The organism is Burkholderia sp. BCC1977, from assembly GCF_905339595.1.
Lineage (GTDB): Bacteria > Pseudomonadota > Gammaproteobacteria > Burkholderiales > Burkholderiaceae > Burkholderia.
Window position 1 is genome coordinate 111567 of the sequence record NZ_CAJPGQ010000005.1, and the last position, 55372, is coordinate 166938.

Below are 55372 nucleotides of genomic sequence, written 5' to 3' on the forward strand. Positions count from 1 at the left end.
TCGGCGTCGATCCGCAGTTCGTGCAGAAGGCCGCGCGCTGAGCGCGCCAACTCGAGCCACTCAGGCCACTCTTCGCGGAGCCCTCGATCATGAGCACGCTGGAAGTTCGTCAGGTATCGGTCGCCTATCCGGGCGAACGCGGTCGGCCGACGACGCAGGCGCTCGCGCGCGTCGACCTGCGCATCGATTCCGGTGAATTCGTCGTCGCGCTCGGCGCGTCGGGGTGCGGGAAGACGACGCTGCTGAACTGCATGGCCGGCTTCGTCGCGCCGACGACCGGCGACGTGCGCGTCGACGGCGTGCCGGTCACGGGCCCCGGCGCCGATCGCGGCGTCGTGTTCCAGAAATATGCGTTGCTGCCGTGGCTCGACGTGCTCGAGAACGTCGCGCTCGGGCTGCGCTTCGCACGCGTGTCGAAGGCCGAACGCGAAGCGCGCGCGAGCGAGATGCTCGCGCTCGTCGGCCTCGAGCGCCATGCGCATGCGCGCGTGTACGAACTGTCGGGCGGGATGCAGCAGCGCGTCGGCATCGCGCGTGCGCTCGCGAGCGATCCGCGCGTGCTGCTGATGGACGAGCCGATGGGCGCGCTCGACGCGATGACGCGCGGCACGATGCAGGCGCTCGTGCTCGACGTGTGGGCGCGCACCGGCAAGACGGTGTTCTTCATCACGCACGACGTCGAGGAGGCGCTGTTCCTCGCGACGCGTCTCGTCGTGATGACGCCGGGCCCCGGCCGCATCGCGGAAACGTTCGAGCTGCCGTTCGCGCGGCGCTACGTCGAATCGCGCGATGCGCGCGCGGTGAAGTCGTCGCCGGAATTCATCGCGTGGCGCGAGCGGCTGATTGCATACCTGCATCGCGACGAGGCGGTCGCGGAGACCGCGTGATGCATGAATTCGCGCGGCAGGGCGCGTCCGTCGGGCGCGGCCGGATCAGTACCTTGCACAGGCAGGACGACATGAGTACGCAGGATTCGTGGGCGGCCGATCGAGCGGCCGCGGAGTTCGGGCAGGATCAACGCGCGGCGCAGCGGCGCCATGCGGCGCGTCCGGCTCGCGCAGCGCACCGCTACCGGTTGCCGGGGCAGGGGAAGACGGCCGCGCTCAGCGCGGCGACGGTCGCGGCGCTGGCCGTGCTGTGGTGGGTCGCGACGCATCGGCAGTGGCTGCCGCCGTTGTTCCTGCCCGCGCCGGAAGCGGTGTGGGCCGCGTTCGTCGACGCGTGGCACGGCCGCATCCAGGGCGGGCTGCCGTTGTCCGAGCATTTGTTGTGGAGCGCCGCGCGCGTGTTCGGCGCGTTCGTGCTCGCCACCGCGATCGGCGTGCCGGCCGGCATCCTGATGGGTGTGAGCCGGATCGCGCGCGGCGTGCTCGATCCGCTGCTGGAGTTCTACCGGCCGCTGCCGCCGCTCGCGTACCTGCCGCTCGTCGTGATCTGGTTCGGCATCGACGAGACGGCGAAGCTGGTCGTGATCTTCCTCGCGTGCTTCGCGCCGATCGCGATGGCCGCCCGTGCGGGCGTGCGCGCGGCGACGGTCGAGCAGATCAACGCCGCGTATTCGCTCGGCGGCAGCTTCGCGCAGATCGTGCGCCACGTGGTGCTGCCGGCCGCGCTGCCGGAAATTCTCACCGGCCTGCGGATCGCGATCGGGTTCGGCTGGACGACGCTCGTCGCGGCCGAGATGGTCGCCGCGACGGCCGGGCTCGGGCAGATGGTGCTCAATGCGTCGAGCTTCCTGCGCACGGACATCGTCGTGATGGGGATCCTGATCATCGGCGCGATCGCCTGGCTGTTCGATCTCGCGATGCGGTGGCTCGAGCGGCGGATCGTGCCGTGGAAGGGGCGCGGATAACGCGAAGCGGGCAGCGCGGGGGCGCCGCTCCTGCCGGTCGCGTCATTCCCCCATCGCCACCCCTTCCCGACGCGGATCCGCCCCGCCGAACCACACCGTCTGCCCCTGCACGTTCAGCCGCTGGATCCCCTGCAGTCCCGAGTTCATCTCGACGACCTGCACGTCGTGTCCGCGCCCCTTCAACCCGTCGACGAGCGCGTCCGACACGCGGCCGCGTTCGAGCTGCGTCGGCCCGTTCATCGACCCGACGTTCGGCAGCGCGATCGCCTGCTGCATCGTCATCCCCCAGTCCAGCACGCCGATCAGCGTCTTCGCGACGTGGTTGATGATCGCGGGACCGCCGGCCGAACCGACGATCATCGTCACCTGCTTCGTCTTCTTGTCGAACACGAGTTCCGGCGACATCGCCGAGCGCGGCCGCTTGCCGGGCTGCACGCGGTTCGCGACGGGGCGGCCGTTCTCGCTCGACACGAACGAGAAATCGGTGAGCTGGTTGTTCAGCATGAAACCGCGCACCATCAGCCGCGAACCGAACGCGTCTTCCACGCTGGTCGTCATCGACAGCGCCTGGCCGTAGCGGTCGACGATCGCGATGTCGGACGTCGACGGCAATTCGGGGCTGCGGTCGTCGGCCAGTGCGAGCGTCGCGCCTTGCGGCATGCCGGCTTGCGCGACGCCCATGCTGGTGTCGCCGATCAGGTGCGCGCGTTGCGCGAGATAGGTCCGGTCGGTGAGGCTCGCCCAGTTGCCGCCCGGCAGCGGCGCGAAATCGGGATCGGCGACGTAGCGCGCGCGATCCGCGAACGCGAGGCGCCCGGCCTCGCTGAACAGGTGCGCGGCGAACGGCGTCGGCTCGTAGCCGACTTCGTTGCGCACCGGCTTCTGCGCGCCGATCTGCTGCCAGTCGGGCATCGCCTCGAGGATGCCGAGCATCTGCGCGATCGCGAGTCCGCCCGACGACGGCGGCGGCATCCCGCACACCACCGAGCGCCGGTAGTCGGTACACAGCGGCGCACGCACCTTCGCCTTGTAGCGCGCGAGATCCTGCAGCGACAGCAGGCCCGGATGGGTCGGGTGCTTGCGCACCTTCGTGACGATGTCGCGCGCGATCGCGCCGGTGTAGAACGCATTCGCGCCGCGGTCGGCCACCTGGCGCAGCACGGTCGCGAGCGCGGGGTTCTTCAGCACCGTGCCGGCCGCCTTCGGCGTGCCGTCCTTGTTGTAGAAGTACGCGCGCGCGGCCGGGTCGTTCATCAGGTACTTGTCGTTCGCGATCAGCATCGCCAGGCGCGGGCTGATCGTGAAGCCGTGCTCGGCGAGCCGGATCGCGGGCTGGAACAGCCGGCGCCACGGCAGCGTGCCGTGCGCACGGTGCGCGGCGTCGAGCATCCGCAGCACGCCCGGCGTGCCGACCGAACGCCCGCCGACGACACCTTCGTAGAAGCTCATCGGCTGGCCGGTCGGGCCGTAGAACAGGCGGTCGGTCGCGGCGGCCGGCGCGGTCTCGCGGCCGTCGTATGCCTGGGTCGCCTTGCCGTCGAAATACAGCATGAACGCGCCGCCGCCGAGCCCCGACGATTGCGGCTCGACGAGCGCGAGCACCATCTGCGTCGCGATCGCCGCGTCGATCGCGGTGCCGCCGGCCTTCAGCATCTCGTAGCCGGCCTGCGTCGCGAGCGGGTTCGCGGCCGCGATCATGAAGTGCTGCGAGGTCCAGCCCGGCTTGTCGGTCCAGCCGGACGACAGTTCGGGCGCATGGACGCCGGGCAGCGGCACCACGGCGCTCGACGCGGCGGCGACCGGGACGACGGCGCCCGACGGCGCGGACGGGGACGTGCAGCCGGCGTTGAACGTGACGAGCGCGACGAGCGCGAGCGCGGCGACAGGCGTCCAGGGACGCGAATGCGGACGAATCCGGTCGAACATTGAACCCTCGGCAACTGTGAAATCGAAGGGGGCGGCGGCGCCGGCGCGGCACGCGCCGTGCGCACGCGGCGCGCTATTGTCGCCGTGCGGCCGGCGGATTGTCATCAGACAGGAAACCCTGACGCATCCCGCCGGGCCCGCCCCGGCCGGCCTTTCCGACCTGTTCGAGGATGAACTCTATGAACGTCGCGGTCGCGCGCGTGTGGTGCCGGTTCGGCATGTACAGCATGTACATGTGCGTGCCGAAGATGCTGAGCCGGTACGCGTCGAGCGACGTGACGACCGTGCCGCGCCGCATGTCGTCCTGCATCACGTAGTCGGGCACGATGCCGACGCCGATCCCGGCGAGGATCGCCTGGCGCAGGAACAGGAAGTTCTCCGAAATCAGCGTGGGCTCGAGCAGCACTTCGTGGCGTTCGTCGCCGAGATACGCGGCGATCCGCAACTGCCGCCCCAGCACCGTCGCGGTGACGACCGGCGCGGCGGCCAGCGCGCCGAGGCTCGCGGGCATCCCGTGCGCGGCCGCGAACACGGGCGACGCGCACGCGATGTAGCGCACCGCGCCCATGTCGCGCGCGACGAGGTTCTGCGGCGGCTCGGACATCACGCGGATCGCGATGTCGACTTCGTCGCGCATCAGGTCCTCCACGCGATTCTCGAACACCACGTCGAGCACGATGCCCGGATGCAGCCGCTTGAACGCGAGCAGCCAGTCGGACATCACCATCTGCCCGTAGCCGCTCGGTACCGACAGCCGCACGCGGCCCTGCAGGTCCTGGCCGAGCGTCGTCACCGATTCCTGCGCGGCGAGCAGCTCGTTGCGGATGCGCCGGCCGTGCTCGTACAGCTTCAGCCCGATCTCGGTCGGCTCGATGCGGCGCGTCGTGCGGCGCACGAGCTGCTGGCCGATCGAGCGTTCGAGCTGGTTCAGCCGGTAGCTGACGTTCGCGCGGCTCATCTTGAGCCGCTGCGCGGCCTTGCTCAGGTTGCCCGCGTCGAGAATCTCGACGAGCAGCGTCAGCGCGTTCAGGTCCATGGGCGGTGTCTCCTGATCCGTCCCGTTTAACAGTCCGGAAGCATTCAGTGTCAAGTCAGACTTGACAGCTTGTAAAGCCGCGCGGGAATTGTCAATGAATCTCGATCAATCGAGAATCGAGTCATGATCGGCAAAACCGCCGGATCGTTTCCCGCCGCGCGGGATGCGGATCGGAAACCGGCACCGCCGACCCGTCCCGCGGCTCCCGCCCGGCGCACCGCACTGGAGACATCATGGATTCAACCGCTTCCTCCGCACCCGCCTCGACCGGCACCGTCACGCGCGAACGGCGCGACAAGGTGCTCGTCGTCACGATCGACCATCCGCCCGTCAACGCGCTGTCCGCCGACGTGCGGCGCGGCCTCGCCGACGCGCTCGTTGCCGCGCAGGCCGACGACGCGATCCGCGCGGTGCTGATCGTCGGCGCCGGCCGCAACTTCATCGCGGGCGCCGATATCCGCGAATTCGGCAAGCCGCCCGTGCCGCCGTCGCTGCCCGACGTGTGCGAGCGGATCGAGTCGAGCGCGAAACCGGTCGTGGTCGCGCTGCACGGCGCGACGCTCGGCGGCGGCCTCGAGGTCGCGCTCGCCGCGCATTACCGGCTCGCGGTGCCCGGCGCGAAGCTCGGGCTGCCCGAGGTCACGCTCGGCCTGCTGCCCGGCGCGGGCGGCACGCAGCGCGCGCCGCGCCTGATCGGCGCGAAGGCCGCGCTCGACCTGATGCTGACGGGGCGTCACGCGAGCGCCGACGAAGCGCTCGCGCTCGGCCTCGTCGATCGAATCGCGCACAGCGACGACACGCTCGCCGAAGGTCTCGCCTATGCGCAGGAACTCGTGTCGCTCGGCGCGCCGGCACGGCGCACCCGCGATGCGCAGGGGCTCGCCGATCGCGCGGCCGCGCAGGCCGCGATCGACGCGGCGCGCGCCGACCTGCCGAAGAAGTCGCGCGGCCTGTTCTCGCCGGCGAAGATCGTCGACGCGGTCGAGGCCGCGCTCACGCAGTCGTTCGACGTGGGGATGAAGCTCGAACGCAGCCTGTTCCTGCAATGCATCGACAGCCCGCAGCGCGCGGGCCTCGTGCACGCGTTCTTCGCGGAACGCGAGGCGGCGAAGGCGCCCGAGGCGCGCCGCGCGAGCGCGCGTCCGGTCGAGCGGATCGGCGTGGTCGGCGGCGGCACGATGGGCGCGGGCATCGCGGTCGCGGCACTCGACGCCGGGCTGCCCGTGACGATGATCGAACGCGACGAAGCGTCGCTCGCACGCGGCCGCGCGCATGTCGAGAAGGTGTACGACGGGCTCGTCGCGAAGGGGCGGATGACGCCGGCCGCGCACGCGGCGCGGCTCGCGCGCTTCAAGGGCAGCACGTCGTACGACGCGCTCGCGCAGGCCGATGTCGTGATCGAGGCGGTGTTCGAGGACATGGCCGTGAAGAAGGCGGTGTTCGCCGAACTCGCGCGCGTGTGCAAGCCCGGCGCGGTGCTCGCGACCAACACGTCGTATCTCGACATCGACGAACTGGCGGCCAGCATCGACCGGCCGGCCGACGTGATCGGCCTGCATTTCTTCTCGCCGGCGAACGTGATGAAGCTGCTCGAGATCGTCGTGCCGGCCCGCGTGAGCGCGGACGTCGTCGCGACCGCGTTCGCGCTTGCGAAGCAGCTGAAGAAGACGCCGGTGCGCGCCGGCGTGTGCGACGGCTTCATCGGCAACCGGATCCTCGCGGTCTACCGCACCGCGGCCGACTACCTGATGGAAGACGGCGCGTCGCCGTACCAGATCGATCGCGCGGTGCGCGAATTCGGCTTCCCGATGGGGCCGTTCCAGGTGGTCGACCTCGCGGGCGGCGACATCGGCTGGGCGACCCGCAAGCGCCGCGCGGCGACGCGCGACCCGCGCGCGCGCTACGTGGAGATTTCCGACCGGCTGTGCGAGCGCGGCTGGTTCGGGCAGAAGACCGCGCGCGGCTACTACCTGTATCCGGACGGGGCGCGCGTCGGCACGCCGGACCCGGAAGTCGAGGCGATCGTCGCCGACGCGCGCGCGAAGAAGGGCATCGCGCCGCGCACGTTCACCGACGACGAGATCCTGCGCCGCTACCTCGCCGCGATGATCAACGAAGGCGCGAATGTCGTGCACGAGAAGATCGCGCTGCGCCCGCTCGACGTGGACGCGGTGTTCCTGTACGGCTACGGCTTCCCGCGCTATCGCGGCGGCCCGATGCACTACGCGGACACGCTCGGCCTCGCGAACGTGCTTGCCGACATCCGCGCGTTCGCGCAGGAGGATCCGCTGTTCTGGAAACCTTCGCCGCTGATCGTCGAGCTGGTCGAGCGCGGCGCGGATTTCGCGAGCCTGAACCGCATCGACTGAACGCCAACCGCATTCGCAACGGACTCACGATGGACCTCAATTTCACGCCCGAAGAGGAAGCGTTCCGCACCGAAGTGCAGCGTTTCCTCGCCGCCGAACTGCCGGCGCGCCTCGCGCGCAAGGTGAAGGGCGGCCTGCACCTGACCCGCGACGACATGCGCGAATGGCACGCGATCCTGAATGCGCGCGGCTGGCTCGCGAGCCACTGGCCGCGCGAATACGGCGGCCCCGGCTGGAGCGTCGCGCAGAAGTTCCTGTTCGACAACGAATGCGCGCTCGCGGGCGCGCCGCGCATCGTCCCGTTCGGCGTCAACATGCTCGGGCCCGTGCTGATCAAGTACGGCAGCGAAGCGCAGCAGCGCCACTGGCTGCCGCGCATCCTGGACGGCACCGACTGGTGGTGCCAGGGCTATTCGGAGCCGGGCGCCGGTTCCGATCTCGCAGCGGTGAAGACGAGCGCGGTACGCCATGGCGATCACTACGTCGTGAACGGCCAGAAGACGTGGACCACGCTCGGCCACTACGCGAACATGATCTTCTGTCTCGTGCGCACCGCGACCGACGTGCGCAAGCAGGAGGGCATCAGCTTCCTGCTGATCGACATGAACACGCCGGGCGTCGAAGTGCGCCCGATCATCACGCTCGACGGCGAGCACGAGGTGAACGAAGTGTTCTTCACCGACGTGCGCGTGCCCGTGGCGAACCTGGTCGGCGAAGAGAACCGCGGCTGGACCTACGCGAAATACCTGCTCACGTACGAGCGCACCAACATCGCCGGAATCGGCTTCTCGACGGCCGCGCTCGACCGGCTGCGCGCGGTCGCCGCGAAAGTGACGAAGAACGGCCGGCCGCTCGCGGACGATCCGTTCTTCGCGGCACGCGTCGCGCGCGTCGAGATCGAGCTCGAGAACATGCGCACGACCAACCTGCGCGTGCTGGCCGCGGTCGCGGGCGGCGGCGTGCCGGGTGCGGAAAGCTCGATGCTGAAGATCCGCGGCACGCAGATCCGCCAGGAGATCACCGCGCTGATGCGTCGCGCGATGGGGCCGTACGCGCAGCCGTTCGTCGAAGACGCGCTCGACGCGGACCACGACGGCGAGCCGATCGGCCCGGACGACGCCGCGAGCGCCGCGCAGCAGTACTTCAACAACCGCAAGCTGTCGATCTTCGGCGGCTCGAACGAGATCCAGAAGAACATCATCGCGAAGATGATGCTCGGGCTGTAACGAGGGACGCGACGATGGATTTCCAGCACACAGAAGACCGCCGGATGCTGGCGGACACGTTGAACCGCTTCATCGCCGAACAGTACCCGTTCCCGGTGCGCGACCGCATCGCGCAGTCGGCCGAAGGGTTCGATCGCGCGATGTGGCAGCGCTTCGCCGAACTCGGCGCGGTCGGCGCGCTGTTTCCCGAAGCCGACGGCGGCTTCGGCGGCGCGGGTTTCGACCTCGCCGTGGTGTTCGAATGCCTCGGGCGCGGGCTCGTCGTCGAGCCGTTTCTCGGCGCGCTGCTCGCGGGTCGCGCGTTGTCGCTCGCCGGCGGCGACGCGCATCGCGCGCGGCTGGCCGCGCTGATCGACGGCAGCGCGAGCGCCGCGTTCGCGCACGACGAGCCGGGCTCGCACTACGAACTGACGACCGTGCGCACGCGCGCCGAGCGTGCCGGCGACGGCTGGGTGCTGACGGGCGCGAAGGGCGTCGTCGACCAGGCCGCGCAGGCGGCGTTCTTCGTCGTCAGCGCACGCGTGTCCGGTCATGACGACGACACGGCCGGCATCGGCCTGTTCGTCGTGCCGGCCGATGCGCCGGGCGTGTCGTTGCGCGATTACCGGAAGATCGACGGCGGCCGCGCGGCCGAAGTGAGCTTCGAGCGCGTCGTGCTGCCGGCCGAGGCCGCGCTCGGCGCGCCGGACGCGCACGACGGCGAAGCGGGCGCCGCGCTGCTCGAACGCGTGATCGGCTACGGCCTGCTCGCGCTGTCGGCGGAGGCGCTCGGCGCGATGGATGTCGCGAAGGACGCGACGCTCGACTACCTGCGCACGCGCAAGCAGTTCGGGTTGCCGATCGGCAGCTTCCAGGCGCTGCAGCACCGGATGGCCGACCTGCTGCTCGAAGTCGAGCAGGCGCGCTCGGCGGTGATCAACGCGGCCGCGCAGCTCGATGCGCCGCGTGCGGTGCGCGAGCGCGCGCTCGCGGCGGCCAAATACAGCATCGGCCGGATCGGCACGCTGGTCGCCGAGGAAAGCATCCAGCTGCACGGCGGGATCGGGATGACGTGGGAGCTGCCGCTGTCGCACTACGCGAAGCGGCTCGTGATGATCGATCACCAGCTCGGCGACGAGGATCACCATCTCGCGCGCTACATCGCGCTGTCGAAACCGCTGTCGAAACAATAAAGGTGGACAACGCGAATGGAGGAGACAACGATGACGAACGACCCGCGCGCGTTGCCGCTGGCCGGCGTGAAGGTGCTCGATTTCTCGCGCGTGCTCGCGGGCCCGTGGAGCGCGATGGTGCTCGCCGATTTCGGCGCGGACGTGATCAAGGTCGAGCATCCGGCGCGCGGCGACGACACGCGCGACTGGGGGTTGCGGATCGGCGCGACCGAGACGACCTACTTCAACAGCGTGAACCGCAGCAAGCGGTCGATCTGCGTCGACCTGCAGACGGAAGCCGGGCAGCGCATCGCGCGCGAGCTGGCCGCGCAGGCCGACGTGCTGATCCACAACTTCAAGTTCGGCGGCGCGGAAAAACTCGGGCTCGGCTACGACACGCTGGCCGAGCTGAATCCGCGGCTCGTGCATTGCGCGATCTCGGGCTACGACCGGTCGGGCCCCGAAGCCGCTCGGCCCGGCTACGACCTCGTCGTGCAGGGCGAGGCGGGGCTGATGGCGCTGAACGGCGAGGCCGACCAGCCGCCGCTGAAGTTCGGCGTCGCGGCGGTCGACCTGTTCACCGGCATGTATTCGGCACAGGCGATCCTCGCCGCGCTGTACGAGCGCCATGCGACGGGGCGCGGACGGCGCATCGAGATGGCGCTGTTCGACTGCGGGCTGATGATCACCGCGTACTACGGGCTCGACGCGTTGCTGATGGGCGAGGATCCGCCGCGCTACGGCAACGCGCATCCGTCGATCGTGCCGTACGGCGTGTTCGATGCGGCCGACGGCCCGCTCGTGATCACGGTCGGCAACAACACGCAGTTCGCGCGCTTCTGCGACGCGATCGAGCGGCCCGACCTCGCCGCGGACGAACGCTACAAGACCAACCTCGGCCGCTCGGAGAACCGCGCCGCGCTGCTGCCGGAGATCCGCCGCGAACTCGCGCGGCGGCCGCGCGCGACGCTGCTCGCGGCGCTGGCCGGCGCGGGCATCCCGTGCGGCGAAGTGCTCGGGCTGCACGACGCGTTGACCTCGGAGCGCGCGACCCGCGCGGGGCTCGTCACGCGGCAGCCGCATCCGGTCGCGGGCGGCGTCGACGTGCTCGCGCCGCCGTACCGCTTCGACGGCGCGCGCCTGCCGGTGCGCGGTGCGCCGCCGGTGCTCGGCGCCGATACGGACGACGTGCTCGGCGGCTGGCTCGGGCTGTCGGCACACGAGCTGGCGCGGTTGCGTGCGGACCGCGTCGTGTAACGCGTTTGATGCCGTGCCGCCGCGGCGCGGGCGGAGCAGGTGACGCGCGCCGACCATCCATAAGACACGCCTCGCGAACGACGAGGAGACATTGGAGACACCATGGAGCTTTCCGTCATCGAATCGGTCACGGCGCGCCGTGACTACCAGCAGCTCGTGCGTGCGCGGCGCCGCTTCAGCTTCACGCTGACGGCGCTGATGATCGCCACGTACTACGGCTTCATCCTGCTCGTCGCGCTCGCACCGCACGTGCTGGCCGCGCCGCTGTACCGCGGCGCGACCACCACGGTCGGGATCGCCGCGGGCGTCGCGATCATCCTGGTCGCGATCGGCCTGACCGCGTGCTACGTGCTGCGCGCGAACCGTGCGTTCGACCGCCGCGTCGACGCGATCCTGCAGCGTTCGTGACGGAGGCCGACATGCGACGCATTTCGAGCGCGCTTGGCGCGCTGACCGTTCTCGTTTCCTCCGCCGCGCACGCGACCGGCGTCGCGGGGCCGATGCCCGACAAGGTCGAGCTGAACCCGGTGGCGATCGCGATGTTCTTCGCGTTCGTGTTCGCGACGCTCGCGCTCACGCGCTGGGCCGCGCGCCGCACGCGCTCGACGCGCGACTTCTACACGGCCGGCGGCGGCATCACCGGGCTGCAGAACGGGCTCGCGATCGCGGGCGACTACATGTCGGCCGCATCGTTCCTCGGCCTGTCGGGGATGGTGTTCATGTTCGGCTTCGACGGGCTGATCTACTCGATCGGCTTCCTGGTCGGCTGGCCGTTCGTGATGTTCCTGATCGCCGAGCCGCTGCGCAACCTCGGCAAGTTCACGTTCGTCGACGTCGTCGCGTACCGCTTCGCGCAGCGGCCGATCCGGCTGCTCACGTCCGCGAACGCGCTGACGATCGTCGTGCTGTACCTGGTCGTGCAGATGGTCGGCGCGGGCAAGCTGATCCAGCTGCTGTTCGGGCTGTCGTACGGCACGGCCGAGCTGATCGTCGGCGTGCTGATGGTCGTGTACGTGTTCTTCGGCGGGATGACCGCGACCACCTGGGTGCAGGTGATCAAGGCCGTGCTGCTGCTGTGCGGCGCGACGGTGCTCGCGTTGCTCGCGCTCGGCGAATTCGGCTTCAGCGTCGACGCGATGTTCCGCCGCGCGGTGGCCGTGCATCCGGGCGCGCTGTCGATCATGGGGCCCGGCAAGCTGATCCGCGACCCGGCCAACGCGCTGTCGCTCGGCATCGCGCTGATGTTCGGCACCGCCGGCTTTCCGCACATCCTGATGCGCTTCTTCACGGTGCCGAACGCGAAGGAGGCGCGCAAGTCGGTGCTCTACGCGACCGGCTTCATCGGCTACTTCTACCTGCTGACCTTCGTGATCGGCTTCTCGGCGATCGTGCTGCTCGCGCAGCATCCCGAGTTCTTCAAGCTCGGCGCCAACGGCACCTTCAACCTGACGCACGACTTGCTCGGCGGCTCGAACATGGTCGCGGTGAAGCTCGCGCAGGCGGTCGGCGGCAACTGGTTCTACGGCTTCATCGCGGCCGTCACGTTCGCGACGATCCTCGCGGTGGTCGCCGGGCTGACGCTCGCCGGCGCGACCACGATCTCGCACGACCTGTATGCGCAGATGTGGGCGCGCGGCAAGCCCGACGAGCGGCTGGAAATGCGCATCTCGCGCGCGGCGACGATCGGGTTGTCCGCGGTCGCGATCGCGCTGTCGATCCTGTTCGAGCACGTCAACGTCGCGTTCATGGTCGGCCTGGTCGCGGCGGTGGCCGCCAGCGCCAATTTCCCGGTGCTCGCGATGTCGATCTTCTGGCGCGGGATGACGACGCGCGGCGCGGTGCTCGGCGGCGGCCTCGGCCTCGTGTCGGCGGTGGCACTGACGGTGCTGTCGAAGTCGGTGTGGGTCGACGTGCTGCACCACGCGCATGCGCCGGTGTTCCTCGACAACCCGGCGCTCGTGTCGGTGCCGCTCGCGTTCGTCGGGATCGTCGTCGGCTCGCTCGCGGACCGCGGCGAGCGCGCGCGGCGCGAGCGCGATGCGTTCACGCAGCAGGAGTTCTACGCGCAGACGGGCGTGCTGGCGAGCCGGGCCGTGCAGCACTGATTCGTCGGATGAAACGATCCATCCGTCCGGATCGCCGGACGGATATTTTCCGGAAATCCGGAATCCCGGATTTCCTTGCCTGCCGCATTATGGGAAATACAATGAAAACAACGGTTTGAGGGGTTCCGGACACCTGGCATCGACCTTGCAATATGAAAAGCACGGCCATCCCCCCGGCCCGACTATTAAACCAAGGAGACAATCGATGACCACTGCCTTCCATCCCCTCCGGACGTCCTGAGGCATCGCTTGTTGCGGCACGGCAGCCGCGCGGGCGGGTGCGTTTCCCCTGACATTCGTCCGCGCGCGTGACGCCGTTTCCATCGGCTCATCTACTTCAGCAGGAACCATCGTGAAGAAGAAACCCTTCTACAAAGTGCTCTATGTGCAGGTGATCTTCGCCATCATCGTCGGCGTGATCCTCGGCCACTTCTACCCGGCGCTCGCCACCGACATGAAACCGCTCGGCGACGGCTTCATCAAGCTGATCAAGATGGTGATCGGCCCGATCATCTTCTGTACGGTCGTCACCGGCATTGCCGGCATGGAGGACATGAAGAAGGTGGGCCGCGTCGGCGGCAAGGCGCTGCTGTACTTCGAGATCGTGTCGACCTTCGCGCTGCTGCTCGGCCTCGCGGCCACGCACATCCTGCGTCCGGGCGTCGGCTTCAACATCGATCCGGCGACGCTGAACGGCAAGGAAGTCGCATCGTACGCGGCGAAGGCGCACGGGCAGTCGACGGTCGACTTCCTGATGCACATCATCCCGAACACGATGGTCGATGCGTTCGCGCAGGGCGAAATCCTGCAGATCCTGCTGATCGCGCTGCTGTTCGGCAGCGTGCTCGCGCACCTCGGCGAACGCGGCCGTGTCGTGACCGACTTCATCGACGGTCTCACGCGCGTGCTGTTCGGCATCGTGCACATCGTCACGAAGCTGGCGCCGATCGGCGCGTTCGGCGCGATGGCGTTCACGATCGGCAAGTACGGCGTCGGCTCGCTGGTGCCGCTGCTCAAGCTGATCGGCACGTTCTACCTGACGTCGGTCGTGTTCGTGCTGGTCGTGCTCGGCGCGATCGCGCGCGTCACGGGCTTCTCGATCATCCGCTTCGTGTCGTACATCAAGGAAGAGCTGCTGATCGTGCTCGGCACGAGCTCGTCGGAAGCCGCGCTGCCGCAGCTGATGGAAAAGCTCGAGAAGGCGGGCTGCTCGCGTTCGGTCGTCGGCCTCGTCGTGCCGACCGGCTACTCGTTCAACCTCGACGGCACCAACATCTACATGACGATGGCCGTGCTGTTCATCGCGCAGGCGACCAACATCGAACTGACGTGGATGCAGCAGCTCACGCTGCTGGCGGTCGCGATGCTGACGTCGAAGGGCGCGAGCGGCGTCACGGGCGCGGGCTTCATCACGCTCGCCGCGACGCTCGCCGTCGTGCCGACGATCCCGCTGTCGGGCATGGTGCTGATCCTCGGCATCGACCGCTTCATGAGCGAATGCCGCGCGCTGACCAACATCGTCGGCAATGGCGTCGCAACCGTGGTCGTGTCGGCCTGGGAGAAGGAGCTCGACCGCAACAAGCTGCGCCAGGCGCTGACCGGTGGCGGCGAAGTCACGACGACCGAGACGGCCGGCGTCTGACATCATGAAGGAGCAGGCGGCGGCACCGCCCGCGGGCGGCGCGCCGCGCGGCGGCCGCGGTAGCGACGAGGAGCCCTATGACACAATAGGCGATCCGCATCGCCAGGAAGTCACGTCCGTGAAGCGCCGCCTGCTCATCCTCGTCATGCTTGCCGCCGCGCTCGCGGCGGCGTGCGCGCTGACGTGGACCATCACGTGGCGGCGCGGCGTCGCCGAGTTGCAGCGCAACGCCGCGGTGCGCGTCGACCGCACCACCAACGCGCTCAAGAGCACGCTCGACCGCTACGAATCGCTGCCTTATCTGCTCGGCAGCCATCCGTACGTGCTGGACCTGCTCACCGAGCCGAAGCGCGCCGATTTCACCGCGCGCGCGAACCGCTATCTCGAAGACCTCAACGAACACGCGCACGCGACCGTCACCTACGTGATCGGCGCGGACGGCCTGTGCGTCGCCGCCAGCAACTGGCGCGCGCCCGACAGCTTCGTCGGGATCGGATACCGCTTCCGCCCGTATTTCATGGACGCGATGAACGGCCAGGTCGGCCGCTTCTTCGGGATCGGCACGATCTCGCGCGACCCCGGCTATTACATCTCGCAGCCGGTATGGCGCGACGGCAAGATCGCGGGCGTCGTCGTCGTGAAGCTCAATCTCGAATGGTTCCAGGGCGCCGATGCGTCCGAACCGCTCGTCGTCGCGGACGATCACGGCGTCGTGTTCCTGTCGTCCGTGCCCGCATGGAAGTACCACACGCTGCATCCGGTGACGGGGCCCGTCGCCGCGTCGATCTACGAGACGCGCCAGTACGCGCAGCAGCCCGTCACGCCGCTGCCGCTGCGCGTCGAGCAGGTGCTCGGCGCCGATGCGGAGATCGTGCGCCTCGGTCCCGGCCTGCGCGCGCCGCGCTTCCTCGCCAGCAAGCGGCGGATCGGCGAGCCCGACTGGCTGCTCGTCACGCTCGCGCCGATCGCGCCGATCGACGCCGACGCGCGCAACGCGACGATCGTCACGGGCTTCGGCTTCGTGTCGGTCGCGTTGCTCGCGTTCTACTGGCGCATGCGCCGCGCACGGGTGCGCGAGATGATCCGCGGCCGCGCGCTGCTGCAGCAGGCGTACGCGGAGCTGAACCGGCGCGTCGAGGAGCGCACGGCCGACCTGTCGGAAGCGAACGAGCAATTGCAGAAGGAAGTGGGCGACCGGATCCGCGCGGAACAGGAATTGCGCGCCGCGCACGACGAACTGATCCAGGCGAGCAAGCTCGCCGCGCTCGGCCAGATGGCGGCCGGCATCACGCATGAACTGAACCAGCCGCTCGCGGCGTTGCGCAGCTTCTCGGACAACACGCGCGTGCTGCTCGATCGCGGCGAGCAGGCGGCCGCGCGCGAGAACCTCGAGGCGATCGCCGCGCTGACCGAGCGGATGGGCAAGATCACCAACCAGCTGAAGCTGTTCGTCGGCCGTGCGAAGCCGCGCAACGAACAGGCGCTCGTCGTGCGTGCGCTGCGCAGCGTGCTGTCGCTGCTCGGCGACCGGTTGCGCGGCGTCGCGCTCACGCTGACGCTGCAGGATGCGACCGTGTCGCCCGCGCAGGACGCGCCGCTCGACCTGGCGCGCGATTATCCGGAACTCGTCGCCCGTTGCGAGGACCTGCGCCTCGAACAGGTGCTGATCAACCTGCTCGGCAACGCGCTCGACGCGGTCGCAGGCGTCGCGGCACCGGCGATCGAAGTGACGGTTGGCGTGTCGGTCGCGACGCTCGCGGTCGAGGTGCGCGACAACGGTTCCGGCATCGCGCCCGATTTGCTGCCGCGTTTGTTCGAGCCGTTCTTCACGACCAAGGAAATGGGGCGCGGGCTCGGGCTCGGCCTCGCGATCTCGTCGTCGATCGCGAGCGACGCGGGCGGCGCGCTGACCGCGCGCAACGCGCCGTCCGGCGGCGCGTTGTTCGTCTTGACGCTGCGCCGCGCACGCACGCATCATCCGGACTCCGTGTCCGAGCCGGCGGGCTCGCGCTAGCCCGCCGCAGACCCGGTCGCATGACCGGCATCAACGAGAGCCGCGCGCGCACCACCGCCGCGCGGCCTGTCAGGAGCAAGTGACTACGATGGCCAACCGGCTGCAAGTGATCTATATCGAAGACGATGCGCTCGTTCGCCGGGCGAGCGTGCAGAGCCTCCAGCTCGCGGGGTTCGACGTCGTCGGGTTCGAATCGGCCGAGGCGGCCGACAAGGCGATCGTCGCGGAAACCGCCGGCGCGATCGTCAGCGACATCCGGCTGCCCGGCGCGAGCGGGCTCGACCTGCTCGCGCAGTGCCGCGAGCGCGTGCCCGACGTGCCGGTGATCCTCGTCACCGGCCATGGCGATATCTCGATGGCCGTGCAGGCGATGCGCGACGGCGCGTACGACTTCATCGAAAAGCCGTTCGCGGCCGAGCGGCTGATCGAGACGGTGCGTCGCGCGCTCGAGCGGCGCGAGCTCGTGCTCGAGAACCATGCGCTGCGGCGCGAGCTGGCCGGGCAGAACATCGTCGCGCCGCGCATCATCGGCCGCAGCCCGGCGATCGAACAGGTGCGCAAGCTGATCGCGAACGTCGCGCCCACCGACGCATCGGTGCTGATCAACGGCGACACGGGCGCCGGCAAGGAACTGATCGCGCGCAGCCTGCACGAGCTGTCGCCGCGTCGCGACAAGCCGTTCATCGCGGTGAACTGCGGCGCGCTGCCCGAGCCGATGTTCGAGTCGGAGATGTTCGGCTACGAGCCCGGCGCGTTTACCGGTGCCGCGAAGCGCCGCGTCGGCAAGCTCGAATATGCGTCCGGCGGCACGCTGTTCCTCGACGAAATCGAAAGCATGCCGCTCGCGCTGCAGGTGAAGCTGCTGCGTGTGCTGCAGGACGGCGTGCTCGAGCGGCTCGGTTCGAACCAGCCGATCCGCGTGAACTGCCGCGTGGTCGCGGCCGCCAAGGGCGACATGAGCGAGCTCGTCGCGGCCGGCACGTTCCGGCGCGACCTGTTGTACCGGCTCAACGTCGTGACGATCGCGCTGCCGCCGCTCGCCGAGCGCCGCGAGGACATCGTGCCGCTGTTCGAGCACTTCATGCTCGACGCGGCCGTGCGCTACGGGCGGCCGGCCCCCGTGCTGACCGACCGGCAGCGCGCGAGCCTGATGCAGCGCGACTGGCCCGGCAACGTGCGCGAGCTGCGCAACGCGGCCGACCGCTTCGTGCTCGGCGTGGCCGACATGCCGCAGGAAGCCGGTGCGAGCGGCGACGATGCCGAGAGCGACCAGACGCTGAAGGAGCGCATCGAGCAGTTCGAGCGCGCGGTGATCGCCGAGGCGCTGAACCAGACGGGCGGCGCGGTCGCCGCGACGGCCGACCGGCTGCATGTCGGCAAGGCGACCCTGTACGAGAAGATGAAGCGCTACGGGTTGTCGGCGAAAGGCGAAACCGAGCGCTGAAAAAGACACGGACCGCGGAACCGGGCTGGCCGGTCGTGCGGTCCGTGGTGCGGACGAGGGCGCGGCGGGCGGCCCTGCGCGTCCGGTCGTGCGGCGCTCAGGCCGCGTTGCTGTCGAGCGCCTTCTTGAGCAGCGCGTCGAGTTCCGCGAATTGCGGGGCGCCGACGTAGCGCTTCAGGATCTTGCCGTCCTTGTCGACGACGAAGGTCGTCGGCGTGAGCTGCACGTTGCCGAACTGCTTCGCGACGCTGCCGTCGTCGAGCGCGACCTTGAACGGCAGCTGGCGCGTCTGCGCATAGTTCGCGACGTACATCGGCGGATCGTAGTTCATCGCGACCGCGACGAATTCCAGACCCTGGCCCTTGAAGCGATTGTAGGTATCGACCATCTGCGGCATTTCCTGCATGCAGGTCGCGCAGCTCGTCGCCCAGAAATTCACGAGGTAGACCTTGCCCTTCAGGTCGCCGGCCGTCGACACTTTCTGGCCCGACAGCAGCGTGAAGGTGGCGTCCGGCACGGTGGACTTGCCGTTGAACGCGAAGAAGCCGGCAATGGCGATGGCCGCGACGACGACGGCCGCGACGATATAGCGTGCGGGGCCGGTGCGGCGCTGGGCGGGAGGCGTGGTGTTCATCTGCGGTGCTCTCGGAGTCGGTCGATGACGCGGATCGATGCAAAGGACGTCGAAATTCGGCAGTTATTTTAGCGCGAATGCGGCGCGCGCACCGGCGGCCGCCACACATCCCGGGTGTCGGCTTCGGCGGATAATGGGCGTTTTGCCTGTCCCCATCACTGCCATGCCGAAGGAAGTCATCGATTCGTTGCGCCCCCTTTTTCGCCCGCTGCGACACTTCGCCGCGCTCGCATGCGTGAGCGCGGCGCTGGCCGCGTGCTCGCCGTCATATGACTGGCGTACGCTGCACAACGACGCCGGCTACACGATCGACCTGCCGGCGAAGCCGACCGTCGAGGACCAGCCGGTGGCGGTCGGCGGCGCGTCGATGCCGATGCGGATGCAGGCCGCGCATGTGGACGGCGCGGTGTTCGCGGTCGGCACGCTGACGCTGCCCGACGACCGCGACGACACGCGCCGTGCGGCGCTCGAGTTCCTGCGCGCCGGGCTGTCGCGCAATCTCGACGGCGTGCCGCAGACGGCCTCGGTGCCGGTGCCGCTCGCGGCCGGCGGCGCGGTGAACGGGCTCGAGCTGCGCGTCACGGGCGCGGCCAGCGGCGGCGACCACTCGCACAAGACGATCGTCGCGCGGCTCGTGGCGCGCGGCCGGCATGCGTACCAGGCCGTCGCGATCGCCGACGGGCCGCTCGCGCAGGAACAGCTCGACCAGTTTCTCGGCTCGTTCAAACTCGACTGACAGCGGCCGGCGAGGGCGCTCGGACACGCCGTGCCAATTGAAAGTTCATTCGCAGCTTTCGACGCTAATCGCCGGATTTTGCGGGGATTTTTCGACTATCCACAGTGCATGTGGATAACTTTGTTGAAAAGTTGCCCGAATCTCCCGCAAAGCCGCGCCGGACGGTCTTCCGGCCCAATTGGCAGCGCGCGCTCCCTTTCGGAAAGATCAATAAAAACAAAGGGATACCGATTCCATGATGAAGGAGGGCCCGCGCATGGCGATCAGGGGCCGGATTCGTGAAATTGTGCATAAGTCAAGTCTTGACAGCCGGATTTTGTCCTCCGAGGGCGCTCACAGCGCCGTGAGCGCACGCCGGTAGCGGATCGCCTCGGCGATCTGCGCGGCCGTCGGCAACGGGTCGCCGGCCAGGTCGGCGATCGTCCGCGCGACCTTCAGCACGCGGAAATACGCGCGCGCCGACCAGCCGAAGCGCTCGCCGGCCTCGCGCAGCAGCCGCTCGCCGTCGTCGGTCGGCCGGCACAGGTCGTCGGTCTCGCGCCCGCTCAGCATGTGATTGGTCTTGCCCTGCCGGTCGAGTTGCAGCGCACGCGCCTGGGCGACCCGTGCGGCGACCGCCGCGCTCGGTTCGCCGGGCGCCGTCGCGCGCGTCGCCAGTTCGGCCGGCGACAGCGCGGGCAGGTCGATCTGGATGTCGATGCGGTCGAGCAGCGGCCCCGACAGCTTGCGCAGGTAGCGGGCGGCGACGTCGGGCGAGCAGCGGCAGCGCCCGGACGGATCGCCGTGCCAGCCGCACGGGCACGGGTTCATCGCGGCGATCAGCTGGCACGCGGCGGGGAAGTCGGCCTGCTGCGCCGCGCGCGAGATCGTGATGCGGCCGACCTCGAGCGGCTCGCGCAGCATCTCCAGCACGTGCCGGTCGAATTCGGGCAGCTCGTCGAGAAACAGCACGCCGAGGTGCGCGAGCGTGATCTCGCCCGGCTGCGGCGGGTTGCGGCCGCCGACCAGCGCGGCGGCGCTCGACGAATGGTGCGGTGCGCGGAACGGCCGCCGCCGCCACTGCGCGGGCGAGAAGCCGATGCGGCTCGCGGAAAGGAGCGCGGCCGACGCCAGCGCCTCGTCGTCGGTCAGCGGCGGCAGCAGGCCGGGCAGCCGCGCGGCGAGCATCGACTTGCCCGCGCCGGGCGGCCCGATCATCAGCATGTGGTGTCCGCCCGCGGCGGCGACTTCCAGCGCGCGCCGGGCGCCGCGCTGGCCGACGACGTCCGCGAGATCGGGCGCGGCCGGCGCCGGCGCGCCGTCGAGGCAGGGCGCCGCGACCGGCGCGAGCCGGGCATCCGGCGCACCGGCCAGGTGCGCGCACAGCGCGGGGAGGTCGGGTGCGCCGAACACGGTGACGCCGGGCACCAGCGCGGCCTCGGCCGCGCTGTCGAGCGGCAGGTACAGCTCGGGCGGGCGCGACAGGGCTGCCGCGCCGGATATCGCGACGCAATCGAGACCGGAACGGCGGCTGGAATCGAGACCTGAATCGAGTCCGGAACCGAGACCGGAACCGAGACCGGAACCGAGGCCGGAACCGAGTCCGGAACCGAGACCGGAACCGAGTCCGGAACCGAGGCCGGAACCGAGGCCGGAACCGAGGCCGGAACCGAGACCGGAACCGAGACCGGAACCGAGGCCCGCTCCGGCATGACCCGCGCGCCAGTCCCGCGCCGCGCCGCACGCCATCGCGAACGCGCCGCGCATCGGCCGCAGCGCGCCGGTCAGCGACAGTTCGCCCGCGAATTCGCGGCCGGCCAGCGCGTCGGCCGGGAGCTGGCCGTTCGCGGCGAGGATGCCGAGCGCGATCGGCAGGTCGAAGCGGCCCGACTCCTTCGGCAGGTCGGCCGGCGCGAGATTGACGGTGATGCGCCTGACGGGGAAGTCGAAGCCGCAGTTCTGCAGCGCGGCGCGTACGCGCTCGCGGCTTTCGCGGACTTCGAGATCGGGCAGGCCGACGATCGAGAACGACGGCAACCCGTTGGCAAGATGGACTTCGACGGTGACGTCCGGCGCGCGACCGGCCGCCGGCGCGCGACTGCGCACCACGGCGAGCGACATGGCGAGGCTCCTGTAAATGAATCGGACGGGCAACGGCCGTTCGGGCCGCATGCCGCGGAAAGCGGAGGAATCGGTGCGCGCTTGCCGGCGTGGCGCGGGAAAGAACGAGGAACGACGAAGAGCGGGGAACAGCGAAGAACGAGGAACAGCGAAGAGCGAGGAACAGCGAAGAGCGAGGAACTGCGTAGAACGACGGAACAGCTGGCTGACTTCCGGGTGTCAGGCGCGGACCGCACGAGGCGGCCCGCGCCCGGACCTGTCGGTCGGGTGGGGCGTCAGGCCTGGGACGCTGCGAGCTTCTGCTCGAGTTCCGCGACGCGCTTCTCGAGTTCCTCGAGACGCACGCGGGTGCGGGCGAGCACCTGTGCCTGCGTGTCGAACTCCTCGCGCGTGACGAGATCGAGCTTCGAGAAGCCTTGCGACAGCATGGCCTTCACGTTGCGCTCGACATCCTTCGCCGGCGAGTTTTTCAGCAGGTCGCTGACGCGCGACTGCAGGTCGTTGAAAACATCGCTGGGTTGCTTCATGAGATTTCCCTTCCTTGCACAAAAAATGTGCATCTTCAGTTGCGTACGTGCCCATGATGCACGCATGACCGGAAATGGTGCGCCCGCGGCGCGAATTCCGGGCATGGCGCCCGCATGGGTGAATGGCCCGGTGGTCCGGGACGTGCGTGCACTCTAGCAATGATCCTTTCGGCGCGCCAGCAAACCTGGGCCACGTTGACCATTCGGCCGGGCTTCCGCACCTTTCCGCACCTTTCAGCCCGCGATGCGACCCCGTTTCAGAGCCATTCGAGACGGTGCTCGCACGAACATGGCATGCGAGTTGCTGAGGAGAGACCGTTACACCATTCCAACCAATTCGACGGGACCACCCAGCGAGAGGACTTCATGAAACTGATTACCGCAATCATCAAGCCGTTCAAGCTCGATGAGACGCGCGAAGCGCTCTCCGCGCTCGGCGTCTCGGGCATCACGGTGACGGAGGTGAAAGGGTTCGGGCGCCAGAAGGGGCACACCGAGCTGTACCGGGGCGCCGAATACGTGGTCGATTTCCTGCCGAAGATGAAGATCGAGGCGGCCGTGTCCGACGATCTCGTCGACCAGGCGGTCGAGGCGATCGAGCGGGCCGCGCGCACCGGCAAGATCGGCGACGGAAAGATCTTCGTCACGCCGATCGAGCAGGTGATCCGGATCCGGACCGGGGAGACCGGCGCAGACGCGCTGTAACAGACAAAGACAAGCGACAAGAGGAAACCCGAGATGCGCAAACTTCTGATGTCCCTGCTGATGGCCGGCTCGCTGATCGCGGCCGGCGTCGGCCCCGCGCTCGCTGACGACGCGGCTTCCGCCGCGGCTGCGTCCGCGCCCGCCGCCACGGCTTCCGACGCATCGGCAGCCGCCGCTCCGGCCGCTTCGGCGCCGGCCGCCACGGACGCATCGGCACCGGCCGCTGCCGCCGCACCCGCTTCGGGCGCCGCCGACGCATCGGCTGCCGCCGCCGCGTCCGCGCCGGCCGCGCCCGCCGCGCCGACCGAGCCGTTCTCCGTCGATTCGTCGAAGATCAGTGCCGGCGACACCGCGTGGATGCTGACGTCCACCGCGCTCGTGCTGTTCATGACGATCCCCGGCCTCGCGCTGTTCTACGCGGGCATGGTCCGCAAGAAGAACGTGCTCGCGACCGTGATGCAGAGCTTCGCGATCACCGCGGTGATCACGGTGCTGTGGACGGTGGTCGGCTACAGCCTCGCGTTCACGCCGGGCAACGGCTTCATCGGCGGGCTGTCGCGCGCGTTCCTGCACGGGATGACCTACGTGAAGGGCGACAAGGCGACCACGCTGACCGTCAGCCACCTGGCGACGACGATTCCGGAGTCGGTCTACTTCGTCTACCAGATGACGTTCGCGATCATCACGCCGGCACTGATCTGCGGCGCGTTCGCCGACCGGATGAAGTTCTCGGCGATGCTCGTGTTCATGACGCTCTGGTCGCTGATCGTCTATGTGCCGATCGCGCACATGGTGTGGGAGCCGACCGGCTGGCTGTCGTCGGACGGCGTGCTCGACTTCGCGGGCGGCACGGTGGTGCACATCAACGCCGGTATCGCGGGCCTCGTGTCGTGCCTGATGCTCGGCAAGCGCGTCGGCTTCGGCCGTGAATCGATGGCGCCGCACAACCTCGTGCTGACGATGATCGGCGGCTCGATGCTGTGGGTGGGCTGGTTCGGCTTCAACGCGGGTTCGGCGGTCGCGGCCGACGGCCGCGCCGGCTTCGCGATGCTGACGACGCAAGTCGCGACGGCCTGCGCGGCGCTCGGCTGGATGTTCGCCGAGTGGGTCTCGCACGGCAAGCCGTCGGTGCTCGGCATCGTGTCGGGCGCGGTCGCGGGTCTCGTCGCGATCACGCCGGCCGCCGGCTTCGTCGGCGTGACGGGTGCACTCGTGATCGGCATCGCGGCCGGCGTCGTGTGCTTCTGGTCGGCGACGTGGCTCAAGTCGAAGCTCGGCTACGACGACTCGCTCGACGCGTTCGGCGTGCACGGCATCGGCGGGATTCTCGGCGCGCTGCTGACCGGGGTATTCGCGGTCAAGGACATCGGCGGCGCCGACGGCAGCCTGCTGCTGCAGGCGAAGGGCGTGCTGATCACGCTGGTGTACAGCGGCGTGCTGAGCTTCGTGCTGCTGAAGCTGATCGACCTGACGATCGGCCTGCGCGTGACCGAAGAGGAAGAGCGCGAAGGCCTCGACGTGGTGCTGCACGGCGAGCACGTCGAATAAGTCGTACGGATGACGGCGGGCCGCCGCGCAGACGGCGCCCGCGACGAATGAGCGCAGCGATTTCGGCCCGCCTACCCGGCGGGCTTTTTTTCTCCTGTCTCCTGCTGCCGTAGCGCATAACCCTTCGGTCTATCGGGTCAATAGCCGAAAACTTCCTCCAAGTCCTTGTGAAGCCGGGAACAATCCCCAAATGGGCGAGGCAATTGCTCTACAATCTTCATTCTCCCGCTCGCGAGTGATTCATGGTTCCCCACCTCGTTACCGCGTTGAACGGTCCGCTGCTCGAACTCGAGCAGAAGATCCTCGACGCGACGCCTGCGATCGAACGCTGGTTCAGGCTCGAATGGCAGGAACACACCCCGCCGTTCTATTGTTCGGTGGACCTGCGCAACGCCGGCTTCAAGCTGGCGCCCGTCGACGCGAACCTGTTCCCCGGCGCGTTCAATAATCTGCCGTCCGAAGTGCTGCCGCTCGCCGTCCAGGCCGCGATGGCCGCGATCGAGAAGATCTGCCCGGACGCGAAGAACCTGCTCGTGATTCCCGAGCTGCCGACCCGCAACGCGTTCTACCTGGAAAACGTCGCGCGGCTCGCGACGATCATGCGCCAGGCCGGCCTGAACGTGCGCTTCGGCTCGCTCGACCCGAGCATCACCGACATGACGCCGATCACGCTGGCCGACGGCCAGAAGATCGTGCTCGAACCGCTCGAGCGTTCGCAGCGCCGCCTCGGCCTGAAGAATTTCGATCCGTGCTCGATCCTGCTGAACAACGACCTGTCGGCCGGGATTCCCGCCGTGCTGGAAAACCTGCACGAGCAGTACCTGCTGCCGCCGCTGCACGCGGGCTGGGCCGTGCGCCGCAAGTCGACGCACTTCTCGTGCTACGACGACGTCGCGAAGAAGTTCGCGAAGATGGTCGGCGTCGATCCGTGGATGGTGAATCCGTATTTCGCGCACGTCGAAGGCGTCGACTGGCAGGCGCATGAAGGCGAGCAGGCGCTCGCCGACGCGATCGACGGCGTGCTGAAGAAGATTGCGCGCAAGTACCGCGAATACGGCATCAGCGAAAAGCCGTACGTCGTCGTGAAGGCCGACGCCGGCACCGCCGGGCGCGGCGTGATGACCGTGCACGATGCGGCCGAGATCGGCCGCATGTCGAAGGCCGAGCGCGCGCAGATGGCCGAGTCGAAGGCCGGCCTCGCGGTGCGCGACGTGATCGTGCAGGAAGGCGTCTATACGTTCGAGCGCGTCGGCGACGAAGTCGCGGAGCCGGTCGTATACATGATCGACCGCTACGTGGTCGGCGGTTTCTACCGCACGCACGGCGGCCGCGAGCGCGACCAGAACCTGAACGCGCCCGGCATGCACTACGTGCCGCTCGGCTTCGAGCACACCGCGCTGCCGGATGCCGGCGCGAAGCCGGGCGCCGCGCCGCCGAACCGTTTCTACATGTACGGCGTCGTTGCGCGCCTGTCGCTGATCGCGTCGTCGATCGAACTGGAAAAGACCGATCCCGAAGCCATCCAGGTGTAACGGCTTCGCTACGTACAGGACCCGCATGGACATTCTCTTTATCGCCGACCCGCTCGAGCGCTTCAAGATCTACAAGGATTCGACCTACGCGATGATGGCGGAGGCCGCGCGGCGCGGGCATGCGGTGTACGCGTGCGAGCCGCGCCACCTCGCGTGGACGGGTTCCGCCGTCGAGGCCGACGTGCGGCGCATCACGATCGTCGGCGAGCTGGACGACCTGCATCGCGACACCTGGTTCGAAGCCGGTTCGGTCGACGCGCGCCGCCTCGAATCGTTCGGCGCGGTGCTGATGCGCAAGGATCCGCCGTTCGACATGGAGTACGTGACGTCGACGTGGCTGCTCGAGCTGGCCGAGCGCGCCGGCGCGCGCGTGTTCAACAAGGCGCAGTCGATCCGCGATCACTCGGAGAAGCTCGCGATCGGCGAGTTTCCGCAGTTCGTCGCGCCGACGCTCGTCACGCGCGATGCGAACCGGCTGCGCGCGTTCCACGCCGAGCACGGCGACGTGATCCTGAAGCCGCTCGACGGCATGGGCGGGATGGGCGTGTTCCGCGTGAAGCCGGACGGGATGAACCTCGGTTCGATCGTCGAGATGCTGAGCCACGACGGCACGCGCTCGGTGATGGCGCAGAAATTCATCCCCGAGATCAAGGCCGGCGACAAGCGCATCCTGCTGATCGGCGGCGCGCCGGTGCCGTATTCGCTCGCGCGGATTCCGCAGGGCAACGAGGTGCGCGGCAATCTCGCCGCGGGCGGGCTCGGCGTCGCGCAGCCGCTGACGCCGCGCGATCGCGAGATCGCCGAGACGCTCGGGCCGGTGCTCGCCGCGCGCGGTCTGCTGCTGGTCGGGCTCGACGCGATCGGCGACTGGCTGACCGAGGTGAACGTGACGAGCCCGACGTGCTTCCGCGAAATCATGGAGCAGACGGGTTTCGACGTCGCCGCGATGTTCATCGACGCGCTGGAGCGGGCGGCCGCGTAGCCCGCTTTCCGCGCAACCCCGGCGGCGGCCGCGCAGGTCCCCCGTCGCCGGAGCGGTTCGACCGGCCTGCTACAATGCCCGCTTGCCCGGTGCCGCGACCAGCGCGCCGAAGGCCCGGCGGTCGGGCCGAAACCGTTGCAAGGTTGAACATGAAACGATTCCCACACTCGCTATGCTCGTTGCCCCGCTGCGGGGCGTCGGCCCGCCAGGGGCGGCCGGGGGCAGTCTGACATGGCCGGGATTCTGATCATCGCGCACGCGCCGCTCGCCACCGCGCTGCGGGACTGCATCGCGCACATCTACGGCGGCGTGCCCGCACGCATCGGCTGCATCGACGTGCTGGCGGACAGCGACCCCACCCAGGTGATGGCGTTCGCACACGCGGAGCTCGCGCGGCTCAGGGAAGAGAACGGCGTCGTCGTGCTGACCGACATGTACGGCGCGACCCCCGCGAACATCGCGGGCCAGCTCGCGAAGCTCGACAACGTGCGCGTGCTGGCGGGCGTGAACCTGCCGATGCTGGTGCGGGCCGTCTGCTACCGTACCGTGCCGCTCGACAAGCTCGTCGACAAGGCGCTGTCCGGCGGCGCGAAGGGCGTCCACGAGGTGTCGGCCGGCACGCCGCCGCCGCCGTCGGAAACCGGCTGCGGCCAGTGCGCGCCGATTCCGCCCGAGCCGCAACCGCGCACCGAATCGCACTGACCGTCCCGCTTCCCGTTTCCCGTTTTAGACCGACCCGCCGACGCACGTCGCCGGCGGCCGCGACCGACCCGACCGAGAATCATGCTTCAACAAGAAACCACCATCGTCAACAAATTGGGGCTCCATGCGCGCGCATCGGCCAAGCTTACGCAACTGGCCGGCAACTTCCAGTCGGAAGTCTGGATGACGCGCAACGGACGCAAGATCAACGCGAAGAGCATCATGGGCGTGATGATGCTCGCGGCGGGCATCGGCAGCAGCGTGACGATCGAGACCGAAGGTCCCGACGAACGCGAGGCGATGGACGCACTGCTCAAGCTGATCGCGGACAAGTTCGGCGAAGGTCAGTGATCCCCAGGGCCTCCCCGGGATCGTTGCCGTTTCGAAGCAGAATGCCGCGTGTGTCGCGGCATTTTTTTCGTCCGCAGCATTGATGCGGAAATCGCAATGCTGCGCTGCATGCAGTCAGCATGGAGGTACGGAATTTATAATCGCTAACCGGGGTCATAAGCGCATCGCAGCAGTGTGCCGCGGCTTTACTTGTACAGAGGAGGTGCGCGTGTCCTTCACGCTGCATGGCATTCCCGTCTCACGTGGTATCGCGATCGGGCGAGCGTATCTGATCGCGCCGGCGGCGCTCGACGTCGCCCATTACCTGGTCGAGGCGGACCAGATCGACGCCGAGGTCGAGCGTTTCGGCACGGCGCGCGAGGTCGTGGGGCGCGAGCTCGAGGCGCTGCGCGCCGACCTGACCGACGACACCCCGACCGAAGTGGGTGCGTTCATCGATGTCCACGCGATGATCCTGAACGACGCGATGCTCGTGCAGGAAACCATCGACCTGGTCCGCGCGCGGCGCTACAACGTCGAATGGGCGCTGACCGAGCAGCTCGAGCTGCTCACGCGCCACTTCGACGATATCGAAGATGAATACCTGCGCGAGCGCAAGGCCGACATCGAACAGGTGGTCGAGCGCGTGCTGAAGGCGCTCGCCGGTGCGCCGTCGGCGTCGCAGGCGCTCGATCGCGCCGCCGCCCACGGCCAGAACGAGATGATCGTCGTCGCGCACGACATCGCGCCGGCCGACATGATGCAGTTCAAGTCGCAGTCGTTCCAGGCGTTCGTCACCGATCTCGGCGGCCGCACGTCGCACACGGCGATCGTCGCGCGCAGCCTCGGCATTCCGGCCGCGGTCGGCGTCCAGCATGCGAGTTCGCTGATCCGCCAGGACGACCTGATCATCGTCGACGGCGACCAGGGGATCGTGATCGTCGATCCCGCGCCGATCGTCCTCGAGGAATATTCGTACCGCCAGTCCGAGAAGCTGCTCGAGCAGCGCAAGCTGCAGCGCCTGAAGTTCTCGCCGACGCAGACCTTGTGCGGCACGAAGATCGAGCTGTACGCGAACATCGAGCTGCCCGACGACGCGAAGACGGCCGTCGAGGCCGGCGCGGTCGGCGTCGGGCTGTTCCGCTCCGAGTTCCTGTTCATGCATCAGAAGGAGATGCCCGAGGAGGAGGAGCAGTTCGCCGCGTACAAGCGCGCGGTCGAGTGGATGAAGGGCATGCCGGTGACGATCCGTACGATCGACGTCGGCGCGGACAAGCCGCTCGAGGCGCTCGACGAAGGCTACGAGACGGCGCCGAACCCGGCGCTCGGCCTGCGTGCGATCCGCTGGAGCCTGTCCGAGCCGCAGATGTTCCTCACGCAGCTGCGCGCGATCCTGCGCGCGTCCGCGTTCGGGCAGGTGAAGATCCTGATCCCGATGCTCGCGCACGCGCAGGAGATCGACCAGACGCTCGACCTGATCCGCGAGGCGAAGCGCCAGCTCGACGACGCGGGGCTCGCGTACGATCCGAACGTGCGCATCGGCGCGATGATCGAGATTCCGGCCGCGGCGATCGCGCTGCCGCTGTTCCTGAAGCGCTTCGATTTCCTGTCGATCGGCACGAACGACCTGATCCAGTACACGCTCGCGATCGACCGCGCGGACAACGCGGTCGCGCACCTGTACGACCCGCTGCATCCGGCGGTGCTGCACCTGATCGCCTATACGCTGCGCGAAGCGAAGCGCGCGGGCGTGTCGGTGTCGGTATGCGGGGAGATGGCGGGCGATCCGGCGCTCACGCGCCTGTTGCTCGGGATGGGGCTCACGGAGTTCTCGATGCACCCGAGCCAGCTGCTGGTCGTGAAGCAGGAGATCCTGCGCGCGCACCTGAAGGCGCTCGAGAAGCCGACGGCCGACGTGCTGGCCGCGTTCGAGCCGGAGGAAGTGCAGGCGGCGCTCAAGCGCCTGTCGGTCGCGGAACCGCGCGCGGACGCGGCCGCCTAGGCGGCGCGGGCCGCGCCCCGGGACCGTCGCGCGCGTCGCGACGGCAGCGAAACGTCAGGCATGCGCCGCTCGGCGCATGCCTCCCGCGCGCGTCAGTGCCGGCCCTGGCACACGGGGCAGTCGGCCTGGCGCGCGATCTTCATCGTCGTCCATTCCATCCGCAGCGAATCGAGCATCATCAGCCGGCCATTGAGCGTCGTGCCGATCGCGCCGATCACGCGCAGCGCTTCGGCGGCCTGCATCGCGCCGATGATCCCGACCGTCGGCGCGAACACGCCCATCGTCGCGCACGCGACTTCCTCGAACGGCTGGTCTTCCGGGAACACGCACGCGTAGCAGGGCGCGGCCGGGTCGCGGAAGTCGAACGTGCTGATCTGGCCGTCGAAGCGCAGCGCGGCGCCCGACACGAGCGGCACGCCGTGCGCGACGCACGCGCGGTTGATCGCGTGGCGCGTCGCGAAGTTGTCGGTGCAGTCGAGCACGACGGTGGCCTGTGGCACGTGTTCGTCGAGCCACGCATCGTCGACGCGCGCCGCGACCGCATGCACGGTCACGTCCGGGTTCAGTTGCGCGAGCGCGTCGCGCCCCGATTCGACCTTGCTGCGGCCGACCGACGCCGTCACGTGCAGGATCTGCCGCTGCAGGTTCGTGAGGTCGACCGTGTCGGCGTCGACGAGCGTGATCGTGCCGACCCCGGACGCCGCGAGATACATCGCGGCCGGCGAGCCGAGACCGCCGGCGCCGACGACGATCGCATGCGCGTCGAGGAAGCGCTGCTGCGCCTCGATGCCGATTTCGTCGACGAGGATGTGGCGGGAGTAGCGGAGGAGTTGATCGTCGTTCATGGGGAGTTCGTGAGCGAGGCCGAAGTGCCGGCGTATCGGTTCATTCTAGGGCCTGCTCACGCCAATAGCGGGCTTGCGAACGGTTTTTGCCGGTCGCAATGCAAGGCGTAGTGAGGTGCGCCCGCCGTTTGCGCCGAGCCGGACAAGCGACGATCGACGCCACGGTGCGGCCGGCAAGATACGTTCCCCTGTTCGGGAAAACTCATTCGTGGGGCTGGCCGCCAGAAGGGCCCGCGATTGGCGTGAGCAGGCCCTGCGCACATGAAAAACGGGCCATCGCGGTCGTCCCGCGATGGCCCGTCGGATACCGGCCGGCGCTTACTGCGGTGCCGACGCGGGCTTCGGTGCGGCCGCCTTCGCGCCCGACGCCTTCGCGGCGGGCGTGGCCTTGCCGGCCGGGCTCTTCGCCGTGCTCTCGGCGAGCAGCGACTTCGATTCCTGCACCGGCTTGCCCTCGAGCTTGTTGAGCGCCTGCTGCATCATGAAGTCGTCGGCGCTGCCGAACTCGATCGGCTTGCGATCGCGGTCCTTCTGGCGTTGCTCCGGCGTCTTCTTGTCGTTCTGCTCCTCGAGGACGCGCAGCTGGTCCATCCGGCGCTGCTCGCGCTCTTCCTGTTCCTTCTTCTCGTTCGGATCCTGCGTGTTCGCGAGGTGGTTCGTGTAGTCGACCTCGCGCGTCACGAGCACGTCGTCCGGATCGCCGTCCGCATACTGATCGACCGGCACGTCGGGCGTGATGCCCTTGTTCTGGATCGAACGGCCGCTCGGCGTGTAGTAGTAGGCGGTCGTCAGGCGCAGCGCGGTGTCGGCCGTCATCGGACGGACCGTCTGCACCGAGCCCTTGCCGAACGTCGTCTTGCCCATGATCTGCGCGCGCTTCGAATCCTGCAGCGCGCCGGCGACGATTTCCGACGCGGATGCCGAGTAGGCGTTAGTCAGCACGACCATCGGCACGGTCTTGAAGACCGGCGGCAGGCCCTTCAGCGGATCGCCGTCGAAGGACGGCAGGCGGTAGTTGTCGTAGGTATCGCGGTAGACCTGCTTCGAATCCGGGATCTGGCCGTTGGTCGACACGACGACGGAGTCGGGCGGCAGGAACGCGCCGGCGACGCCGACCGCGCTTTGCAGCAGGCCGCCGCCGTTGTTGCGCAGGTCGACGATCAGGCCCTTCAGGTTCGGCTGCTGGCGTGCGATGTCCTGCAGCTTCGCGGCGAGATCGGGCGTCGTGCGCTCCTGGAAGCTCGTGATCCGGATGTACGCGTAGCCCGGGTCGAGCAGCTTCATCTTCACGCTCTGGACCTTGATGATCGCGCGCGTGACCGTGATCGGGAACGTGCGGTCGTCGCTCTTGCGGAAGATCGTCAGCGTGACCTTGGTGCCCGGCTCGCCGCGCATCTGCTTGACGGCCTTGTCGAGCGTCATGCCGCGCACCGGCTTGTCGTTGATGCGCGTGATCAGGTCGCCCGGACGGATGCCGGCGCGGAACGCGGGCGTATCCTCGATCGGCGAGATCACCTTGACGAGGCCGTCTTCCTGCGAGATCTCGATGCCGAGACCCGCGAAGCGGCCCTTGGTCTGCTCCTGCAGCTCGTCATAGTCGGTCTTGTCGAGGAACGACGAGTGCGGGTCGAGGCTCGACACCATGCCCTTGATCGCCGCCGTCAGCAGCTTCTTGTCGTCGACCGGTTCGACGTACTCGCGCTTGATCTGGCCGAACACTTCCGCGAACAGGCGGAGCTGGTCGAGGGGAAGCGGTGCCGTGGCGGTCTGCTCGGCCGACGCCGAAACCTGCAGCGTGGCGAATACGCCCGTGGCGAGGCCCGCGGCAATCAGGCCGATGTTCTTCAATTTCATTCGCATAGAGAGTCTGGTGCGGTCGGAAAGCGCGTGGCGGTAGCGGGGATGTAGCGGACAAGTATAACTGTTCGTCCGAATACTCAGTGCAACGGTGCGAAATGGCCCGGAAGCCGGTTCCGAAGCCCGAGTCCCGGCAGCGGGCGCCGGACGCGCGGCGGATTCGAAAGCGGGTTCGACAGCGCCGGGGCCGCGAAGGTTCGCGCCGCGCGCCGGGGTGGCCGGGCAGGCCGCGCGCGCGGCGGCCTGCCCGGCATGACGGGTATCAGCCCGCCTTGCCCTGCTTCGCGACGGCGGCCTGCGCCTTCGCGATCGCGTCCTGGTCGCCCAGGTAGTAGTGCGTGATCGGCTTCAGGTTCTCGTCGAGCTCATACACGAGCGGCACGCCGTTCGGGATGTTCAGGCCGACGATGTCGCTGTCCGAGATGCCGTCGAGGTACTTGATCAGCGCGCGCAGCGAGTTGCCGTGCGCGGCGATCAGCACCTGCTTGCCCGCCCGGACCGCCGGCGCGATCGACTCGTTCCACAGCGGCAGCACGCGCGCGACCGTGTCCTTCAGGCACTCGGTGAGCGGCAGCTGCTCGCGCGGCACCTTCGCGTAGCGCGGATCGTTGAACGGCGCGCGTTCGTCGGTCGGCTCGAGCGCCGGCGGCGGCGTGTCGTAGCTGCGGCGCCACACGAGCACCTGGTCGTCACCGAACTTGGCGGCCGTTTCCGCCTTGTTCAGGCCCGACAGCGCACCGTAGTGGCGCTCGTTCAGGCGCCACGAGTGGACGACCGGCAGGTACATCAGGTCCATCTTGTCCTGCACGTGCCACAGCGTGCGGATCGCGCGCTTGAGCACCGACGTATACGCGATGTCGAACGTGTAGCCGGCCTCCTTGAGCAATTCGCCGGCCTGGTAGGCCTCGTTGCGACCCTGTTCGGTCAGGTCGACGTCGACCCAGCCGGTGAAGCGGTTTTCCTTGTTCCACGTCGATTCGCCGTGGCGGATGAGAACGAGTTTGTACATGGATCTTGCGGTCGGTAGTGATAGGGAAGCGGGGCGCGTCGCGCGGTACCCGGTCCGGGCCCGCCATCGCGCAAGACGGTTATTTTATAATGGCGGGATTGTCCTCATCCGATTTCTCTTTTTCCGGCGGAATTCCGTGACGTTCTTTACCGATTACACGAACCTGGCCCTTATCGCGATCCTGCTGGTTTCCGGCGGCCTGCTCGCATGGCCGGCCCTGCGCCGCGGCCGCGGCGGCCTGTCGGCCGCTGAGGCGACGCAACTCATCAATCGCCGCAACGCGGTCGTGATCGACCTGCGTGCCGCGTCCGACTTCGCCGCCGGCCACCTGCCGTCGGCGCGCCAGGTCGCCGCCGGCGAGATCGGCGCGAAAATCGCGCAGGTCGCGAAAAACAAGAGCACTCCGGTGCTGCTCGTCTGCCAGAACGGCCAGCAGTCGCAGAAGGCGGCGCGCGAGGTCGAGGCGGCAGGCTATGCCGAGGTACACGTGCTCGAGGGCGGCGTCGCCGCCTGGCAGCAGGCCGGGATGCCGGTCGTCAAACAAGGAGTGGCGAAGTGAGCAAGGTTTTGATGTACAGCACGCAGGTGTGTCCGTATTGCATTCAGGCCGAGCGCCTGCTGAAGCTGCGCGGCGTCGAGCAGATCGAAAAGGTGCTGATCGACCGCGATCCGGCCCGCCGTGACGAAATGATGACGCGCACGGGCCGTCGCACGGTGCCGCAAATCTATATCGGCGACACGCACGTCGGCGGTTACGACGATCTGTCGAAGCTCGACCGCGAAGGCGGGCTCGTGCCGCTTCTGCAAGCGGCCTGAATAGGGCAGAATGGCCGCCGGTCGCGCCGCGGCTCGAGCGCGCAGGATTCAACCGAGGCGGCCGGCGTGAAGCCGGGCCGTCTCGTCACCACTTTTAGGGAAACACCATGTCCGACGTCGAAAACCAACCGTTCTTCAATATCCAGCGCGTCTACCTGAAGGATATGTCGCTCGAGCAGCCGAATTCGCCGGCGATCTTCCTCGAGCAGGACATGCCGTCGGTTGAAGTCGAAGTCGACGTCAAGGCCGAACGCCTCGCGGAAAGCGTGTTCGAAGTCGTCGTGTCGGGTACCGTCACCGCGAAGGTGAAGGACAAGGTCGCGTTCCTGATCGAAGCGAAGCAGGCCGGCATTTTCGACATTCGCAACATTCCCGACGAACAGCTCGACCCGCTCGTCGGCATCGCCTGCCCGACGATCCTGTTCCCGTACCTGCGCTCGAACATCGCCGACGCGATCACACGTGCGGGCTTCCCGCCGATCCACCTGGCGGAAATCAACTTCCAGGCGCTGTACGAGCAGCGTCTCGCGCAGCTTCAGCAGCAGCAGGCCGGTGCAGCAGGCGCGCCGAACGGCACGACGCTGAACTGACGTTTCACTCCGGACCGGTGCTGGGTATGAAAGTAGCCGTTCTCGGCGCCGGTGCCTGGGGCACCGCGCTCGCGGGCCATCTGGCCGCGCGGCACGATACGCTTCTCTGGGCGCGCGACGCCGCGCTGATCGCCGGGCTGCAGGCCCGGCACGAAAATTCCCGCTATCTGGACGGCATCGCGCTGCCCGATGCGCTGCGCTACGAAGCCGATCTCGGCGCCGCGCTCGCGCACGGCGCCGCGGACGACGCACTGTGCGTGATCGCCGCACCCGTGGCCGGGCTGCGCACGTTGTTCGGTGCGATGCGCGACACAGGCTGCGTGCCCGCGCATGTCGTGTGGGTCTGCAAGGGCTTCGAGGCCGACACGCATCTGCTGCCGCACCAGGTGATCGCGGCCGAGCTGCCGGGGCAGCATAGCAACGGCGTGCTGTCGGGGCCGAGCTTCGCCCGTGAGGTCGGGCTTGCGCTGCCCGTCGCGCTGACGGTCGCGAGCACGTCCGCCGAATGCCGCGAGCGGACGCTCGCCGCGTTCCATCACGGCGCGATGCGGATCTATACGGGTGACGACGTGGTCGGCGTCGAGGTCGGCGGCGCGGTGAAGAACGTGCTGGCGATCGCGACCGGCATCGCCGACGGGCTCGGGCTCGGGCTGAACGCGCGCGCCGCGCTGATCACGCGCGGCCTCGCCGAAATGTCGCGTCTCGGCGTCGCGCTCGGCGGCCGTGCGGAAACCTTCACGGGCCTCACGGGCCTCGGCGACCTGATCCTCACCGCGACGGGCGACCTGTCGCGCAATCGCACGGTCGGCCTGCAACTGGCGGCCGGCCGCTCGCTGAACGACATCCTCGGCGCGCTCGGCCATGTGGCCGAAGGCGTGCGCTGCGCGCAGGCCGTGCTCGCGCTCGCGCGCGCGCAGGCGATCGAAATGCCGATCACCGAAGCCGTGTGCGGCGTGCTGTTCGACGGCGTCGCGCCGCGCGATGCGGTCAGCGGCCTGCTGCGGCGCGACGCGCGCGCCGAATGACACCGGCGAATCACGCCGACGAATCACACAATATTTGCGGCCGGGCGCGCTCGCGCAAAGCGGGCGGCGCCAAAGCGCACTACGCTTGAACAGTCTCCGGCGTTTCGGGAGGGTGTCATGCTGCAGATCGGTTCCACCACGCTCGACGCGCAACGCGTCGATATCACGACGCTCGACGTCGACGCGATCGTCAACGCCGCGAACGGTTCGCTGCTCGGCGGCGGCGGGGTCGACGGCGCGATCCATCGCGCGGCCGGCCCGGGGCTGCTCGCCGAGTGCCGCACGCTCGGCGGCTGCGAGACCGGCGACGCGAAGCTCACGCGCGGCCACGGGTTGCCGGCCCGTTACGTGATTCATGCGGTCGGCCCGGTGTGGGACGGCGGCGGGCGCGGCGAGGCCGAACTGCTCGCGGCTTGCTATCGGCGCGCGATCGAGCTGGCCGAGGAGGTGGCGGCGACCTCGATTGCATTCCCGGCGATCAGCTGCGGCGTGTATCGCTATCCGGCCGACGAGGCCGTCGACATCGCGGTCGGCACGGTCGTCGAAATGCTGCCGCAGGCGCCGAACCTCGCACGCGTGGTATTCGCGTGCTTTTCATCCGACATCTACGACCTGTATCGCGCGCGGCTCGCGCGCATCTAGCGAGTTGGCGGATCCGGCCGCGCGGCGCGGGCCGGGCGGGCACGTCAGGCGCCGCCTTCGAAGCCGGCCTGGCGCCACGCCTCGAACACGACCACCGCTACCGTGTTCGACAGGTTCAGGCTGCGGTTGCCCGGCCGCATCGGCAGGCGCACGCGCTGTTCGTTCGGGAAGCGCTCGAGCACCTCGGCCGGCAGGCCGCGCGTTTCCGAGCCGAACACGAACCAGTCGCCCGGCACGAAGGCATGGTCGTGGAAGCGGCCCGAGCCGCGGGTCGTGAACGCGAACATCCGCGCGGGATCGGGTGCTTCGGCCGTGACGAACGCGTCCCAGTCGCGGTGCACGCGCATTTCCGCATACTCGTGATAGTCGAGGCCCGCACGGCGCATCTTCGCGTCGTCGAGCGGAAAGCCGAGCGGCTCGATCAGGTGCAGGCGCGCGCCGGTGTTGGCGCACAGGCGGATCACGTTGCCGGTGTTCGGCGGAATTTCGGGGGCGACGAGGACGACGTTGAACATGGTTGGGTCTGGCTGGGCCGGCCGGGGCGGAGCAACGTGCATGCCGTCCCGGCCGGCCGGTTCGTGACGGCCGTTGCCGCGTGCGGGCGGCCGGCCTCTATCTAATCTAATTAATCCCTGGCGGTGCGCAGCGCAACCAGATTCGTCACGCGCGCGGCACCTGCCGCCTTCAATGCCTGCGCGGCCGCCGCGAGCGTCGCGCCGGACGTCATCACGTCGTCGACGAGCGCCACGTGGCGGCCGGTGAGGTCGCCCGCCACCGCGAACGCCGCGAGCACGTTGTCGCGCCGCGCGCGCCGGTCGAGCCGCGACTGCGGCGCAGTCTCGGCCACGCGTGCCAGCAGCGCCGCGTCGGCGCGCACGCCGAGCCGGCGCGCGAGCGGCCGCGCGATCGCCCACGCCTGGTTGTAGCCGCGCGCGACGAGCCGTCGGTGCGACAGCGGCACCGGCGCGATCACGTCGAAGCCGCCCGCGGCGCGCATCGCGTCCGTGTCGCCCACCCGCTGTGCGAGCCGGGCCGCGAATTCGGCGCCGAGCGCGAGTCGCGCGTGAAACTTCAGGCCGCGCGCGAGCCCGTCGAGCGGCGCGCGGTAATCGGCGAGCGCGAGCGTCGCATCGAACGGCGGCGGCGTCGCGCGGCATGCGTCGCACCGGTAAGCGGACGCGGGGCCGGCGTCACCGTGCCGGCCGCGGCCTGCACGCGGCCTTGGCCGCCCGACGCCCAGCGGCACCGCGCAGACGTCGCAGCGCAGCCGCGCTTCATTCCAGTACGCGGCGTCGCAGGCGCTGCAAATCACCGTGTGTGACAAATTGCCGCACAGCGCGCATCGATTCGGCAACGCGAGCGCGACGACGCGCACGGCCAGCGCGCGAACCTGCGACAAAACGACGCGCATCGGACGCGGGGCGGAACTGCGATCCATCGCGAACACTCCTGGCGGGCCCGCCTCGATGAAGGCTGCGAGGCGAGCGAGTATACTTCGGGCTCTTCGCCAGTGTGCCCGACATGTCCTCAGCTTCGACTTCAACCGGCCGTCCGGCCAATGACGCCCGGCGTTTGCGGCGGATCTTCGATCGCCGCGCCGCCGCGTTCGACGCGGTCGCGTTCCTGCCGCGCGAGATCGCGCAGCGGATGAACGAGCGCCTCGAATACATCAAGGTGAGCCCCGCGGCCGTGCTTGACGCGGGCTGCGGCCCGGGCGACGACCTGCCGGCGCTGCGCGCGCGCTTTCCCGAAGCCCCGGTGTTCGGCGTCGACCTGTCCGGCGCGATGCTCGCGCGGGCAGGCCAGCGCGAGGTCGAGCAGACGAGCTGGCGCCGCTGGCTGCCCGCGTCGCTCGGCCGGGCGCTGGGCCAGCGCGGCCCGCGCGTCGCGCAGGCCGACTTCTCGGTGCTGCCGTTCGCGGCCGGCGCGTTCGACCTGATCTGGTCGAATCTCGCGCTGCACTGGCATTCGCGTCCCGATACGGTGTTCCCCGAATGGCAGCGCGTGCTGCGCGTGAACGGCCTGCTGATGTTCAGCACGCTCGGCCCCGACACGCTGCGCGAGCTGCGCGCGGCCTGCGCGGACGCCGAAGCGGCGGTCGGCATCGCGCCGCCCGCCGCGCGCGTCGTCGATTTCGTCGACATGCACGACCTCGGCGACATGCTCGTCGAGAGCGGCTTCGAGATTCCGGTGATGGACCAGGAAGTGCTGACCGTCACGTACAAGACCCCCGATTCCCTGCTGGCCGACGTGCGCCGCTGGGGTGCCTATCCGTTCGACCGCGCGGTGCCGCAAGGCGCGGCGCGGCGCTTTCGCGCGGCGCTCGGCGACGCGCTGGAGGCGCGCCGGCGCGCGGACGGCACGATTCCGCTGACGTTCGAGGTGATCTACGGCCACGCGTGGAAGGCCGTGCCGCGCACGACCGCCGAGGGGCACGGGATCGTGCGCATCGAAGATATCGGAAAGGGGCGTCCGAAGAATCGGTAAAGCGGTAAAGAGGGGTTTTGTTATGTCTGAAATTAGCGGCGCAAAGCGGGGTCGAATTGACGCCGAAAATGGCCGGGAAGCTTGTGGCGCTTGGCTCGCGGGCCGATAGCCGCTTGCTTGTGGATGCCATTGAACCCGCCTATAATGCGTCAGCTTGTCGTCCCGGGGTCCCCGCAATACGGGCCGACGAGTCCGATGCAGGCATGCATCGCATGCCATTCGCGTGAGGCGGCGATGGAAGCAGCGAGGGTGTTGGCGGAAGCGGCGAACGGTGAACCGGTCCTCGAAGACTGGCTCATGAAACGCAACTGTTCGGTGTCGCCGCGCCAGTTCGTGCTGTTTTACGCGTCGCTCGCGAGCTTCTCGCTGGTGATCGCGGCAGTGCTGATGTGGCGGGGGGCCTGGCTCGTCATGCCCTTCACCGGAATCGAATTGCTGGCGGTCGGCGTCGCGTTTGCGATCCATGCCCGTCATGCGGTCGATTTCGAGCGCATCAGGCTGTTTCCGCACCGGCTCGTGATCGAGCGGATGGATGCGGAGCGGCTCACGCAGATCGAATTCAACCCGCGCTGGGTGCGGGTCGAGCCGGGTGCGACGCCACGCGATCCGATTCGACTGGTATCGCGCGGGCAGACCGTCGTAATCGGGCAGCATCTCGCGCAGCACAAGCGTGCGCAGTTCGCCGACGAACTGCGCGTGTCGCTCAGGCGCTGCGGCTGACGAGGCGCGGGCACCGGCCGGAACAGGCCGGCGGCTTGCGACGGGGGAGGGTTTGAATGGAAATTTTGGGTAAGGATGCTATGAAAACAATCAAGCGAGCCCTCACGGGCGTGCTGGCATGCAGCGGATTGCTCTTTGCCGGCGCGGCTCTGGCGGTCGGTGATAGCCCGGGCGGCCCCCGCGTCAACGAGATCAACTTTCAGCCGCCTGTCACGAAGATCGCCGAGGAGCTCTACGATCTCCACACGATGATGCTGATCCTGTGTACGGTGATCTTCGTCGGCGTGTTCGGCGTGATGTTCTATTCGATCTTCGCGCACCGCAAATCCAAAGGCCACAAGGCCGCCAATTTCCATGAAAGCACGACCGTCGAAATCATCTGGACGATCGTGCCGTTCATCATCGTCGTGCTGATGGCACTGCCGGCCACGAAGGCCGTCGTCGCGATGAAGGACACGACCAACGCCGATCTCACGATCAAGGTCACCGGCTACCAGTGGAAGTGGGGCTACGACTACGTGAAGGGTCCGGGCGAGGGCATCAGCTTCCTGTCGACGCTCAGCACCCCGCGTGACGAAGTGATGGGCAAGAAGCCGATCACCGAGACCTACCTGCAGGAAGTCGACAACCCGCTCGTCGTGCCGGTCAACAAGAAGATCCGGATCATCACGACCGCGAACGACGTCGTTCACTCGTGGTACGTGCCCGCGTTCGGCGTGAAGCAGGATGCGATCCCCGGCTTCGTGCGCGATACGTGGTTCAAGGCCGACAAGGTCGGCACGTTCCGCGGCTTCTGTACCGAACTGTGCGGCAAGGAACACGCGTTCATGCCGGTCGTGGTCGTCGTGCTGTCGGACGACGACTACGCGAAGTGGGTGACCGCGCAGAAGGCCAAGCTGGCCAGCGCATCGGTCGATCCGAACAAGGTCTACACGATGGCCGAACTCGTCGCGCACGGCGAGGAAGTCTACAAGGCGAACTGCGCGGCCTGCCACCAGGTGAACGGCAAGGGCCTCGGCGCGTTCCCGGCGATGGACGGCAGCCCGATCGTGAACGGTCCGATCGCCGGCCACGTCGAGCGCGTGCTGCACGGCAAGGGTGCCATGCCGTCGTGGGCGTCGCTGTCGGATCTCGACATCGCATCGGTCATCACGTACGAGCGCAACTCGTGGGGCAACCACAAGAACGACCTGCTGCAGCCGAAGCAAGTGACTGACGCGCGCAACGGCAAGATGCCGGAAGACACGGCGGGCGCGGCAGCGCCGGCAGAAGCGGCTTCGGCACCGGCGCAAGCCGCGTCGGGTGCGGCCGAGCAACCGGCGGCAGCGTCGGCATCGGCGGCTGTGTCGACGATCTACTTCGAAACGGGCAAGAGCGTGCTGCCGGCCGACGCGAAAGCGGCGATCGCCGCCGCGGCCGACTATGCGAAGGCACATCCGGACGCGAAGCTCGCGCTGTCGGGTTTCACCGACAAGACGGGCTCGGCCGACGCGAACGCCGAACTGGCGAAGCATCGTGCACAGGCCGTGCGCGACGCGCTGAAGGCAGCAGGCGTGGCGGAAGACCACATCATCATGAAAAAGCCGGAAACGATCACGGGCGGGGCTGACGCCAAGGAAGCCCGGCGTGTCGAGATCGGGCCGGCGGCTTGACGTGTCGCTGAGTTAGTCGACGTATTCGCATTAGGAGATTCTCATGTCTAGCATCGGGCACGACGTAGCCGCGGACCACGCGCACGACGACCACGCGCACGAAATGCCGCACGGCTGGCGGCGCTGGCTGTTCGCCACCAACCACAAGGACATCGGTACGCTGTACCTGCTGTTCTCGTTCATCATGTTCCTGTCGGGCGGCGTGATGGCCCTCGGCATCCGTGCCGAGCTGTTCGAGCCGGGCCTGCAGATCATGCGTCCGGAGTTCTTCAACGAACTCACGACGATGCACGGCCTGATCATGGTGTTCGGCGCGATCATGCCGGCGTTCGTCGGCTTCGCGAACTGGATGATTCCGCTGCAGATCGGCGCGTCCGACATGGCGTTCGCGCGGATGAACAACTTCAGCTTCTGGCTGCTGCCGGTCGCGGCCGTGCTGCTGGTCGGTTCGTTCTTCGCGCCGGGCGGCGCGACGGCCGCCGGCTGGACGCTGTACGCACCGCTGTCGACGCAGATGGGCCCGGGCATGGACTTCGCGATCTTCGCGGTCCACATCATGGGCGCGTCGTCGATCATGGGCGGGATCAACATCGTCGTGACGATCCTGAACATGCGCGCACCGGGCATGACGCTGATGAAGATGCCGATGTTCGCATGGACCTGGCTGATCACCGCGTACCTGCTGATCGCCGTGATGCCGGTTCTGGCAGGCGCGATCACGATGGTGCTGTTCGACCGCCACTTCGGCACGTCGTTCTTCAACGCGGCAGGCGGCGGCGACCCGGTGATGTACCAGCACATCTTCTGGTTCTTCGGCCACCCCGAGGTGTACATCATGATTCTGCCGGCGTTCGGGATCGTGTCGCAGGTGATCCCGGCGTTCGCACGCAAGACGCTGTTCGGCTATAGCTCGATGGTGTACGCGACGGCGTCGATCGCGATCCTGTCGTTCATGGTCTGGGCGCACCACATGTTCGCAACGGGCATGCCGGTCACCGGCCAGCTGTTCTTCATGTACGCGACGATGCTGATCGCGGTGCCGACGGGCGTGAAGGTGTTCAACTGGCTCGCGACGATGTGGCGCGGCTCGATGACGTTCGAAACCCCGATGCTGTTCGCGATCGGCTTCCTGTTCGTGTTCACGTTCGGCGGCCTGACGGGCCTGATGCTGGCGATGGCGCCGCTCGACATCCAGTACCACGGCACTTACTTCGTGGTGGCGCACTTCCACTACGTGCTGGTGGCCGGCTCATTGTTCGCGCTGTTCTCGGGCTGGTACTACTGGGCGCCGAAGTGGACGGGCTGGATGTACAACGAGACGCGCGGCAAGATCCACTTCTGGTCGTCGATGATCTTCTTCAACCTGACGTTCTTCCCGATGCACTTCGTCGGTCTCGCGGGCATGCCGCGCCGCTATGCGGACTACCCGGCGCAGTTCACGGACTTCAACCAGGTGGCGACGATCGGCGCATTCGGCTTCGGCCTCGCGCAGGTGTACTTCCTGTTCGCGGTCGCGCTGCCGGCCTACCGTGGCGGCGGCGAGCTGGAAAAGGCGTCGGACAAGCCGTGGGATGGTGCGACGGGCCTCGAGTGGACGGTGCCGAGCCCGGCTCCCTTCCACACGTTCGAGCAACCGCCGCACGTCGAATAAGTTTCACCCTGCGCTCCGCCGCTGCCTGCCGCTCAGGCAGGCGCGGCGGGCGCCGAATCGATGGATCAGCGAAGTTTCAGATGAACCGGAATCCACAAGAAAGACGAACGCCCGCGCAGATTCGCGCGGGCAACAAGCGGCTCGGCCTCATCCTGCTCGTCATCGCCGCCGTTTTTTTTGTGGGTGTCGTGATCAAGCAGTGGTGGCTGTCCACTCACTGATGCAGTAACTGACGCAGTAGCGAGGAAGTAGTCGTATGTCGAAGCCGGAAGAGGGCGCCGTCGATCGCGCGTTCAATCGTTCGATGCTGGTGAAGCTCTTCGTCGTGGCCGGACTGATGTTCGGCTTCGGCTTCGCGCTGATTCCGATGTATCGCGCGATTTGCCAGATCACGGGCATCAACAACCTGGTGCAGCGCGATGTCAGCGAACGCGAGGTGAAGAACTCGCAGGTCGACTACAGCCGCACGGTGTCGGTCGAGTTCGATGCGAATGCGCGCGGGCCGCTCGGTTTCAAGCCGGAGCACAACAGCCTCGACGTGCATCCGGGCGAGCTGACGACGATCGTGTACGACGTGACCAACGGGCAGGGCCGGCCGGTGGTGGCGCAGGCGATTCCGAGCTACGCGCCGAAGCAGGCGACGGAATTCTTCAAGAAGATCGAGTGTTTTTGCTTTACGCAGCAGACGCTCGCTGCGAACGAGTCGCGCAAGATGCCGGTGGTGTTCGTGATCGATTCGAAGCTGCCGAAGGACGTGAAGACGATCACGCTGTCGTACACGTTCTTCGAGCTGAATACGCCGGCCGCGCCGGCGCCGGCGCCGCGCAAGACAGCGGCGCAGGGCGCGGCGAAGCCGGACGCATGACGACGGAGACGGGGCGGTGACAGAGACCAAGCGGAGCGGGTCGTTCGGCCAGGCGTTGCGAGCGGTGTTGTGGTCGTTCTTCGGGGTGCGCAAGCGGCGCGACCTGGAGGCCGACGCGACGCAGCTCAATCCGCTGCACGTGCTGATCGTCGCGTTGATCGCGGCCGGTGTGTTCATCGGCGTGCTGATCCTGATCGTGCGTGCGGTCGTGGGTTGAGGCCCGCGGCCACGAAGGAATGCAGTGCGTAGCGCCCGGGCGCTGCGTGCGGGAAAGAGCGGCGGCGGTCGTGCCGCGCAAGAAATAAAGCCGGAGCGGTTTCCGGTACACAAATTGGACTGAAGTGGAGAATCAAGCATGAGCGGTCAAAACCAGACCCCGTACTATTTCGTGCCGCATCCGTCGCAGCATCCGATCAGTGCGGCCATCGGCCTGCTGGTCATGCTCGGGTCGGCGGCGCTGTGGATCAACGGTCACGACTGGGCGCCGTTTACGGCGCTGCTCGGCCTGCTGTGGTTGCTCTTCACGCTGTATCACTGGTTCGGCGACGCGATCGCCGAGTCGGAAGGCGGTCATTACGGCAAGAACGTCGACAAGTCGTACCGCTGGAGCATGAGCTGGTTCATCTTCTCCGAAGTCATGTTCTTCGGCGCATTCTTCGGCGCGCTGTTCTACGCGCGTGAAATCGCGCTGCACCAGCTCGGCAGCCTCGACTACAAGCTGATCTGGCCGGACTTCTCCGCCGTGTGGCCGAACGAAGGCCCGGCCGCGCTTGCCGGTCACTTCAAGACGATGGGCCCGTGGCCGGTCCCGACGATCAACACCGCATTCCTGCTGGCGTCGGGCGCGACGCTGACGGTGTCGCACCACGCGCTGCGCGACGATCATCGCAAGAAGGCGATCGCCTGGCTGGCCGCGACGCTCGTGCTCGGTGTCAGCTTCCTGTTCCTGCAGGGCTTCGAGTACTACCACGCGTACAACGAACTGAACCTGACGCTGAATTCGGGCGTCTACGGCTCGACGTTCTTCCTGCTGACGGGCTTCCACGGCTTCCACGTGTTCCTCGGCGGCACGATGCTCGCGGTGGTGCTGGTGCGGATGATCCGCGGCCACTTCAAGCCCGATCACCACTTCGCATTCGAAGGCGCCGCGTGGTACTGGCACTTCGTCGACGTCGTCTGGCTCGGCCTGTACGTCGTCGTCTACTGGCTGTAAATGCAACAACGGCCCGCGCAGCGATGCGCGGGCCGTTTTCATTGGCGGGGACGGGGCAGCGGCTGGCTGCTTGCGCTCAACGCCAATCGGCGCCGCCGCGACTCAGTCAGGCGGCGCTTTTGCTTGGTGGCGCCGTTGTGCGGCGAAATGTCACAGCGGTCACGGCGGTCACGGCGGCTGCCGTGGCGAATGCATCAACGCCCGATCGGCAGGCCGGTCGAATGGATCCAGCCCATCCAGTTCGCGAACAGGATGAACAGGAACAGCGAGACCGACAGCCCGACGCGGGTGGCCAGCGACCACACCATGCGTTTCGTATGGCCGCGGTCTTGCATCATGAAGTAGAGCGCCGAGCCCATGCTGGCGACGATGAGGACGAAGGCGATGGGAACGAGGATGTGCATGACACGAACCGGACGACGGCAATTCGAAAGGAAGAGGATAATTATCGCACTTCGCTTTCGCGATTGCGCCTCGCGGGTGGCCCGATGAAGATTCGCTGGCTGCCTGCGCTGCTGATTCTCGTCGTCGTCGCGATCACGATTCGCCTCGGCTTCTGGCAGCGCGACCGCGCGCACCAGAAGGAAGCGCTGCAGGCGAGCATCGTGCGCTACGAGCACGCGGTGCCCGTCGACGTCGGTGCGCAGCCGATTCCGCTCGCATCGATCGAGTTCCACCGCGTGCGGGCGCGGGGCCGCTTCCTGCCGGAGCAAGCGGTGTTCCTCGACAATCGGCCGTATAACGACCAGCCGGGTTTTTACGTCGTGATGCCGTTTAAACTCTCGGGCGGCGGCGTCGTGCTGGTGAACCGCGGCTGGCTGCCGCGCAACATCGCCGATCGCACGGCCATCGAGCCGTTCCCGACGCCCGACGGCGACATCGAGATCGAAGGCATTGCGCGCGCCGATGCGTCGCGCGCGTTCGAACTCGGCGAAGGCGGCTCGGCCGCGCACCAGAAGATCCGGCAGAACCTGGAGGTCGCCGCGTATGCGAAGGAAACGGGGCTGCCGCTGCAGCCGTTCGTGATCCAGCAGACGAGCGACGACGGCGACAAGCTCGTGCGCGACTGGCCGGCGGCGACGACCGGTGTCGAGCGCAATTACGGTTACATGTTTCAGTGGTGGGCCATGGCGACGGCCGCGCTCGGCTTCGGCCTGTACGCCGCGCGGCGTGCGGCGAAGAAGTCGGCCGGCGCGTGAGCGCCATGCCAGGACGCGGCGCAAGCGCCGCGGGTTCGTTTCGAGAGGTCTGATTTGTCCATGCAATCTTCCCGTCAGGGTCCGGCCGCAGCGCCGATCTCGCCCGCGGCCCGCAAGCGCGGCCGCTGGATGCTCGTGCTGCTGGGTCTCGTGTGCGCGGCGCCGATCATCGCGTCGTACTTCACCTATTACGTGATCAAGCCGAAGGGCGGCTCGACCAACTACGGCACGCTGATCGAGCCGCAGCGGCCGATCCCGGCCGACCTGCAGGTCACCGACGAAACCGGCAAGACGGTGCCGCTGTCGTCGCTGCGCGGCGTGTGGCTGTTCGTGATGACCGACCGCAGCGCGTGCGACGACGCATGCGCGCAAAAGCTCTATTTCATGCGCCAGATCCGCGTCACGCAGGCGGGCGAGCGGCACCGGATCACGATGGTGTGGCTGCGCGGCGATGCGGGCGCGATGCCGCAGAAGGTGCTCGACGCGTATCCGGACACGCGCCGGCTCGTCGCCGATCCGGCCGCGGTGGCCGCCTGGCTGCCGGCCGACGCCGGCACGAAGGACAGCGACCACATCTACATGGTCGACCCGAACGGCAACCTGATGATGCGGTTCCCGAAGGACCCGAACCCCAGCAAGATCAAGTCGGACGTCACGAAGCTGCTGAAGTGGTCGAGCATCGGCTAAGGCGAGACAACGAGGCACACATTCGATGTCGTATCTACTGCAACTCGGCCTGATCGGCCTCTGCATCGCGCTGCTGCCGCTGTCGTACGTGTGGGTGAAGGCCGACGACAACAAGTTCCGCAAGCTGGTGTGGATCACCACGTTCCTGACCCTCGACCTGGTGATGTTCGGCGGCTTCACGCGGCTGACCGATTCGGGCCTCGGCTGCCCGGACTGGCCCGGCTGCTACGGCACGTCGTCGCCGTTCATCGCGCACGCCGCGATCACGGCCGCGCATCAGGCGATGCCGACCGGCCCCGTCAGCATGACGAAGGCGTGGATCGAGATGATTCACCGCTATTTCGCGATGGCAATCGGCGTGCTGATCATCGCGCAGGTCGTGATCGCCTGGTCCGCGCGGCTGCGCCGCCGCCCGCTGAACGTGTCGCCGTGGTGGCCGACGAGCCTGCTGCTGCTGATCGTCGTGCAGGGCGTGTTCGGCGCGTGGACGGTCACGATGAAGCTGCAGCCGGTGATCGTCACGACCCACCTGCTGCTCGGCCTCATGCTGCTCGGCACGCTCGGCTGGCTCGCGGCGCGGCAGACGCCGCTGCCGTCGCACGACCCGGAGGCCGGCCGCTACCGCGCGGCCGCGCTCGCGGCGCTGGTGCTGCTGGTCGTGCAGATCGCGCTCGGCGGCTGGGTGAGCACCAACTACGCGGTGCTCGCGTGTACCGATTTCCCGACCTGCAACGGCCAGTGGATTCCGCCGATGAACTTCGGCCAGGGCTTCCATCTGTGGCGCGCGCTCGGCATGACGAAGGACGGCGACGCCATCACGCAGGACGCGCTGGTCGCGATCCACTGGACCCACCGCACGTTCGCGTTCGTCGTGGTCGCGTACCTGGTCGCGTTCGCGCTGAAGATGCGCCGCTTCGCGTCCTTGCGGCGGCCCGCGAACGGCGTGCTGCTGGTCGTGCTGCTGCAGTTCGTGACGGGCCTGACCAACATCGTGCTGCAGTGGCCGCTGCCGGTGGCCGTCGCGCACAACGGCGGCGCCGCGATCCTGCTGCTGCTCGTCGTCATGTTAAACTTTCGCATCCTTTCAAGCCGCCCAGGCCGTGTCGTGCAGCCCGCGCGCGACGCCGCCCCGGCGTGACCGTCCCCATGCAAAGCACCCTTTCCCAATCGCCCGGTAGCCGGTTCTCGCAGTACATGGCGCTGACGAAGCCGCGTGTCACGCAGCTCGCGGTGTTCTGCGCGGTGATCGGCATGTTTCTCGCGACGCCGGGCATGGTGCCGTGGCATGTGCTGATCGGCGGCACGGTCGGCATCTGGCTGCTGGCCGGCGCCGCGTTCGCGATCAACTGCCTCGTCGAGCAGAAGATCGACGCGATGATGCGCCGTACCGCGTGGCGTCCGTCCGCGCGCGGCGAGATCACGACGCCGCAGATCCTGCTGTTCTCGGCGGTGCTCGGCAGCGTCGGCGCATGGACGCTCTATACGTTCACGAACCCGCTGACGATGTGGCTGACGATCGCGACGTTCGTCGGCTACGCGGTGATCTACACGCTGCTGCTCAAGCCGATGACCCCGCAGAACATCGTGATCGGCGGCGCGTCGGGCGCGATGCCGCCGGCGCTCGGCTGGGCCGCGGTCACCGGCGCGGTGCCCGGCGACGCGTGGATCCTCGTGCTGATCATCTTCGTGTGGACGCCGCCGCATTTCTGGGTGCTCGCGCTGTATCGCCGCAAGGACTACGAAAACGCGGGCCTGCCGATGTTGCCGGTCACGCACGGCGAGCAGTACACGCGGTTGCACATCCTGCTGTACACGGTGATCCTGTTCGCGGTCACGCTGATGCCGTTCATCTCCGGAATGAGCGGCGCCGTCTACCTGACGAGCGCGGTGCTGCTCGGCGCGGTGTTCCTCGCGTATGCGTGGAAGATCTACCGCGACTATTCGGACGAACTCGCCCGCAAGGCTTTCCGTTACTCGATCGTCTACCTGTCGCTGCTGTTCGCTGCGCTGCTGGTCGATCACTACGCACGCCCGCTGCTCGGCGTGTAACCGCACGGTTTGAACGCAATGCTCCACTCATGGTTCGGGCGCCGCGCGCGCCAAGGCTGGATGCTCGCGTGCGCATTCGCGGCAGCCACGCTGCTCGCCGGCTGCGACAACGCGCCGAAATTCCAGAATCTCGACATCACCGGCAACACGCAGTTCGGCAGCGATTTCTCGCTGCCCGATACGGCCGGCAAGGTGCGCACGCTCGCCGACTTCAAGGGCCGGGCGGTCGTCGTGTTCTTCGGTTATACGCACTGTCCGGACGTCTGTCCGACGACGATGGCCGAACTGTCCGAGGCGCTGAAGCAGCTCGGGCCCGATGCCGCGAAGCGCGTGCAGGTGCTGTTCGTCACCATCGATCCGGAGCGCGACACGTCCGCGCTGCTCGGCCAGTACGTGCCCGCGTTCGATCCGTCGTTCATCGGCCTGCGGCCGGCCGACGAAGCGGCGCTCAAGAAGATCACGAAGGATTTCCGCGTGTACTACGCGAAGGTGCCCGGCAAGACGCCCGGCAGCTACACGATGGATCACACCGCGGCGAGCTACGTGTTCGATCGCGACGGCAAGCTGCGCCTGTTCGTGCGCGACGGCCAGGGCCCCGGCCCGTGGGTCCACGACCTGAAACTGCTGGTCGGCTGAGCGGCGCGCGCCGCATGTTCGCCCGGGCGCTCGCCCGGCAACACGCGTGACGGCCGCGCCGCGCCGTCACGCATTCCTCCTGCTTCCCCTCGATCCGCATGCGCCGCCTCGCGGCGGCCGCGTGCGTGCGCACATTCGCGCGCTCGCGCGCGTTACGGCAGCGCCGGTACGTTGAAGCCCTGCGCGGCGCGCGTGATCCGGAATTCCGTCACCCGATACGTCGCGAGCCCTTCGGTCACGAACGGATCGGTCTCGAGGATCGCGTCCAGTTCGTCGCGGTCGATGCGGGCCGCGAGAATCACGCCGCCTTCGCGCGGCACCTTCGGCCCGGCCGCGATGAAGATGCCGCGCTCGAACAGCGGTTGCAGATACGCACGGTGGCGTTCGAGCGCATCGTCGATGCGCTCGAGCGACGCGTTGTAGTGGATGTCGATGACGTACATGGTTGGCCCTGGAATGTCGCCGGCGCGTGGCGCGCCGGTCAGCCGGCCTTTGTAGCACAGCGGCCGTTCCGTGTCGTGCCGGCCTTGGTGCGGCGAATGCGTGTATTCAAGTTGTAAGTGTCGCTGCCGTAAATACGGGGGCAACCGTTTGCGCGCGACCGGCCGTTCGCGCGCAGCGCGGGAATCGACTTCGACAACGAGGCACGCAGATGAGCAGAATGAGTTTGAACCGCAAGCTGTGGCTCGCGCTTGCGCTGGTATGGATCGGATTACTCGGCGTCGGCGCATGGAGCGCATACGAGACGCGCGCGACGATGCTCGCCGAACGCAAGGCAGGCATCGCCAACCTGGTCGACTCGGCGGCCGGCATCGTGAAGGCCTACCACGCGCTCGCGCAGAGCGGCACGCTGCCCGAGGCCGACGCGCAGCGCGACGCGCTCGCGAGCCTGGCCGCGATGCGCTACGGCGAGTCGGGCTATGTGTTCGTGATGGATTCGAAGCCCGTCGTGCTGATGCACCCGACGCTGCCGAAGCTGGTCGGCACGCAGGTCGGCGACTATCTCGATCCGGACGGCAAGCCGCTGTTCGTCACGATCCTCAACGCCGCGAAGGCGACCGGCAGCGGCTTCGCCGAGTATCGCGGGCGGCTGCCGCACAGCGAGACCGCGGTGCCGAAGATCAGCTACGTCACGCGCTTCGCGCCGTGGGACTGGAACATCTCGAGCGGCGTGTTCCTGAAGGACATCGATACCGTCTACTACCGCACGCTGTTCGGCCACCTCGCGGTCGTGTTCGTGATCGGCTTCGTGATCAGCGCGGCGATGCTCGTGATCATCCGCAACGTGCGCGGCAGCCTCGGCGGCGAGCCGGACGAAGCGGCCGCGCTGGCGACCCGCATCGCACAGGGCGACCTCACGCGGCCGGTGCCGGTGCGCGCGGGCGACGGCACCAGCATGATGGCGGCGATGCGGGACATGCAGGCGCGCCTGCAGGCGACGATCGGCGGGATCCGCCAGTCGGCCGAGTCGATCGCGTCGGCGAGCCGCGAGATCGCGTCCGGCAACGACGACCTGTCGCAGCGCACCGAGGAGCAGGCCGCGTCGCTCGAGGAAACGGCCGCCAGCATGGAGCAGCTGACCGCGACGGTGAAGCAGAACGCCGACAACGCGCGGCAGGCGAGCGGGCTCGCGAACAACGCATCGGAGATCGCGCGGGCGGGCAACGACGTCGTCAGTCGCGTGATCGGCACGATGGGCGAGATCGACGACAGCTCGCGCAAGATCGCCGACATCATCGGCGTGATCGAGGGCATCGCGTTCCAGACCAACATCCTCGCGTTGAACGCGGCGGTCGAGGCGGCGCGCGCCGGCGAGCAGGGGCGCGGCTTCGCGGTGGTCGCGGGCGAGGTGCGTTCGCTCGCGCAGCGCAGCGCGACGGCCGCGAAGGAGATCCGCGAGCTGATCGTCGATTCGGTCGAGCGCGTGCGCAACGGCTCGACACTGGTCGGCCAGGCCGGCACGACGATGGGCGAGATCCTGCAGGCGGTCGCGCGCGTGACCGACATCATGGGCGAGATCGCGGCCGCGTCCGAGGAGCAGGCGAGCGGCATCACGCAGGTCGGGCGCGCGGTCACGCAGATGGACCAGGTCACGCAGCAGAACGCGGCGCTCGTCGAGGAGGCCGCCGCGGCCGCCGCGTCGCTGCAGGAGCAGGCCGGGCGGCTGCGCGACGCGATCGGTGCATTCCGGGTCGCCGATACCGGTGGCCGCGCTCATTGAAACGCAACTAACGGCCGGATTGCGCATCCCCCGCCAGCACCGCTGCGGTGCATACCCATATGAGCGGGATGTATTTCACTTCCGGCCGATCCTGTGACACCATTTGCCCCTTCCTGCGAGTCCGGGGATACCCGTATCGCGCCCCCATTTTCAGTTAGCAAGAAAGCGAGAAACAGATGAAGCGTCGCAGTCTCCTGAAGGTATTTTCCGTGCTGGCCACCGGTGCCGCGCTGACGCTGTCGGCGGGCGCGCACGCCGAGGACAAGGTCATCAAGGTCGGCACGGTGGCCGGCCCGGATTCGGAAGTGTGGCAGGTCGTGCAGAAGGTCGCGAAGGAGAAGGAAGGCCTGAACGTGAAGGTCATCGAGTTCAACGACTACGTGCAGCCGAACGCGGCGCTCGACTCGGGCGACCTCGACGCGAACAGCTTCCAGCACCAGCCCTACCTCGACAGCCAGGTGAAGCAGCGCGGCTACAAGATCGTCAGCGCGGGCCTGACCTACATCTCGCCGATCGGCGTGTACTCGAAGAAGTTCAAGGCGCTGAAGGACCTGCCGCAAGGCGCGAAGCTCGCGGTGCCGAACGATCCGTCGAACGAGAACCGCGCGCTGCTGCTGCTGCAGACGCAAGGCGTGATCAAGCTGAAGGCCGGCGCCGGCACGGGCGGCAACAACGCGACGGTGCTCGACATCGCCGAGAACCCGAAGAAGCTGAAGATTTCCGAACTCGACGCCGCGCAGCTGCCGCGCGTGCTGTCGGACGTCGACGCTGCCGTGATCAACACGAACTACGCGCTCGCGGCGAACCTGCAGCCGACCAAGGACGCGATCGCGCTCGAGTCGCTGACGAGCCCGTATGCGAACCTGATCGCCGTGCGCGCGAAGGACAAGGATCAGCCGTGGGTGAAGAAGCTGGTCAAGGCGTACCAGTCGCCGGAAGTGCGGGAATTCATCAAGAAGCAGTTCAAGGGCTCGATGGTCGCGTCGTTCTGAACGCCGCACACCGGTCGGACCGCTGAAACGAAAGGGCCTGCATGCGCAGGCCCTTTTTCATTGGCGCGGCCGGCAACCGACTGACCGGCGTTCAGCGCCGGCTCACATCTCGCCGCGCCGTGAGCAGATCGCCATGATCTGCTGGATCGCGTAGTTGTCGCGCACGCCCGGCAGCGACTGCACGACGCACTCGTGAAAGCGCCGCTCGCGCGGCAGCAGCATCGCGTTGTTGCGGTACAGCGCATCGCACGATCGCTGGATCAGTTGCGCGGCCGCGCCGTTGCGGCTCTCGCGCAGTGCATTGAGCATGCAGTCGTCGTATTGCGCGTAGCCGTCGGTCAGCGCGAATGCCGCGCCCGGCAGCGCCAGCGCGACGGCCGCGCATGCGATCGCACGGATTCCCCGTTTCATGCGCCCTCCGATGGTGTGGATTGGGTCGGCGGACAGCATAACGTAAAGCGGCAAGGGCGGCTGACGCGTTGCGCCGGGACCGGCGCGGAGCGCCGCCGGCCGGGCTTCGCACGCGCTTCGCGGCGGCGCGGCGGCAGGGCTTGCGGGCCGGTCGCGTGAAAGCGTGGAGTCAGGCGGTGGTCTGCGGAAATGGTATCCTCGTGCGTTCGCCGCCGCGCGCCTTCCCGGGGCCCGCGCGGGGCCGCTGCCGCCCGCACTGCCACCCGGTTGCGCGCGCATCGGCACCTGCATGACGGCGGCGGGAATCCATCATCCAGAACCGACACAAAAACGGGGGAGACTCACCCATGAAGCGTTTCAAGATTTTCGCGATCCGTTCGATCACGGCCGGCGTCGCCGCATTCGCGCTGGCTGGCGCCGCGCACGCACAGACGGTCAAGGTGCTGTCGATCGTCGACCACCCGGCACTCGACGCGATCCGCGACGGCGTGCGCGCCGAACTGAAGGCGGAAGGCTACGGCGACGACAAGCTCAAGTGGGAATACCAGAGCGCGCAGGGCAACACCGGCACGGCCGCGCAGATCGCGCGCAAGTTCGTCGGCGACCAGCCCGACGTGATCGTCGCGATCGCGACGCCGGCCGCGCAGGCGGTCGTCGCGTCGACCAAGAGCGTGCCGGTCGTGTATTCGGGCGTGACCGATCCGGTCGCGGCGCAGCTCGTGAAGGGCTGGGGCGCGTCGGGCACCAACGTGACGGGCGTCTCCGACAAGCTGCCGCTCGACCGCCAGGTCGCGCTGATCAAGCGCGTGGTGCCGAAGGCGAAGACGGTCGGCATGGTCTACAACCCGGGCGAGGCGAACTCGGTCGTGGTCGTGAAGGAACTCAAGGAGATCCTCGCGAAGCAGGGGATGACGCTGAAGGAAGCGGCCGCGCCGCGCACCGTCGACATCGGCCCGGCCGCGAAGAGCCTGATCGGCAAGGTCGACGTGATCTACACGAACACCGACAACAACGTCGTGTCCGCGTACGAAGCGCTCGTGAAGGTCGCGAACGAAGCGAAGATCCCGCTCGTCGCCGGCGACACCGACAGCGTGAAGCGTGGCGGCATCGCGGCGCTCGGCATCAACTACGGCGACCTCGGCCGGCAGACCGGCAAGGTCGTCGCGCGCATCCTGAAGGGCGAGAAGCCGGGCGCGATCGCGTCGGAGACGAGCAGCAACCTCGAACTGTTCGTGAACACGGGCGCGGCCGCGAAGCAGGGCACGGCGCTGTCGCCGGATCTCGTGAAGGAAGCGAAGACGGTCATCAAGTAACCGCGCCGGTCACCGCCGCGCCGGCAGGCCCGATCCGGGCCTGCACGAAACCGCCGGACGGGCGGCTCCCACCCGGGGCCGCGCGTCCGCTTCGCCCGTCCGTACACGTCCGGCCGGGAAGCAACAGGATTTTCCCATCATGTCTCTGTTCTCGTTTCTGGGCGCGCTGGAGATCGGCCTGATCTTCAGTCTCGTCGCCCTCGGGGTGCTGATTTCGTTCCGCATCCTCAACTTTCCCGATCTGACCGTCGACGGCAGCTTTCCGCTCGGTGGCGCCGTCGCCGCGACGCTGATCTCCGCCGGCCATGACCCGTTCACGTCGACCGTGATCGCGATCGTCGCGGGCGCGCTGGCCGGTTTCATCACCGGCTGGCTCAACGTACGCCTGAAGATCATGGACCTGCTCGCCAGTATCCTGATGATGATCGCGCTCTACTCGGTCAACCTGCGGATCATGGGCCGGCCGAACGTGCCGCTCATCACCGAGCCGACGATCTTCACCGTGCTGCAGCCCGACTGGATGCCCGACTACGTGCTGCGCCCGGCGCTGCTCGCGATCGTCGTGGTGGTCGCGAAGCTCGGTCTCGACTGGTTCTTCTCGTCGCAGCTCGGCCTCGCGATGCGCGCGACCGGCGCGAACCCGCGGATGGCGCGCGCGCAGGGCATCGCGAC

General features: G+C 68.1%; 55 protein-coding genes (2 of these 55 only partly in view). 42 read left to right on the forward strand and 13 right to left on the reverse strand.

Annotation, left to right across the window (positions count from 1 at the left end):
- The 3 genes in view from tauA to U5771_RS06600 are tightly spaced (at most 48 nt apart) and all read left to right on the forward strand, a layout consistent with a single transcriptional unit that may run on beyond the window.
- Positions 1-41, forward strand: the final stretch of a protein-coding gene (gene tauA, locus U5771_RS06590) for a taurine ABC transporter substrate-binding protein (RefSeq protein WP_322023235.1). The gene continues 976 nt to the left of window position 1, outside the view; only the last 41 of its 1017 coding nucleotides appear in the window; the start codon falls outside the window, past its left edge; its stop codon occupies positions 39-41.
- A 48-nt stretch (positions 42-89) separates the two neighbouring features.
- Positions 90-887 (forward strand): taurine ABC transporter ATP-binding protein, encoded by a 798-nt coding sequence (locus tag U5771_RS06595; protein ID WP_322023236.1) that lies wholly within the window; start codon positions 90-92, stop codon positions 885-887.
- Positions 887-1852, forward strand: a complete 966-nt coding sequence (locus U5771_RS06600) for an ABC transporter permease subunit (protein ID WP_322023321.1) — start codon at positions 887-889, stop codon at positions 1850-1852. The genes U5771_RS06595 and U5771_RS06600 overlap by 1 nt, the downstream gene beginning before the upstream one ends.
- Positions 1853-1894: 42 nt before the next feature.
- On the opposite strand, the gene ggt is transcribed toward U5771_RS06600, so the two are convergent.
- Complete coding sequence (ggt, locus tag U5771_RS06605) at positions 1895-3778, reverse strand: gamma-glutamyltransferase (RefSeq protein WP_322023237.1); 1884 nt, start codon at positions 3776-3778, stop codon at positions 1895-1897.
- 73 nt (positions 3779-3851) lie between these two features.
- Positions 3852-4814, reverse strand: a complete 963-nt coding sequence (locus U5771_RS06610; RefSeq protein WP_322023238.1) for a LysR family transcriptional regulator — start codon at positions 4812-4814, stop codon at positions 3852-3854.
- Between the two features lie 233 nt (positions 4815-5047).
- On the opposite strand from U5771_RS06610, the gene U5771_RS06615 reads away from it, so the two are divergent.
- From U5771_RS06615 to U5771_RS06655, 9 genes are all read left to right on the forward strand, one after another.
- Positions 5048-7183, forward strand: coding sequence for a 3-hydroxyacyl-CoA dehydrogenase NAD-binding domain-containing protein (locus U5771_RS06615; protein ID WP_322023239.1), 2136 nt, complete (start codon positions 5048-5050; stop codon positions 7181-7183).
- A gap of 29 nt (positions 7184-7212) precedes the next feature.
- Positions 7213-8409, forward strand: coding sequence for an acyl-CoA dehydrogenase family protein (locus tag U5771_RS06620; RefSeq protein WP_322023240.1), 1197 nt, complete (start codon positions 7213-7215; stop codon positions 8407-8409).
- Positions 8410-8423: 14 nt separating this feature from the next.
- Positions 8424-9581 carry an acyl-CoA dehydrogenase family protein gene (locus U5771_RS06625; protein WP_322023241.1) on the forward strand — a complete coding sequence of 386 codons (1158 nt, stop codon included), beginning with the start codon at positions 8424-8426 and terminating at the stop codon, positions 9579-9581.
- A gap of 30 nt (positions 9582-9611) precedes the next feature.
- The gene (locus tag U5771_RS06630) at positions 9612-10817 is read left to right on the forward strand and encodes a CaiB/BaiF CoA-transferase family protein (protein WP_322023242.1); all 1206 of its coding nucleotides are present in this window, start codon (positions 9612-9614) and stop codon (positions 10815-10817) included.
- A 102-nt stretch (positions 10818-10919) separates the two neighbouring features.
- Complete coding sequence (locus U5771_RS06635; protein WP_014895931.1) at positions 10920-11225, forward strand: DUF485 domain-containing protein; 306 nt, start codon at positions 10920-10922, stop codon at positions 11223-11225.
- An 11-nt stretch (positions 11226-11236) separates the two neighbouring features.
- Complete coding sequence (locus tag U5771_RS06640; RefSeq protein WP_322023243.1) at positions 11237-12922, forward strand: cation acetate symporter; 1686 nt, start codon at positions 11237-11239, stop codon at positions 12920-12922.
- A 352-nt stretch (positions 12923-13274) separates the two neighbouring features.
- Positions 13275-14564: a dicarboxylate/amino acid:cation symporter gene (locus tag U5771_RS06645; RefSeq protein ID WP_322023244.1), complete on the forward strand. Its 1290-nt coding sequence runs from the start codon at positions 13275-13277 to the stop codon at positions 14562-14564.
- A 4-nt stretch (positions 14565-14568) separates the two neighbouring features.
- A complete protein-coding gene (locus U5771_RS06650) occupies positions 14569-16578 on the forward strand; it encodes a sensor histidine kinase (RefSeq protein WP_322023245.1) in 2010 nt (669 codons plus the stop codon).
- An 88-nt stretch (positions 16579-16666) separates the two neighbouring features.
- Positions 16667-18022 (forward strand): sigma-54-dependent transcriptional regulator, encoded by a 1356-nt coding sequence (locus U5771_RS06655; RefSeq protein WP_044846740.1) that lies wholly within the window; start codon positions 16667-16669, stop codon positions 18020-18022.
- A 97-nt stretch (positions 18023-18119) separates the two neighbouring features.
- On the opposite strand, the gene U5771_RS06660 is transcribed toward U5771_RS06655, so the two are convergent.
- Positions 18120-18656: a TlpA disulfide reductase family protein gene (locus U5771_RS06660; protein WP_322023246.1), complete on the reverse strand. Its 537-nt coding sequence runs from the start codon at positions 18654-18656 to the stop codon at positions 18120-18122.
- A 163-nt stretch (positions 18657-18819) separates the two neighbouring features.
- Here U5771_RS06660 and U5771_RS06665 point away from each other — a divergent pair, with 163 nt between their 5' ends.
- A complete protein-coding gene (locus tag U5771_RS06665) occupies positions 18820-19392 on the forward strand; it encodes a hypothetical protein (protein ID WP_322023247.1) in 573 nt (190 codons plus the stop codon).
- Positions 19393-19725: 333 nt separating this feature from the next.
- On the opposite strand, the gene U5771_RS06670 is transcribed toward U5771_RS06665, so the two are convergent.
- On the reverse strand, positions 19726-21492 hold the full coding sequence (locus U5771_RS06670) for a YifB family Mg chelatase-like AAA ATPase (RefSeq protein ID WP_322023248.1): 1767 nt from the start codon (positions 21490-21492) through the stop codon (positions 19726-19728).
- A gap of 275 nt (positions 21493-21767) precedes the next feature.
- Positions 21768-22019, reverse strand: a complete 252-nt coding sequence (locus tag U5771_RS06675; protein WP_006398174.1) for an accessory factor UbiK family protein — start codon at positions 22017-22019, stop codon at positions 21768-21770.
- 366 nt (positions 22020-22385) lie between these two features.
- Here U5771_RS06675 and U5771_RS06680 point away from each other — a divergent pair, with 366 nt between their 5' ends.
- From U5771_RS06680 to ptsP, 7 genes are all read left to right on the forward strand, one after another.
- The gene (locus U5771_RS06680; protein WP_006398175.1) at positions 22386-22724 is read left to right on the forward strand and encodes a P-II family nitrogen regulator; all 339 of its coding nucleotides are present in this window, start codon (positions 22386-22388) and stop codon (positions 22722-22724) included.
- 33 nt (positions 22725-22757) lie between these two features.
- A complete protein-coding gene (locus U5771_RS06685; protein ID WP_322023249.1) occupies positions 22758-24272 on the forward strand; it encodes an ammonium transporter in 1515 nt (504 codons plus the stop codon).
- 242 nt (positions 24273-24514) lie between these two features.
- Positions 24515-25804: a glutamate--cysteine ligase gene (gshA, locus tag U5771_RS06690; protein WP_044848231.1), complete on the forward strand. Its 1290-nt coding sequence runs from the start codon at positions 24515-24517 to the stop codon at positions 25802-25804.
- A 25-nt stretch (positions 25805-25829) separates the two neighbouring features.
- Positions 25830-26786, forward strand: a complete 957-nt coding sequence (gshB, locus tag U5771_RS06695; protein ID WP_322023250.1) for a glutathione synthase — start codon at positions 25830-25832, stop codon at positions 26784-26786.
- Between the two features lie 231 nt (positions 26787-27017).
- A complete protein-coding gene (locus U5771_RS06700) occupies positions 27018-27488 on the forward strand; it encodes a PTS sugar transporter subunit IIA (RefSeq protein ID WP_044848229.1) in 471 nt (156 codons plus the stop codon).
- A gap of 81 nt (positions 27489-27569) precedes the next feature.
- A complete protein-coding gene (locus U5771_RS06705; RefSeq protein WP_006752075.1) occupies positions 27570-27839 on the forward strand; it encodes an HPr family phosphocarrier protein in 270 nt (89 codons plus the stop codon).
- A gap of 208 nt (positions 27840-28047) precedes the next feature.
- On the forward strand, positions 28048-29820 hold the full coding sequence (gene ptsP, locus U5771_RS06710; protein ID WP_322023251.1) for a phosphoenolpyruvate--protein phosphotransferase: 1773 nt from the start codon (positions 28048-28050) through the stop codon (positions 29818-29820).
- Positions 29821-29912: 92 nt separating this feature from the next.
- Here the strand turns inward: ptsP and U5771_RS06715 are convergent, their stop codons facing one another.
- The 3 genes from U5771_RS06715 to gpmA all read right to left on the reverse strand — a co-directional run bounded on the left by U5771_RS06715 (position 29913) and on the right by gpmA (position 33531).
- A complete protein-coding gene (locus U5771_RS06715; protein ID WP_322023252.1) occupies positions 29913-30665 on the reverse strand; it encodes a HesA/MoeB/ThiF family protein in 753 nt (250 codons plus the stop codon).
- A gap of 318 nt (positions 30666-30983) precedes the next feature.
- Entirely contained in the window at positions 30984-32525 is a 1542-nt protein-coding gene (locus U5771_RS06720) for a S41 family peptidase (protein WP_322023253.1), read from the reverse strand.
- 259 nt (positions 32526-32784) lie between these two features.
- Positions 32785-33531 (reverse strand): 2,3-diphosphoglycerate-dependent phosphoglycerate mutase, encoded by a 747-nt coding sequence (gene gpmA / locus U5771_RS06725; protein ID WP_121861025.1) that lies wholly within the window; start codon positions 33529-33531, stop codon positions 32785-32787.
- Between the two features lie 136 nt (positions 33532-33667).
- Between gpmA and U5771_RS06730 the strand changes: the two genes are divergently transcribed.
- The 5 genes from U5771_RS06730 (at position 33668) to U5771_RS06750 (ending at position 36604) form a co-directional block, all read left to right on the forward strand.
- The gene (locus tag U5771_RS06730; protein WP_322023322.1) at positions 33668-34090 is read left to right on the forward strand and encodes a rhodanese-like domain-containing protein; all 423 of its coding nucleotides are present in this window, start codon (positions 33668-33670) and stop codon (positions 34088-34090) included.
- A complete protein-coding gene (grxC, locus tag U5771_RS06735; RefSeq protein WP_322023254.1) occupies positions 34087-34347 on the forward strand; it encodes a glutaredoxin 3 in 261 nt (86 codons plus the stop codon). Before U5771_RS06730 ends, grxC begins: the two co-directional genes overlap by 4 nt.
- Before the next feature lie 107 nt (positions 34348-34454).
- Positions 34455-34937 (forward strand): protein-export chaperone SecB, encoded by a 483-nt coding sequence (secB, locus tag U5771_RS06740; RefSeq protein ID WP_014895954.1) that lies wholly within the window; start codon positions 34455-34457, stop codon positions 34935-34937.
- Between the two features lie 26 nt (positions 34938-34963).
- Positions 34964-35962, forward strand: coding sequence for an NAD(P)H-dependent glycerol-3-phosphate dehydrogenase (locus U5771_RS06745; protein ID WP_322023255.1), 999 nt, complete (start codon positions 34964-34966; stop codon positions 35960-35962).
- Between the two features lie 117 nt (positions 35963-36079).
- A complete protein-coding gene (locus tag U5771_RS06750) occupies positions 36080-36604 on the forward strand; it encodes an O-acetyl-ADP-ribose deacetylase (protein ID WP_322023256.1) in 525 nt (174 codons plus the stop codon).
- A 44-nt stretch (positions 36605-36648) separates the two neighbouring features.
- On the opposite strand, the gene trmL is transcribed toward U5771_RS06750, so the two are convergent.
- Together trmL and U5771_RS06760 are read right to left on the reverse strand one after the other, a co-directional pair.
- A complete protein-coding gene (gene trmL / locus U5771_RS06755) occupies positions 36649-37119 on the reverse strand; it encodes a tRNA (uridine(34)/cytosine(34)/5-carboxymethylaminomethyluridine(34)-2'-O)-methyltransferase TrmL (RefSeq protein ID WP_322023257.1) in 471 nt (156 codons plus the stop codon).
- Positions 37120-37229: 110 nt separating this feature from the next.
- Positions 37230-38042 (reverse strand): ComF family protein, encoded by an 813-nt coding sequence (locus tag U5771_RS06760; protein ID WP_322023258.1) that lies wholly within the window; start codon positions 38040-38042, stop codon positions 37230-37232.
- Between the two features lie 83 nt (positions 38043-38125).
- Between U5771_RS06760 and U5771_RS06765 the strand changes: the two genes are divergently transcribed.
- The 8 genes from U5771_RS06765 to U5771_RS06800 all read left to right on the forward strand — a co-directional run bounded on the left by U5771_RS06765 (position 38126) and on the right by U5771_RS06800 (position 45192).
- Positions 38126-39091 (forward strand): methyltransferase domain-containing protein, encoded by a 966-nt coding sequence (locus tag U5771_RS06765; protein WP_322023259.1) that lies wholly within the window; start codon positions 38126-38128, stop codon positions 39089-39091.
- A 195-nt stretch (positions 39092-39286) separates the two neighbouring features.
- Positions 39287-39811, forward strand: a complete 525-nt coding sequence (locus tag U5771_RS06770) for a DUF2244 domain-containing protein (protein ID WP_322023260.1) — start codon at positions 39287-39289, stop codon at positions 39809-39811.
- Positions 39812-39867: 56 nt separating this feature from the next.
- Positions 39868-41463, forward strand: a complete 1596-nt coding sequence (gene coxB / locus U5771_RS06775) for a cytochrome c oxidase subunit II (protein ID WP_322023261.1) — start codon at positions 39868-39870, stop codon at positions 41461-41463.
- Between the two features lie 43 nt (positions 41464-41506).
- Positions 41507-43114 carry a cytochrome c oxidase subunit I gene (ctaD, locus tag U5771_RS06780; protein WP_014895962.1) on the forward strand — a complete coding sequence of 536 codons (1608 nt, stop codon included), beginning with the start codon at positions 41507-41509 and terminating at the stop codon, positions 43112-43114.
- Positions 43115-43194: 80 nt separating this feature from the next.
- On the forward strand, positions 43195-43335 hold the full coding sequence (locus tag U5771_RS06785; protein ID WP_322023262.1) for a cytochrome oxidase small assembly protein: 141 nt from the start codon (positions 43195-43197) through the stop codon (positions 43333-43335).
- Positions 43336-43370: 35 nt separating this feature from the next.
- The gene (locus tag U5771_RS06790) at positions 43371-43979 is read left to right on the forward strand and encodes a cytochrome c oxidase assembly protein (protein ID WP_322023263.1); all 609 of its coding nucleotides are present in this window, start codon (positions 43371-43373) and stop codon (positions 43977-43979) included.
- Positions 43980-43995: 16 nt separating this feature from the next.
- Positions 43996-44196, forward strand: coding sequence for a DUF2970 domain-containing protein (locus U5771_RS06795; RefSeq protein WP_006760730.1), 201 nt, complete (start codon positions 43996-43998; stop codon positions 44194-44196).
- Positions 44197-44334: 138 nt separating this feature from the next.
- Positions 44335-45192, forward strand: a complete 858-nt coding sequence (locus U5771_RS06800) for a cytochrome c oxidase subunit 3 (protein WP_322023264.1) — start codon at positions 44335-44337, stop codon at positions 45190-45192.
- A 194-nt stretch (positions 45193-45386) separates the two neighbouring features.
- On the opposite strand, the gene U5771_RS06805 is transcribed toward U5771_RS06800, so the two are convergent.
- A complete protein-coding gene (locus tag U5771_RS06805) occupies positions 45387-45596 on the reverse strand; it encodes a twin transmembrane helix small protein (protein WP_059599872.1) in 210 nt (69 codons plus the stop codon).
- Between the two features lie 84 nt (positions 45597-45680).
- Here U5771_RS06805 and U5771_RS06810 point away from each other — a divergent pair, with 84 nt between their 5' ends.
- From U5771_RS06810 to U5771_RS06830, 5 genes are read left to right on the forward strand one after another with little or no spacing between them, the layout of a single operon-like run.
- Positions 45681-46391 (forward strand): SURF1 family protein, encoded by a 711-nt coding sequence (locus tag U5771_RS06810; protein WP_322023265.1) that lies wholly within the window; start codon positions 45681-45683, stop codon positions 46389-46391.
- Positions 46392-46451: 60 nt separating this feature from the next.
- Positions 46452-47078, forward strand: a complete 627-nt coding sequence (locus U5771_RS06815; protein ID WP_322023266.1) for a cytochrome C oxidase subunit I — start codon at positions 46452-46454, stop codon at positions 47076-47078.
- A 25-nt stretch (positions 47079-47103) separates the two neighbouring features.
- Positions 47104-48216, forward strand: a complete 1113-nt coding sequence (locus tag U5771_RS06820) for a COX15/CtaA family protein (RefSeq protein WP_322023267.1) — start codon at positions 47104-47106, stop codon at positions 48214-48216.
- Positions 48217-48224: 8 nt separating this feature from the next.
- Positions 48225-49127: a heme o synthase gene (gene cyoE, locus U5771_RS06825; protein ID WP_322023268.1), complete on the forward strand. Its 903-nt coding sequence runs from the start codon at positions 48225-48227 to the stop codon at positions 49125-49127.
- Between the two features lie 18 nt (positions 49128-49145).
- A complete protein-coding gene (locus tag U5771_RS06830) occupies positions 49146-49763 on the forward strand; it encodes an SCO family protein (RefSeq protein WP_322023269.1) in 618 nt (205 codons plus the stop codon).
- A gap of 152 nt (positions 49764-49915) precedes the next feature.
- Here the strand turns inward: U5771_RS06830 and U5771_RS06835 are convergent, their stop codons facing one another.
- Entirely contained in the window at positions 49916-50206 is a 291-nt protein-coding gene (locus U5771_RS06835; RefSeq protein WP_044848209.1) for a YciI family protein, read from the reverse strand.
- Between the two features lie 209 nt (positions 50207-50415).
- Between U5771_RS06835 and U5771_RS06840 the strand changes: the two genes are divergently transcribed.
- Complete coding sequence (locus U5771_RS06840) at positions 50416-51984, forward strand: methyl-accepting chemotaxis protein (RefSeq protein WP_322023270.1); 1569 nt, start codon at positions 50416-50418, stop codon at positions 51982-51984.
- A gap of 176 nt (positions 51985-52160) precedes the next feature.
- Positions 52161-52976: a MetQ/NlpA family ABC transporter substrate-binding protein gene (locus U5771_RS06845; protein WP_322023271.1), complete on the forward strand. Its 816-nt coding sequence runs from the start codon at positions 52161-52163 to the stop codon at positions 52974-52976.
- Positions 52977-53078: 102 nt separating this feature from the next.
- Here the strand turns inward: U5771_RS06845 and U5771_RS06850 are convergent, their stop codons facing one another.
- Entirely contained in the window at positions 53079-53387 is a 309-nt protein-coding gene (locus U5771_RS06850) for a VF_A0006 family four-cysteine protein (protein WP_322023272.1), read from the reverse strand.
- Positions 53388-53734: 347 nt separating this feature from the next.
- Between U5771_RS06850 and U5771_RS06855 the strand changes: the two genes are divergently transcribed.
- Together U5771_RS06855 and U5771_RS06860 are read left to right on the forward strand one after the other, a co-directional pair.
- Positions 53735-54700, forward strand: coding sequence for an ABC transporter substrate-binding protein (locus U5771_RS06855; protein ID WP_322023273.1), 966 nt, complete (start codon positions 53735-53737; stop codon positions 54698-54700).
- 139 nt (positions 54701-54839) lie between these two features.
- Positions 54840-55372: the 5' portion of an ABC transporter permease gene (locus U5771_RS06860; RefSeq protein WP_322023274.1), read on the forward strand. It continues 364 nt past the right edge of the window; 533 of the gene's 897 nt are visible here — the first part of the coding sequence; the start codon lies at positions 54840-54842; its stop codon lies beyond the right edge, outside the window.

Excerpts from the sequence above, each read along its gene's own strand:
- U5771_RS06665 (WP_322023247.1), top strand. The coding sequence starts at position 18,820 with ATGCCGAAGGAAGTCATCGATTCGTTGCGCCCCCTTTTTCGCCCGCTG.
- secB (WP_014895954.1), top strand. The coding sequence starts at position 34,455 with ATGTCCGACGTCGAAAACCAACCGTTCTTCAATATCCAGCGCGTCTAC.
- U5771_RS06610 (WP_322023238.1), bottom strand. The coding sequence starts at position 4,814 with ATGGACCTGAACGCGCTGACGCTGCTCGTCGAGATTCTCGACGCGGGC.
- U5771_RS06835 (WP_044848209.1), bottom strand. The coding sequence starts at position 50,206 with ATGTACGTCATCGACATCCACTACAACGCGTCGCTCGAGCGCATCGAC.
- U5771_RS06705 (WP_006752075.1), top strand. The coding sequence starts at position 27,570 with ATGCTTCAACAAGAAACCACCATCGTCAACAAATTGGGGCTCCATGCG.
- U5771_RS06765 (WP_322023259.1), top strand. The coding sequence starts at position 38,126 with ATGTCCTCAGCTTCGACTTCAACCGGCCGTCCGGCCAATGACGCCCGG.
- U5771_RS06675 (WP_006398174.1), bottom strand. The coding sequence starts at position 22,019 with ATGAAGCAACCCAGCGATGTTTTCAACGACCTGCAGTCGCGCGTCAGC.
- U5771_RS06630 (WP_322023242.1), top strand. The coding sequence starts at position 9,612 with ATGACGAACGACCCGCGCGCGTTGCCGCTGGCCGGCGTGAAGGTGCTC.
- U5771_RS06760 (WP_322023258.1), bottom strand. The coding sequence starts at position 38,042 with ATGGATCGCAGTTCCGCCCCGCGTCCGATGCGCGTCGTTTTGTCGCAG.
- U5771_RS06800 (WP_322023264.1), top strand. The coding sequence starts at position 44,335 with ATGAGCGGTCAAAACCAGACCCCGTACTATTTCGTGCCGCATCCGTCG.
- U5771_RS06855 (WP_322023273.1), top strand. The coding sequence starts at position 53,735 with ATGAAGCGTTTCAAGATTTTCGCGATCCGTTCGATCACGGCCGGCGTC.
- U5771_RS06805 (WP_059599872.1), bottom strand. The coding sequence starts at position 45,596 with ATGCACATCCTCGTTCCCATCGCCTTCGTCCTCATCGTCGCCAGCATG.
- U5771_RS06685 (WP_322023249.1), top strand. The coding sequence starts at position 22,758 with ATGCGCAAACTTCTGATGTCCCTGCTGATGGCCGGCTCGCTGATCGCG.
- U5771_RS06615 (WP_322023239.1), top strand. The coding sequence starts at position 5,048 with ATGGATTCAACCGCTTCCTCCGCACCCGCCTCGACCGGCACCGTCACG.
- gshA (WP_044848231.1), top strand. The coding sequence starts at position 24,515 with ATGGTTCCCCACCTCGTTACCGCGTTGAACGGTCCGCTGCTCGAACTC.
- U5771_RS06635 (WP_014895931.1), top strand. The coding sequence starts at position 10,920 with ATGGAGCTTTCCGTCATCGAATCGGTCACGGCGCGCCGTGACTACCAG.
- U5771_RS06845 (WP_322023271.1), top strand. The coding sequence starts at position 52,161 with ATGAAGCGTCGCAGTCTCCTGAAGGTATTTTCCGTGCTGGCCACCGGT.
- U5771_RS06785 (WP_322023262.1), top strand. The coding sequence starts at position 43,195 with ATGAACCGGAATCCACAAGAAAGACGAACGCCCGCGCAGATTCGCGCG.
- U5771_RS06660 (WP_322023246.1), bottom strand. The coding sequence starts at position 18,656 with ATGAACACCACGCCTCCCGCCCAGCGCCGCACCGGCCCCGCACGCTAT.
- trmL (WP_322023257.1), bottom strand. The coding sequence starts at position 37,119 with ATGTTCAACGTCGTCCTCGTCGCCCCCGAAATTCCGCCGAACACCGGC.
- U5771_RS06810 (WP_322023265.1), top strand. The coding sequence starts at position 45,681 with ATGAAGATTCGCTGGCTGCCTGCGCTGCTGATTCTCGTCGTCGTCGCG.
- coxB (WP_322023261.1), top strand. The coding sequence starts at position 39,868 with ATGGAAATTTTGGGTAAGGATGCTATGAAAACAATCAAGCGAGCCCTC.
- U5771_RS06655 (WP_044846740.1), top strand. The coding sequence starts at position 16,667 with ATGGCCAACCGGCTGCAAGTGATCTATATCGAAGACGATGCGCTCGTT.
- cyoE (WP_322023268.1), top strand. The coding sequence starts at position 48,225 with ATGCAAAGCACCCTTTCCCAATCGCCCGGTAGCCGGTTCTCGCAGTAC.
- U5771_RS06750 (WP_322023256.1), top strand. The coding sequence starts at position 36,080 with ATGCTGCAGATCGGTTCCACCACGCTCGACGCGCAACGCGTCGATATC.
- gshB (WP_322023250.1), top strand. The coding sequence starts at position 25,830 with ATGGACATTCTCTTTATCGCCGACCCGCTCGAGCGCTTCAAGATCTAC.
- U5771_RS06830 (WP_322023269.1), top strand. The coding sequence starts at position 49,146 with ATGCTCCACTCATGGTTCGGGCGCCGCGCGCGCCAAGGCTGGATGCTC.
- U5771_RS06745 (WP_322023255.1), top strand. The coding sequence starts at position 34,964 with ATGAAAGTAGCCGTTCTCGGCGCCGGTGCCTGGGGCACCGCGCTCGCG.
- U5771_RS06770 (WP_322023260.1), top strand. The coding sequence starts at position 39,287 with ATGCAGGCATGCATCGCATGCCATTCGCGTGAGGCGGCGATGGAAGCA.
- U5771_RS06720 (WP_322023253.1), bottom strand. The coding sequence starts at position 32,525 with ATGCGAATGAAATTGAAGAACATCGGCCTGATTGCCGCGGGCCTCGCC.
- U5771_RS06790 (WP_322023263.1), top strand. The coding sequence starts at position 43,371 with ATGTCGAAGCCGGAAGAGGGCGCCGTCGATCGCGCGTTCAATCGTTCG.
- gpmA (WP_121861025.1), bottom strand. The coding sequence starts at position 33,531 with ATGTACAAACTCGTTCTCATCCGCCACGGCGAATCGACGTGGAACAAG.
- U5771_RS06850 (WP_322023272.1), bottom strand. The coding sequence starts at position 53,387 with ATGAAACGGGGAATCCGTGCGATCGCATGCGCGGCCGTCGCGCTGGCG.
- U5771_RS06680 (WP_006398175.1), top strand. The coding sequence starts at position 22,386 with ATGAAACTGATTACCGCAATCATCAAGCCGTTCAAGCTCGATGAGACG.
- U5771_RS06820 (WP_322023267.1), top strand. The coding sequence starts at position 47,104 with ATGTCGTATCTACTGCAACTCGGCCTGATCGGCCTCTGCATCGCGCTG.
- ggt (WP_322023237.1), bottom strand. The coding sequence starts at position 3,778 with ATGTTCGACCGGATTCGTCCGCATTCGCGTCCCTGGACGCCTGTCGCC.
- U5771_RS06595 (WP_322023236.1), top strand. The coding sequence starts at position 90 with ATGAGCACGCTGGAAGTTCGTCAGGTATCGGTCGCCTATCCGGGCGAA.
- U5771_RS06600 (WP_322023321.1), top strand. The coding sequence starts at position 887 with ATGCATGAATTCGCGCGGCAGGGCGCGTCCGTCGGGCGCGGCCGGATC.
- U5771_RS06650 (WP_322023245.1), top strand. The coding sequence starts at position 14,569 with ATGAAGGAGCAGGCGGCGGCACCGCCCGCGGGCGGCGCGCCGCGCGGC.
- U5771_RS06670 (WP_322023248.1), bottom strand. The coding sequence starts at position 21,492 with ATGTCGCTCGCCGTGGTGCGCAGTCGCGCGCCGGCGGCCGGTCGCGCG.
- U5771_RS06620 (WP_322023240.1), top strand. The coding sequence starts at position 7,213 with ATGGACCTCAATTTCACGCCCGAAGAGGAAGCGTTCCGCACCGAAGTG.
- U5771_RS06700 (WP_044848229.1), top strand. The coding sequence starts at position 27,018 with ATGGCCGGGATTCTGATCATCGCGCACGCGCCGCTCGCCACCGCGCTG.
- U5771_RS06640 (WP_322023243.1), top strand. The coding sequence starts at position 11,237 with ATGCGACGCATTTCGAGCGCGCTTGGCGCGCTGACCGTTCTCGTTTCC.
- U5771_RS06715 (WP_322023252.1), bottom strand. The coding sequence starts at position 30,665 with ATGAACGACGATCAACTCCTCCGCTACTCCCGCCACATCCTCGTCGAC.
- U5771_RS06625 (WP_322023241.1), top strand. The coding sequence starts at position 8,424 with ATGGATTTCCAGCACACAGAAGACCGCCGGATGCTGGCGGACACGTTG.
- U5771_RS06815 (WP_322023266.1), top strand. The coding sequence starts at position 46,452 with ATGCAATCTTCCCGTCAGGGTCCGGCCGCAGCGCCGATCTCGCCCGCG.
- ctaD (WP_014895962.1), top strand. The coding sequence starts at position 41,507 with ATGTCTAGCATCGGGCACGACGTAGCCGCGGACCACGCGCACGACGAC.
- U5771_RS06840 (WP_322023270.1), top strand. The coding sequence starts at position 50,416 with ATGAGCAGAATGAGTTTGAACCGCAAGCTGTGGCTCGCGCTTGCGCTG.